Genomic DNA, 55,252 nt, shown 5'->3' with positions numbered 1-55,252 from the left:
GGGCATGAAAGCCATCGCCAAGGAACTGAACATCCCGGTCATTGCCCTGTCACAGCTCAGCCGTCAGGTGGAAAACCGAGACGACAAGCGCCCACAACTGTCAGACCTTCGGGAATCGGGATCGATCGAACAGGACGCTGACGTGGTCATGTTTGTATTCCGCGAGGAATACTACAAAGAACGCGAAAAGCCCGGCGATCACGAGTTGGAAAAGATGGAAGAGTGGAAGCAGGCCATGGAACGCCTGCATGGCAAGGCCGAAGTCATCGTCGGCAAGCAACGCCACGGCCCCATCGGCACGGTAGAGCTTTCGTTTGAAGCCCAGTTCACCCGCTTCGGAAATCTGATAAAACCTTGGCAGCAGGAAGGTCAGATCGATGGATATTGACGTTTACCAAATCTCAATGAACTAATCCTGCCATGCGGTATTCTCTTCAACCTTTGCCACGTCGCGTCATACTCGCACGCCACTACGGACATCGGCGCAAACGCTTTGCGGGATAGATCGGGGGCACGCTTCGCCCCTGAAACCGTCCCAACAAAGCGAGAGAGAAATGACAGAATTCACAGAAGTCCCGGTCGTGCGACTGGGTAAACGATCTGACGAGGAAATCGCCGACGATTTCCGCGTTGCCTACGGAACAACCGGCTTTGGATATATTGTTGATCACGGTATCGACCAATCCCTGATTCAAGCTGTTTTCGAAGCCTCCTGGCAATTTCACGCATTGCCATTGGCCGAAAAACAAGCAATCGCGGTCGATACAACCCATCGCGGCTATATTGCCATCAATACGTCGACTGATGTGAACTCCTCCCTCGCTGATGTCACCAAACCAAATCAATCCGCCAGTTTCATGATGATGCGCGAGGACGCATCCGTTGACCCGAATATCTATCTCTCTGGCCCCAATCGCTGGCCAGAATTGCCGCAGTTCCGTGAAACACTTGAGACCTATTTCGAGGTCATGTCCGGATTGGGCCGCCGACTGATGAGGATTGCACTTTTGGCGTGCGGGGCCACTGATTTCTCGATCCTATCGGCCTTTGACGAGCCTACTATCTGGTTGCGCCTTCTGCACTATCCACCGCAGCCCAAGGCCAGTCCGGACGACCTGTTCGGTTCTGCGCCGCATACGGATTTCGGATGTCTGACCTTGCTGGCCCAAGATCAGGTCGGCGGATTGCAGGTTCAGACACCAGCGGGAAACTGGGTCGATGTTCCGACAAACCCGGATGCGTTTGTCGTGAATGTGGGCGACATGTTGCACCGCATGAGCAACGGTCAGCTCATGTCAACACCTCACCGCGTTATCAATCGCTCAGGGCGTGAACGATACAGCGTTCCCTTCTTCTTTGATCCGCATGTGAATACAATCGTTCAACCTCTACCTGGCACTGGTCATCCCAGGTACAACCCCCTGATATTCGGAAATTTCCTGCGTTCTGAGCTAGAAGCAGCTTATGAGGCGCACAAACCAAGCAAAAATTAGATCAATCCCCCCCTTGACGTCGGCCGCACAATGACATGAACAGCTTTTATGAGTACCGCACATCTTACGATTAATCTGCACGCACTGACACATAACTGGCGTGCGCTCGACGCAAAAACCAACGTCGAAACCGGGGCTGTCGTAAAGGCCGACGCCTACGGATTGGGTGCCGAACCCGTCGCTTGGGCTTTGGCCGAAGAAGGGGTGCGCAAGTTTTTTGTCGCTGTCGCCGAAGAAGGTGCGGTCGTACGTGAGGCGGTTGGCCCCGGCCCACTTGTCGCGGTCTTTTCAGGCCATATGGAGGGCGACGCTGATCTGTTGCGCAATCATGCTCTGACACCTCTGCTCAACTCCCCCGAACAGTTCAAACGCCATCGAGAGGCCCTGCCCGACCACCGCTTCGGCATTCAACTTGACAGTGGAATGAACCGTCTGGGACTTGAGCCTGCTGATTGGGCAGAACTGCGCCATGAGGCCCTTGCGCTGAATCCGCTAGTGGTTATGTCTCATCTGGCTTGCGGGGATGAACCGGAACATCCGATGAATCAGCAGCAGTTGCGGACTTTCAAACAAATGACTGATGGGGTGGATGCACCGCGTTCGCTTGCAGCCACCGGTGGCACATTGATGGGACCCGAATTTCACTTTGAATTCTGTCGTCCGGGGATCGGCTTGTATGGCGGGCTGCCCTTTGCCGGGGCCAAACCGGTTGTGACCGTCGATCTGCCCATCATCCAAGTGCGCGATGTCTCCGTCGGCGAAACCGTAGGCTACGGAAACAGTTGGACCGCGCGCCGGCCGTCCAAGATCGCAACCGTGGCGGCAGGTTATGCCGATGGGCTGCATCGTGCCATTGGCGGCGGCATTGACGCATTCGCTGGTGATCAGCCCTGCCCGGTGGTAGGACGTATCTCGATGGACCTGATCACCGTGGATGTTACCGACTTGCCATACACTCCTGAACGCCTGCGTATCCTGAACGGGCACCAAACCGTCGATGATCTGGCCGAAGCCGCCGGAACCATCGGTTATGAGATACTGACTTCACTCGGCAGCCGCTATTCCCGAGGCTACGTGGAATGAGCCCCATCTCATTGCTGGGTGAGCTGGGACGCGCCATACTGAACATGCTGGCCGCGTTTGGCCGCGTCGCGCTGTTCGCGCTCGACGCGGTTTCGCATATTTTCCGACCACCGTTTTATCCACGCGAGTTCGGCATCGCCTTGCTGAATATCGGCTGGCTGTCCCTACCCGTGGTCGGTCTGACCGCCATCTTCACTGGCGGCGCACTCGCGCTGCAGATCTACGCCGGTGGCGCGCGTTTCAATGCCGAAGCTGTGGTGCCCCAGATCGTCGCCATCGGCATGGTGCGCGAACTTGGCCCGGTTCTGGTCGGCCTGATGATCGCGGCCCGCGTGACGTCTTCGATCGCCGCCGAGATTGCGACGATGAAAGTGACCGAGCAGATTGATGCTTTGGTCACGCTCTCCACCCACCCGATGAAATACCTCACCGCCCCGCGCGTGCTGGCCGCCCTGATCACGGTTCCAGCGCTGGTCGGGGTCGGAGATATCATCGGCATTGCAGGCGGTTACACTGTCGCCACGCAAAATCTGGGCTTCAACCCGGCGGCCTATCTGAAAAACACTGTCGATTTCCTTGAACTACGCGACATTGTCTCGTCGCTGGTCAAAGGCGCGGCCTTCGGCGTGATCGCCGCCATCATGGGCTGCTACTACGGCATGTCCTCGGGCCGCGGCGCGCAGGGCGTGGGCCGCGCCACCAAAGGCTCGGTCGAGGCCGCCGCCGTCCTTATCCTCGCCGCCAATTTTGTCCTCACAGGGGTGTTCTTCTCGCTATGATCCGGATGGAGAACGTACATAAAGCCTTTGACGACAACCACGTCTTACAAGGCATGAACCTTGAGATTCCCAAGGCTACCTCAATGGTTATCATCGGTGGTTCGGGCACCGGTAAATCCGTGGCGCTGAAATGCATCCTTGGCCTGATAAAGCCTGACAGCGGCATGATCTATGTCGACGGCAAAGACGCCACCAAAGGCGACCGCGACGCGTTTCTGGCCCGTTTCGGGATGCTGTTCCAGGGGGCCGCGTTGTTTGACTCGCTGCCCGTCTGGCAAAATGTCGCCTTCCGCCTACTGCGCGGATCGCTGAAACGCCCGGCCGAGGAAGCGCGCGAGATCGCCATCGAGAAACTGCGCCGCGTCGGCCTGAAAGCCAACGTCGCCGACCGGCTGCCTGCCGAGCTGTCGGGCGGCATGCAAAAACGCGTCGGTCTTGCCCGCGCCATCGCCGCCGAACCCGAGATTATTTTCTTCGACGAGCCCACCACCGGGTTGGATCCGATCATGTCCGGCGTCATCAACGACCTGATCCGCGAAATCGTCACCGAGATGGGCGCCACCGCGATGACCATCACCCACGACATGAGCTCGGTTCGCGCGATTGCCGACAACGTCGCCATGCTGCACGGAGGCGTGATCCAATGGACCGGACCGGTCGGCCAGATGGACGCTTCGGGTGATCCCTATGTGGAGCAGTTTATCAGCGGGAGCGCTGAGGGGCCGATTGAGGCGGTTCGATGAAGGCTTCACTGCACAGGGTATTGTGACGTCGAGGTAAGTTGCAAAGATGCTTATCTTAATTGCAATACTATTGTTTTTGCCAACTACAGCCGCATGGATCTCTGTCTCACTTGGTCACAAAATCAAAGAGACCACCGGTCATAAGGAAGTCGGTCAGATTTTGATCTGGGCACCCATTCTTTGCTGCGCTTGGATAACACTTTCAATAATTGTGCTCTTTAACATCTCTAGCTTCCCTGAAAGCGTTAAGTTGCCGATGTTAAAAGGAGAATGGCTGGAAGTTGTAGTGAATGCACCGGTCATCCTTAGCGCCGTTGCAACAATTGGTGCAGCTATATTCGCAATAACCAAACGGCTCTACTCCGTTCATGCCGCTATGACCGTTATTTTTTGTATTCCGGTTATACGGATGTTTTTTAGGTATTCTTCAGAGTTTTTTGGATGATTCATTCTTCAGCTATCTTGTTTGCGTTTGTTGGGCAGCAAGCCGAAATTCCGCTTGGAATTCTGACATCTTTGACCAATCTAAGCATATGCTCCGCTTCGCCACTCTATCCCTCCTGATCCTCTACCCCATCGCGTGGTTCGCCCCGCTGATGCGTGCAGGCCTGCTCCCGATCTTCGGACTCAGCGAAATAAGCGTCATCACCGGGCTCCAGTCCTTGTGGAAATCCGACATCTTCCTCGCGCTGATCGTCACAATCTTCGCCCTCTTCGCGCCCTACATCAAAACCATCGGCACTGCGCTTGTCCAATGGGATATGTTGGACCCACGGGTCCAACCCGCGCTCAACATCCTGGGCAAATTGGCGATGGCCGATATCTTCCTCATCGCGCTCTACATCACGTTGGCCAAAGGCATCTCATACGCGACCATCGAAACAGCCTGGGGTCTCTACCTGTTCACCGGCTGCATTCTCGCTTCGCTTGCCTTGGGCCACATTACAGAGATGACATCCGGATCACGAAAACCTCAGACCTAATTGATTGAAAACAGATTTCTGAGTATCATCTTTATATTTCGAGCAGTAAATTTTGTAGTTTTCGGGTCCGTAGCGGATCACTTTACGTCTGTTTAACCTTCCGCTTCGGCCCGGTTTTTGTACCGGTTGAAGAAGGAGAACGACGATCATGGCCGCCCTCCACACAATAACATTACAATTTCAGAATGCATTATTAAGACTAACCTTTTTCCTGATCTGCGCCGCAGCATTATTCGCGGTGACCACCACCATTTTATCCGCGTTTGGCATCCTCCCCTGGCTCTCGTTGCAGGCCGGTCTCAGCACCGGTGCAACGATTGAAGCAGGTCTATATGTTCAGGCCGGATTGACCGCCCTGATCCTGATGCTGGTCTTCTATCTGCCATCAAACGCGCGCATGATGGCGCTTGAAAACACCCATCGTAAGTTCACGATGAACATGCAGGACGTGGCCAAGGCCTATCAGGTCGCCCATGCCGCCGACCGCAGCGGCGCCTTTGCACTGTCTTCTGAATTCGACGCTGTGAAAGAGCGTATGGCCTTTCTGCGCGATCACCCCGATCTGCAATCGCTTGAACCGCAGGTTTTGGAACTGGCCGCTCAGATGAGCCAGATCAGCCAGGAGCTTGCAGATACCTATTCCGAGGCAAAGGTCTTGCGCGCCCGAACCTTCCTGCAGCAAAGGCAGGAAGAGATCGAGCAGTTTCAGCATCGCATAGAAGAGGCCCAGATTATCCAACACGAACTGCGCCAATGGACCCGAGATATCGAGATCGAAGAATCCATCGCCAAATCCCAACTGGCGCGGCTAAGGGACGAGTTGTTCGACCTGCTGCCCGAACTCTCGGTACAACTGCAATCGCCTAACGACGATAAATCCCCCGCCAGCGTGGTTGCCATGACCCCGCCGCGGGCTGCGGAATAGGCGCGATCAGCGCCTGTCGCGAACGATGGTCCGCAGGGCCTGAGGACGCGCCACGCTATCGGCGGTGAGGAAAGCCCGCGAGGGCTTGAAGAACCGTCCTTCCTCGGGCACGAAGGGCGACATGGCAAAGACACAATCCTTCACCTGCTCCGCCTGCGGTGCCTCACATACAAGATGGTCCGGACGCTGCGACGCATGCGGCGAATGGAACACTATCATTCAGGAAGCGCCCCTCTCCGCTGGACCGGCCAAGAAATCGCTGGGCGGCAAGCGTGGCCAGTCGATCACGCTCTCCGATCTTTCAACCGAGGAGACACCCCCGCCCCGCACCTTGTGTGGAGTTGAAGAACTCGATCGTGTCCTCGGTGGCGGCCTCGTCCCCGCCTCGGCCCTATTGGTGGGGGGCGATCCCGGCATAGGCAAATCAACCCTGCTGCTGCAGGCTGCCGCGCGCTTCGCGCGCAACGGTATCAAAACAATCTATGTCTCAGGTGAAGAGGCCAGCGCGCAGGTCAGGATGCGTGCACGTCGGTTGGGTTTGGAAGAATCTCCCGTTCAACTGGCAGCCGAAACCAATTTGCGGGATATCCTCACTACGCTAGAGGCCGAAAAACCCGGCCTCGCCATCATCGACTCGATCCAGACCATGTGGGCAGACAATGTAGACAGCGCACCAGGCTCAGTTTCGCAGGTTCGTGCCGCCGCGCATGAACTGACCACTTTTGCCAAACGCCACGGCGTTTCGATCATCATGGTCGGCCATGTCACCAAAGAAGGCCAGATCGCAGGTCCGCGTGTGGTCGAACATATGGTCGACACAGTGCTCTATTTCGAAGGCGAACGCGGCCATCAATTTCGTATTCTGCGCGCGGTAAAGAACCGCTTTGGCCCTGCAGATGAGATTGGCGTTTTTGAGATGACCGGCAAGGGCTTGGCGCAGGTCACCAACCCCTCGGCCCTCTTCCTTTCCGAACGCGGTACACCGAGCCCCGGGTCAGCGGTCTTCGCAGGCATCGAAGGTACCCGCCCCGTGCTGGTCGAGTTGCAGGCGCTGGTTGCTCCATCACCTCATTCGCAGCCTCGCCGTACCGTTGTGGGCTGGGATAGCGGACGTCTTGCGATGATCCTTGCGGTGCTCGAGGCCCGCTGCGGCATCCCCTTTGCTGGGCTTGATGTCTATCTAAACGTCGCTGGAGGACTAAAAGTCAGCGAACCTGCCGCAGACCTCGCAGTGGCAGCTGCGCTGCTAAGTGCCCGTGAAGATACTGCCCTACCTGCCGATACAGTCGTTTTCGGAGAAATCTCGCTATCTGGGGCACTTAGACCGGCCCCTCAGACAGAAAACAGGTTGAAAGAAGCGCAAAAACTTGGTTTCACAGCGGCAATTGCTCCGGCAGGTGGCAAAACTGGCACTGTGGCAGGTCTGACACTCACCCGACCCTCTGATTTGGTGGGGTTTGTTGGCGAAACGTTCGGAGCAGGTTAAAGTCGCGCCTTGAGAGGCAGAAAACGAACAGGCGAGGGCCATGGAAGGTTTTACAATAATTGACGGGGTTGTGGCCCTGATCATCGTGCTGTCGGGCTTGTTGGCCTATTCGCGTGGTTTCATGCGCGAGGTTCTCGCCATCGCTGGCTGGGTTGCCGCTGCCGTCCTGGCCTTCATCTTCGCGCCGCAGGCCGTGCCACTGGTCAAAGAAGTGCCCGTCGTCGGAGAATTCCTGCGCGACAGTTGTGAGCTTTCGGTTATCACCGGCTTTGCCGCCGTTTTTGCTGTTGCCTTGATCGTCGTCAGTATCTTTACACCACTGTTCTCTTCTCTGGTGCAGCGTTCCGCGATCGGTGGTCTGGATCAGGCACTTGGGTTCTTCTTCGGCATCGCACGCGGCATCCTGCTGGTTGCGATTGCCTTTTTTGTCTACGACACCGTAATGACCGGCCAGTCTTACACGATGGTCGACGAAAGCCGCTCGGCAAAAGTCTTTGAACAGTTCAGCGGCAAGATCGAAGAACAAAACCCCGAAGCCGCGCTGGGCTGGGTCACCGCTCAGTACGAGGAGCTGGTCGCAAGCTGCACTGCAGATAATTCAACGGACGCATCCGACGGCTGATCACGCCATTTAGGCCTGTAATAAGGAATGAGGTGATCAATCCACCCCGTTCCGGCTCTTGTCGAAGACCATGTTTGCTGGTCTACGACAAGTGCGCAGTGTAGCTGTGAGCTCAATTGGACCAGTGTAGCGGTTGGTATTAGCGACTGCTGCACGTAATAAAGCGGATTTTTGAACGTTGAAGAAATAAGCCAAACAGTTCAAAGCTAACAGTTTGCGTTTTGGTTGCGATTGTTTTGCCCTTCATTCGAAGGAAGAAACGGGTGATTAGTGAATTTCAACTGCCCCGTAGTTTTTCAACAAGTGCTACCTTTCAAGAAGTTCACGAATATTGGCATCTAGCTGCGTCATGAAGCCCTTGTCACTTCCTGGGTTCGCAGCGCAATGGCCCCAGGGCGAATGATGCGGGCGGAAGATGGCGTTGGGCATGAAGCTGGCTTCAATTTCATTGTCTTCTGGTGGAAAGTATAAATCCTGCGTGCAAGGCATCAGGATGGCACGAGCTTTAATGGCACCCAGTGCTAGTTTGTAATCCCCATTGTACAGCGGTCCGGCAGAGATATCGCCTGCCTGCCAGGTTGCAAGCTTTGCCAACAGGTCGTTGGCATCCCAGCCCTGCACATGATCACGCTCCCAATCCTGCAATAACTCCTCGATAGTTTCGAAACCCATCTGCCGATAAAGACCCTCGCGATAAAAGGTCTGAGAGAAAGCCCAGCCTGCGTAAACTCGACCAAAGGCCTTCAGCCCTGCTTCGGGTGGGCTAGCATAGTTGCCACCATTCCATTTTTGATCCGCACAAAGGGCCGCCTTAACCCCTTCGAGGAAGACGAAATTGTGTGGTGAGGTTTTGGCTGAGGCGCAGAATGGCAGGATCGCCTGAACCATGTCCGGGTATTGCGCTGCCCACTGATAGGACTGACAGCCCGCCATAGACCAACCCGCGACAAGGGCGATTTTTTCGATCCCCAGATGTTCGTGGACCAACCGGTGCTGGGCAGCAATGTTGTCCCACATTTGTACCAGCGGAAACCGCGGCCCGTCCTGCGGCGCAGGCGTATTCGATGGTGATGACGAACGACCATTGCCAAACAGGTTGGGGCTGACGATGAAATGCCGCGCCGGATCAATCGCGCGACCCGGACCAAAGAAGCCTTCGTTGCGGGTATTTGTGCCGGTATAAAATGTCGGCAGAACGATGACATTGTCACCTGCCGCAGACAATGTGCCGTAGGTCTGATAGGCGAGCTTGGCATCATTGAGCATCTCACCCGACAAGAGCGGAAGGTCACCCAACTCGTAGATCTGATAATCCGCCATTGTCTAGCCCTTCCCGCTTTTAGTAGAGCCGAAGGTATTCCTGCACTTCCCAATCGGTAACCGATTGGTGGTATCGCTCCCACTCATCATTCTTGTATTCTAGGTAGGACTGACGCATCACGGGGCCCATCACATGTTCTGCCATGGTGTCGCCCCGTAAAGCCTCGATCGCATTGAACAGAGTGCGAGGCAATCGACGGATCCCCAACTCGGCAAGTTCAGCTTCGGTTTTTGAGTAGAGATCAAAATCCGTTGGTTTGCCCGGGTCGATCTTGTGCTTGATCCCCTTAACACTGCAACTCAGATGCATCGCCATTGCCAGATAGACATTCATGGTCATATCGCAGGCGCGGTTTTCAATGCAATGGCGGCTCTGTGGTAGACGGAATTGGGCCGAGCGATTGTTGAAACCATAGGTGATATTGGTCGGAGCCCAAGTGACAGTGCCACCCTCAAACCCACCGACACGAGGCACCAATCCGTTATAGGAATTCACCGTCGGACAGGTGATCGCCGTGATCGCTTCGGCGTGCTGCATCAATCCGCCAACGGCCCAGCGGCTTTCGTCGCTCCATTCCCCGTCGGGGGTTTCAAAGATGTTTTCACCGGGGCGGCTTTCATGTTGCATCGACATGTTGATATGCGCACCCGATCGCCAGTCGCCAACTGTTGGTTTTGGCATAAAGGTCACGAACATCCCATGCTTTTTTGCCACCTCTTTCAAGGTGATCCGCAGAAACGCCAGACGGTCGGACATCTCCAGCATGTTGGTATAATGAAAATCCAGTTCGAATTGTGAATACGCACCCTCGGCGACTACGTCATGCAGATTCCAACCCAGTCCTTCGATGATGTCGATCATGTCTTTCAAAAATGCCATCGAGTCGATCGAGTATTCAACGTCATAGCCAAAGGCCTGACGGCGTGGGCGGACGCCGATAGCAGGGTCGTCGTCAAAGGCCTTCACTGGTTGGCCGGCATCGTCATATTTCATCACGATGAACTCGGGTTCAACACCGGCATAGCCTGTGTATCCTTCCAGTGCAGCTTCGTGCATGGCGCGTTTCAGGGCCTGACGCGGGCAGACATTGTAAGGTGCGTCTTCCCAATACAGATCAGAGAAGATGATTGCCAACGATGTGTCCCACGGACAAACGTAGACGGCGTCAAGATCCGGCACCACCACCTGATCGCTGTCAGCGGGGCTGAGTTCGGGCACGTAAGAAATCGAATGCACTGCAAATTGCGGTCCTTTTCCAAGGCAAAGCGGTTCAAAATCGCTCATCGGGACGGGCTTGGTTTTTGGAATGCCGTGCAGGTCGATCCAGGCAGCCATCACATATTTGACGCCGGCCTCTTCCAAACGTTGTTGAACTTCTGGGATACGCGTGCGGTTCCGCTCTACTGCGTCGTGAAATGTCTCGTAGTAAATACGGGCGTTGGCATTGTCCTTGGGCATTCGGCGTCCTCCCATCGAATAGCAATTGGATTTGCTTCACCGAGGTGACACCTCGGTGTTGGTTCAGGTTTCGTTTGCTCGGTCACACGGCGGAAAAATGTTCAGCCGGGAACAAAATCGTCAGGGTCGATGCCGGGAACTTGTGTGATCCCCGCCAGTTGTTTCCAGTTGTGTGGGTAGGCGGCATAGAAGATCACGCATTTGCCGTCCGCCTCGTAGGAAATGTGATTGTCCTTGGGGACAAACAGCACGTCACCACGATTGCAGACATAGCTTTTGCCGTCACAGACCAATCGGAACGTCCCCTCGAGGCAATAAATGATCTCGTCGCAGGTCAGATCCCACGGCACCTTGATGTTGTTCAGAACGTTGATGCCACCGCACATCGACTTGCTGAACTCGCTGGTCACCATCGGTTTAATGTACGTATCGCTGTCGCCCATCGTGTCGTAGCGTTTCTGAACCAGGTCGAATTTGAAAAGTTGAGGTGTATCACCCATTGGGTCAGCCTTCCTGCGCCAAGTGTTTCAGTATGGATTCGTTCAATTCGACCTTGTAACCATCAGGATCCTCGCAGAAGGCGATGACCCTTGTACCGTTTTTCATTGGCCCCGGCGGGCGGGTGATGTTTACACCGGCTGCTGCCAGTTGCTCGCAGGCGGCGTAAACGTCTGGAGTTTCAATGCAGATATGGCCCCAACCGTCGCCCTTGTCATAAGGCGTGTCCTGATCCCAATTGGCGGTCAGCTCCAGCGTGGGAAACTCGGCCTCGGGGCCATAACCGATAAACGTGTTGGTGAATTTCCCTTCGGGATAATCCGTGCGCCGCAACACCTCCATGCCCAAGATTCCACAATAGAAATCCAGCGACTTCTCCATGTCTGTGACCCGCATCATCGTATGGGCCAGACGAAACCCTTTGGATATGGAGTTGCTCATTGATCTTGTTCCTTCTTACTTAGGCGCCGGCCACGTCACGCTCGATCAAATCCTGAAAGGCGCGCACGCTATCTTCCCAGGCAGGCGACAACAGGCCCCCATCTTCGGCGACCGGGGATTTGCGGCCCTCAAACATGCGTTCAACCATCTCGTGATCTTCCTTGTGGACGTCCCACCAGAGGTTTCTGAGGGCCTCTATTTCCTCAGCGCTCAACTTTTGGCCTTCAGTGGTGTAAAGCGCTCGGTACTGGCGCATCTTTCCGGGACCGATGGGCACGTTAAGATAGACGCCCAGCTGATCCGGGAAATAGCGGCCCAGGATAAAGTTGGGATACAGCGTCAGATAGCGCGAGCTCACACCCAAGCTGCCAGATGTGCCTAATTCTTCCTCAAGGTCCACTGCGCTACCGATGCAGGTGCCATCAATGATAGTATAGTGATCCTCCAACGGCTGATCCGTCGTCGAGGAATGTACAAACTGGACGTGGTAAGGCTCGATAAAGTTCTCCATTATCAGCTTCCAGTTGGTGTCGATCTCACCAAATTCGAGCAGGCCAATGGGTTCCAATTTGCTGTAATCCATCCCCGACAACTGGTCGATCAATGGCGCGGCATAGTCTTCGAATTCAGGCGCGTTCCCATCTAGATTAACGAATATCCAGTCATGCCAGACATGAGTGCGTACGGGTTTCAGCCGATGCTCTTTGATGTCGAAACCGTCAAACTCTTGCTTGCCGGTGCCTGCAAAATGTGGAGCTGCCCGCAGGCGACCATCCAGATCATAGGCCCAGGCATGATAAGGGCAGCGGATCAGTTTGCCGACATTCTTAGGCCTATCAACCAGCGTCATGCAGCGGTGCAGGCAAACATTGTGAAACACCTGAATGTCGCCTCCACGACCACGCACCGCCAGCAGCGGCAAGCCGGCACAGGTGATAGGTTGTGCATCGCCTGGGTTGCTCATCTGATGGGCAAATCCGACAAACACCCAGTTCTTGGCTAAAACCGTCTGGCATTCCCGTTGCCAGAACTCCTCGCTGCGATATGCGTCGGCGGTCAGACCGTGCTGAGGCCCGCAAGAAGCCTGTGCTTTTCGCTCGGCAATTGTCATTTATCCTCCCTTCGACACTGACACCAGCGTCCGCCGATCCAACGGCAGGCGCATGGATTCACCGTTTCTCGCGGATGGCCTGTTTTCAGGCTCTGTCCCACCGCGACGGGCTTAGGTTTTCACTCTACGAATATCGCATTAATTTGGGCCATTCCCCTTCGATATTCGCTTATGCATTGGATTATCGAGCAAGAATCGGAGGTGATCTGGTCAAAAAGCGGCATTTCGATACGAATTTCGAATATTTTAGTTACTCTGGCTGTTAGATCCACAAATCCAGCATTAAATAATAGAAATTTCGGCAATCTGGCCTTCAGAAACTGTGGCGAGAAGATCAAAGCATGTCGTTTTCCGCACTTCCCTCCAGAGGATTCCTAGGAGTTAATTGCGGATTTCGATGCGCTCTCTTAACCTTGGCTGCGAATACAGCAATCGAGCATCAGGCCTATGTCAGTCAAAAAGCAACCGAACGCGCGTGCCGCCCAGAGCATTCGATCCCCCAAGGATGATTTAAACCAGCAGATCATCCGGCTTTTACAGCAGGATGGTCGGATGGCCTTTTCTGAAATTGCACAGCAACTCGATGTGTCGGAAGGAACCATTCGCAACAGGGTGAGCGGACTGCGAGACAACAACATGCTGCGGATTGTTGCCATGTCGGATCCTGTGGCAACGGAATACACGACTGACGCAATGATTGGCTTGAACGTGGCGACCGGCGTGACCCCAAGACAGGTGGCCGAGCGACTTGAAAGAAACCCACGTGTTGTTTTCATCCTGTGGGTCGCAGGCCGTTATGATCTGATTATCGAGCTGGTGAGCGACGATAGCGACGCACTAAAAGATTTTCTGGAACATGAAATCCACGGAAGTAACGATATTGCCAAGGCCGACGTCATGCCGGGGCTGAAGAATTTCAAGAACCAGTTCCTCCTAAAGCAGGGTGCAAAGGAGTGATTAGGAAGAAGTCGACCGCTAAAAGTGATAGCGCGAGAGGACTTCAACAAAATTCTTTTGCTAGATACTCAGCGCCGATCATGGTGCCGGCCCCGACAATAGCCGGTATTTTGAATGCCGAAGCCAGCAGCAAGCGACTGTTTCGCGTTGGCGATTGGTCATCGAGCTCAAGCAAGCGAACGGCCGGTAATTCTCACAATGCGGATATCAATTGCTGAACTTGGATCACCAGATATCCCAAAGATCATCCCAGCCTTGAGTTTGGACTCATTTGTAAGAAAAACCTGTCGGAAACGGAAAAACAGTGCGCCTTACAACATTCTCAGCATTATAATTCGGCGCTCGCATATTCTGTATCAGATTCATCCAAAATCAAATGAACCCTTCACCGCCGCAGATATTGCAGCGAATGGCCTTTAATCCAAAGCACCCGTCGCAGCGGCTTGAGATTGGTTTGCCATACTGGTCACGGCTTTTGACGACCGTTCCAGATCCTTTGCAGATCTCACAGGGTGCACGGCCTGATCCTCGGCATCGGTGACACCGACGCTTGACGGGCTTTTCCTTGGGATTGTTTTGCTTGTGCTGCCACATGGCTATTTTCCATCCCAAACTATCGGGCATCTGGAGCAGACACCTGACCTAAAGCACAGCACAGGTCGCCTCATTTGTCATCTTAAACCCGCGAGCGGCGCATTTCAGGCCTGCGGCAAATCGCGAATGTGATCCTTTGGTGACACGCGCGGCAATAGGCAGTATGTCGGAGCCGAAGCGACATGGAATCGGAGCTGCCGATCTTGCTGTATTTGTTCTATTCTGCATTGGCCGCTTTGGCGCTTGTGCATGCATGCCATACATTCCGGCTGCAACAACCCAATCAGATACGCAGTAGCAGTCGATCCGACCTGAACACCAGCCAGATCAAGTCATAGAAATTGGAGCCCGTGTATGTGTGGGATTTTGGGGATCGCAAGCCGGACACATGATGTCTTTGCGGAAATCTATGACGGGTTGCTGATGCTGCAGCACCGGGGTCAGGACGCCTCGGGGATCGTCACCTACAACGGCGAATTCTTCCGCGAGAAAAAAGCCAATGGTCTGGTCAAGGACGTCTTCAACGCCAGCGATGCGGAAACCCTACTGGGCAAGATCGGCATGGGTCACGTCCGCTATCCCACTGCAGGATCGCTAAGCGCCACCGAGGCCCAGCCTTTCTTTGTGAACGCGCCCTACGGAATTTACCTTGTCCACAACGGCAATATCACCAACACCGAAGAACAGCGCGAAAAAGTGACTGCGAAATACAGCCGTCACCTGCGCACCACCTCGGATTCCGAAGTGTTGCTAAACGTGTTGGCCGACAAGGTAGCGGACGCCATCAAAGTCAATGGCAATGCCGACCCGATCCGCAACTTGTTTGCAGGTGTAAAGATGACCATGGAGCGGGTACAGGGTGCTTATTCTGTGATCTGTCTGGTCGCCGGTGTTGGTATGCTCGCCTTCCGCGATCCGTATGGTATCCGGCCCCTGTCGGTCGCCAAGCGAGAAGCGCCCGGTGACGGTAATGATTTCGCCTTTGCCTCGGAAGACGTAGCGTTTGGTATCAATGGTTTCGACAAATTGCGCGATCTGCGACCAGGTGAGGCGATCCTGATCGATCTCGACGGGAATATGCATGAGTTCCAGGCTGTCGAAGGCAAGCTGACGCCCTGCATTTTCGAGTATGTCTATCTTGCACGTCCAGATTCGCTGCTGGATGGCGTGTCGGTTTACAAAACCCAGATGCGCATGGGCCAAACACTCGCCAAGCAGATTCAGGATTCGGGGCTAGAGATCGACCGGATCATCCCTGTGCCAGATAGCGCCCGCCCCGTCGCACTTGAAGCCGCCAAGATTACCGGCATTCCCTATCGTGAGGGGCTGGTAAAGAACCGCTATGTAGGCCGAACCTTTATCATGCCAGGTCAGGCCGAGCGCCAAAAATCCGTGCGCCGTAAGCTGAACGCCGTGCCGTTGGAATTCGACGGACATAATGTGCTGCTGATCGATGACTCGATCGTGCGCGGCAATACGATCAAGAAGATCGTCCAGATGTGCCGCGAGGCTGGAGCAAAGAAGGTGTACATCGCCAGCGCTTCTCCACCCGTAAAATACCCCAATGTCTACGGAATCGACATGCCCACCAAGGCCGAACTGGTTGCCAATGGTAAAGAGATCGAAGAAATCCGTGAAGAGCTGGGTGCGGACGCGCTGTTCTACCAGAATCTAGACGATCTGATCTGGGCCGCCAAGGAAGGCAATCCCGAGATCGAATCCTTTGACTGTTCGTGCTTTGATGGAAACTACATCACCGGGGTAGATGAGGACTATCTGGACAGTCTTGAAAACAGCAGCCGAGTCAGCAAGAAACGCGAGGATATGCAGGTCGTTGGCGGTTCGTGGAACGCGGCCAAACTGGCGTCGGGCTGATCAGGCGAATCAAATGATAGCGACAGGCCATTTCCCTGAGGTGGGGAGGCACTCATAGGTCAGAATCCGCCGACAACTCTCTGTTGAACGAGATGCGTTTGCAAAGGGTTGGGCGACCTGGGTTAGCGACCTATTGGAAATGGGATTGCAACCCTTTTGGTTCGAACGGCCGCATGATACCCGATCGCCGAAAACCACTCACAATGCAGGGCCCGGGTACACGATCCGGCCACAGATCATGGCAAATTCAACGGTCAAAAGCGCCGCAACGCAAGCGGGTGCGCTAAAGAAAAACTCGGTCTCTGTGCTGGGCATTTTTGGCCCTAAGTCCGAGTTGCGCGCTCTGGTTCGTCTGTCCTCGGGGCGGGTAAAGAAAGTAAAGCCAGGCAGCCGTGTCGCCTCGGGTAAGGTGATCGCCATTGATGAGGAAGGTGTCGTGCTGCGACAAAGCGGCCAGAACCGCAGGATCGACATACCTGGCAGTTGATCCAGACTTGACGCCTTGTGCGCACGGGTTCAAACCCCACTTATGACCGATCAGACCAAAATCGCCCTGATTACCGGGGCCTCACGCGGGCTGGGCGCGGCACTGGCCGAAGCCCTTTCCCCCGAGTATCACATCGTTGCCGTCGCCCGCACCCAAGGCGGGCTGGAAGAGCTGGACGATCGCATTCAGGCCAAGGGTGGCTCGGCCACGTTGGCCCCAATGGACATCACCGATCCCAATGCAATGGCGACACTTTGCCGTGGCATTCACGACCGCTGGGGTAAGGTTGACCTGTGGCTGCATACAGCTGTCCATACCTCGGCCCTGACACCAGCAAACTTTGTTGACCCCAAGGAATGGACCAAAGCGGTCAGCACTAACGCGACAGCCACCTCGGTTCTGATTCCTTATGTGTCGCCCCTGTTAGGCGATGCAGGTCAGGCGGTGTTCTTTGATGATCCCAAGGCAGGTGAAAAGTTCTATGGCATCTACGGTGCCACCAAAGCCGCGCAAATGGCTTTGGCCCGTAGTTGGGCAGCTGAGACAGCTCGCATAGGTCCACGGGTTACGATCCTTGAACCCGCGCCGATGCCTACAGCGGTGCGTGCACGATTCCATCCCGGTGAAGACCGCGAGGTGCTGACCAGCCCCGCGGATGAGGCGGCGCGGATTGTAGCCGGGCTTTGATTGGCCCTGACGGGCCATGCCTCCGGCAGGGATATCTGTGGCCAGAGGAAGCAGGCGGTTTACGCGATATGGACACCGTTGCGCCCGGCGAGATCGACAAAGAACTGCCAGGCCACGCGGCCCGAGCGTGCGCCGCGGGTGGCTTGCCATTCGATGGCCTCGGCGCGCAGGATTTCCTTGTCGATCGTGACGCCATGGGCGGCACAGTAGCGGTCGATCATGGCGAGATATTCATCCTGATCGCAGGGGTGAAAGCCTAACCACAGGCCGAAACGGTCCGACAAAGATACCTTTTCTTCAACAGCCTCAGACGGATTAATAGCGCTGGAGCGTTCGTTTTCGATCATGTCGCGCGGCATCAAGTGGCGGCGGTTGGAAGTGGCGTAAAACACGACATTCTCCGGGCGGCCTTCAATGCCGCCATCCAGTACAGCCTTAAGCGATTTGTAATGTTGGTCATCGTGGCTGAACGAAAGGTCATCGCAGAACAGAATGAACCGGTGCGGCGCTAATCTCAGGTGGTTCAGCAGACGCGCGACTGAGGACATGTCTTCCCGCTGCAGTTCGACGAGTTTCAAGTCCGGGTGTTCTGCTTGCAAAGTGCCGTGCACTGCCTTGACGAGGCTGGATTTTCCCATACCTCGCGCACCCCAGAGCAGCGCGTTGTTGGCCTTGTAACCAGCCGCGAACCGTCGGGTGTTGTCCAGCAGCGTATCGCGGGAGCGATTGATGCCGACCAACAGATCCAGATCGACGCGGTTAACCTCCGAGACGGGCACCAGCCGGTCCGGATCCACATGCCAGACAAATGCAGGGGCCGTGTTGAAATCGGGTGCGTCCAGCGGCGCGGGCGCCATGCGTTCCAACGCGTCGGCGATACGGTTCAGGGCTTGATCGTCCATCGGCTCCTCCGGGTATTCCGGCGGAGTTGAACCATGTTCCGAACTACACAACAAGGCCCGCGCATAAAAAAGGCGCGCCGAATGTGGACGCGCCTTTTGAAATCAAGATACAGGCTACTTTGTCTCGTCGTAATCCTGCATCATTTCCGCATCCGCCTCGGCCTCTTCATCGTCATAGTAGCCGTCGGCGCGCAGTTGTTCTTCGCGCTTTTTCTCGACGCGGGCGACAAGGAAGATTGACACTTCGTATAGTCCATAGACCACAGTGAACAGGATCAGCTGCGTGATCACATCTGGTGGTGTCACCAAAGCAGCCAGAACCAGAATACCGACCATCGCGTATTTGCGAACGGCACCCAGACCCTCGGCCGAGACCAGCCCAGCCTTGCCCATCAGAGTCAGCAGAACCGGCAACTGGAAGCACAGGCCAAAGGCAAGAATGAACTTTAGCGTAATATCCAGAGATTCATTAACTTTCCCGAAGAAGGTGATTTTCACACCTTCTGTTGTTTCGGGGACAACAATGATCTCTTCCGGGACATCATCGGCCGCCGGGGCCAGCAGGTTTGCAAAGATCGAACTGACATCTGCAAACCCAAGGAAAAACTGCATCGCCAACGGTGTCACAACAAACTGCGCAAAAGCCGCCCCCAACAGGAACATAAACGGTGATGCGATCAGAAACGGCAGGAAAGCTCCCTTCTCGGACTTGTAAAGCCCCGGAGCTACAAACCGCCACAACTGATATGAGATCACGGGGAATGCCAGTGCAAACCCGAAGACCATCGATATCCGAAACAGTGTGAACAGGTATTCCTGTGGAGAGGTGTATTGCAGTGTTGGTGACGGATCACCAAGCTCACGCAGGGTCGCCTCGATCGGACGCACTAAAAACTGCAGGATCGGTTCAGCCACTATGAAGGCAAGAACAATCCCCACGATAAAGGCAAGCACCGACCGGATCAGCCGGGTGCGAAGCTCGGCTAGATGCTCGATCAGAGGCGCCGAGCTGTCCTCGATCTCGTCGGTTTTAGTCATGACTTGCTTTCAGTTTTCAACGCGGCTTCGGCCTCTTCCGCCTTTGCAAGCGCATCTGCGGCTTCCTTAGCCTTGCGTTCAGCGGCCGCACGGGCCGTGGAGGCTTGGATCTTCTTTGCCTGCTCTGCCCGCTCAGCGGCCAGTTTGCCGGTCTCGCTATCCGGGTCGAACTTGGTCGGGTCAATGGTTTTGGCCACATCACGCGCGGCCTCGTTGATCCCGTCCATGGCTGTGCTGACCGGATTGGTCGCCGCGCTCAGGCCCTTCTTGATCTCATTGACGCCAGCTTCATCCGCAGCCTCGTTCATCGCAGTGCTGAACTCACGAGCCATACCGCGCGCCTTGCCGACGAACCGCCCGACATTGCGAAACAGCACTGGCAGGTCCTTCGGCCCCACCACGATCAGCGCGACGATGCCGATGACCAGAAGCTCGGTCCAGCCCAGATCAAACATCTAGACTCAGACCTTGTCTTTGTCTGTCTCAGGGGTGACGTCTTTAGCCAACTCGGAGGCGTCCTGTTCCAGCTCTTCCGAACCTTCCTTGATGCCTTTCTTGAACGAAGTAATGCCTTTACCCACTTCACCCATCAACGAGCTGATCTTGCCGCGTCCAAACAGGACGAGAACCACAACAGCAATGAGCAGGATACCCGGAAGGCCAATATTGTTGAGCATGTCTTGTCTCCTTCTACGTCGGCGCATCGCGCCGGGAATACGATCTGGCCCCGTGTCTACGCCCGTACGGGCCATTGCAAAAGTGCGCCAGATCAATTCCGCGCACGAATTTGAACGGATCGCACATTTTTTGCGGACTCGCATTTCTCAACTGACAGGTTTATGTCAGTTGTGGTTGCCTAGAAAGACGATATCGAAACCTTCTCAATGGAGAACCACATGACCCATGTCGCAGAAATCGTCACTTTCACACTTGCCGAGGGCACAAAGCCTGAACAATTCGTGAAACTGAGCCAAGCATCCGAGGCATTTGTCCGCGCCGCCCCCGGCTTTGCCCACCGCCAACTGAGTCAGGGCGAAGATGGTCGCTGGACAGATTATGTCGTCTGGGCAGATATGAAATCCGCCAAAGATGCTGCGGCTGCGTTCATGCAACAAGATTTTGCACCCGCTCTGATGGCGGCAATCAATCCCGAAAGCGCTCAGATGCGCCACGAGACCGTGCTATGGAATATGACCGCGTAAACGCAGCTCAGACGGCGTGTCATGCGTCGCACTGACCGCCTGTTCGACATCATCCAGATCCTGCGCGACGGCAAACTGCACCGCGCGCAGGACATCGCGGACCGGCTCGAGGTGTCGGTCCGCACGATCTATCGCGATATGGATACGCTGGTGGCCTCAGGTGTCCCGGTCGAAGGGGAACGCGGCGTGGGTTACATGGTGCGGGAACAGATCACCCTGCCCCCGCTGAACCTGACACCTGCCGAGCTTGAGGCTCTGAACCTCGGCATGGCCATCGTGGCTGAAGCCGCCGATCCCGATCTCAAGTCCGCCGCTGAATCTCTAGCCGACAAGATTGACGCCGTACTGCCCACTCAAGTCGTGGCAGAGGCCGACACCTGGAAATTCGCCGTCTACCCGTTTGCCGATGCTGCGCGCGGATTGGCCCACATGGCCCCGATCCGCGCTGCGATCAAATCACGCCAGAAATTACAACTAAGTTACCGCCGCATCGACGGTATCCTGACCGAACGCACCATCCGCCCTTTGCACATGGAATACTGGGGCCGCGTCTGGACCCTCACTGCATGGTGCGAACTTCGCAATGGCTTCCGCGTTTTCCGCATCGACCTGATCGAGGCCATCACACCCTTGCCAGAACTCTTTTCAGACGTACCCGGCAAACGGCTGAGCGACTACGACCCCTACGGGTGATCCGCGCTTCATCTGGCCACAAATATCCCCGCCGGAGGCATGGCCCGGAACGGGCCATTCAGGTCACTTAAGATAGGGCTCAGGATCAACCGACTCGAACCCCTGACGCACCTCAAAATGCACATAGGCATTGTCGCCACCACGCAGCGCGGCGATTTTCTGACCCCGTCGCACCCTGTCACCCTTCTTCACGGTGATATTGTCGACATTGGCATAGACGGTCAGTAAATCATTGTTGTGCTTGACCACAATGATCGGAACCTGATCGGCGTCTTCCGTGATCGCCGCAACTGTGCCCGCCTCGGCCGCCGTTACAGAAGCACCTGGAGACGCCGCAATGTCGATCCCTTCGTTCTTGCCTTTGGCATAAGTGCGAATGATCGTCCCGTTCACAGGCGCTGCCAATGCTGAACTGCCTGAATTCGTAGGGGCTTCGGCAGTTACATCTGGTGCGGGTGTTGCAGCGGCAACCTTCTCATCCGGCAATGGCTGTGTCGCGCTTGGCGGTGTCGGCGTCGGAGAGCCCTCTCCCGGCTGTGTCACAGCCGTCGCGGTTGCTGCTGGTGCGGCAGCGCGCGGCGCTGCCTGATCCTTGACGGGGATCAGCAGATACTGGTCCTCACGCACGGTAAAGTCCGATCCCAACCCGTTCCATTCGGCAAGCGATTCCACAGACACCTGATAGAGACGCGAGATCGTATAAGCGGTTTCGCCGCGTTTTACCTTATGCCGAATGGGCTCTGGCCCGGATGCAGCAGGCGCCGGGGTCGCGGTGGGTTGCGCAGGTTGCAGGGTGGATGTCTGAACCGAACCAGTATCGGGTGCGTCATCAATCGCAGTCCCAGCTATGGTTGCAATATCAACACCACTCGAAGCACCGACTGAACGCGGCAGTGCAAGCACTTCACCGTCCCGTAGAGAGTCATTCGGCTGCAAACCATTAAATCGCGCCAGTTCGGCGACTGGCATGCCGATACGGGCAGCGACATCACCAACCGTATCACCCCTACGGGCCACTGCCACTTGATAGTTTGGATAGGTTATCACCCCCCGTGCATCCGGTGACGGTCGGCTGGCGGTGGCTGCTAGAGCGGCATCTGTCGTAGAAAACCCGCCAACATTCCCGCGCAAGTCATAGTCGAACGGTCCTTCACACCCGGCCAGAATTGCCAGCACGGCCACGCCCGTTACACAACGGCGCATTGCTGAATTGGAAACTGCTCTCATTTTTCTGTCCTCAACACCTGCCCCTGTTCTCCGGGGTTCCGGCGCCTTTTAATATACCTTTACGCTCCGTCTTTTCCCAGCCCCTCAAGCAGAGGCACAAAACGGACCGGCAACAATTCGTCGTAATCCAGACCGGTCTCGGTACGCGTGACCCGGATCAGGGTCTGCACCGCATCCGACTGGCCCACGGGTAACACCATGATACCGCCGATTTTCAACTGCGCCAAGAGTGGCCCCGGAGGATCTTCGGCGGCAGCGGTTACAATGATACGGTCGAACGGTGCCTGTTCGGATAATCCAAAAGAACCATCCGAGAGCATCGCCGTCACATTTGTCAGCCCCAACTCACGAAACAGCTCACCGGTTTCACGCACCAGCCGTTTATGGCGTTCGACAGTATAAACCCGGCGCGCCAGTTTGGACAGAATCGCCGCCTGATAACCCGATCCAGTGCCCACCTCTAGAACCGTGTCCCGCGGGCGCACTTGCAAAGCTTGCGTCATCAGACCCACAACCGAAGGTTGGCTGATGGTCTGACCACAGGCAATCGGCAATGGTGTGTCCTCATAAGCCCGCTGGGCAAACAGGCCCCTCACAAACTGCCCCCTGTCGATTTGCTCCATTGCGGCCAGAACGCGCGCATCAGTGACCCCGCGCGAACGCAGCGCAAATAGGAACTGCATGATGGTTTCAGCGCTAGGTCCTGTCATTCGATGACCTTCAACGCCTCAAGTGTGTCGTGGGCGGTCAGATCGGCTCGCATCGGTGTCACCGAGATATACCCTTCAAGGTTAACGGCGGCATCCGTACCCGGAGCAGTTGGGTTGTGCTGATATCCGCCCTTGATCCACAGGAACCGCCGCCCCGACGGAGAGCTGTGGGGTTCGACCGAGAAATGCGTATCCCGGCGGAATCCCTGCGGTGCTACCCGGGCACCCAGCACTTCATCGGCGGGGACCGGTGGAAAATTTACGTTGTAGAACAGTCGGTAATCACCCGATTCTGGCGGGGTGGCATCCAAAATGCGCCGAACAAGCCCCGCTCCGTAACGGGCTGCTGCCTCAAACGGATCTTCCAGCCCCAAATTGCGCGGGCCAAAATACTGTGACAAGGCAATCGCAGGGCGACCCTGCAGGGCCGCCTCCATCGCCCCACCGATCGTACCGGAATACAAGGTGTTTTCAGCCGAGTTATTGCCCCGGTTCACCCCGGACAACACCAGATCGGGCGGAGCGTCTTTCATCACGTCGTGCAGGCCGGCCAAAACGCAATCCGCGGGAGACCCTTCGGCGGCAAAGCGACGCTCACCCAGTTTGGCCACCATCATCGGGTGGGTATAGCTGATACAATGACCGACGCCCGATTGCTCAAAAGCAGGTGCGACCACCCAAACCTCGCCTTCGGGGCCAGCCAGTTCAGCCGCGATCGCTTCAAGCACAATCAGTCCCGGCGCATTGATGCCGTCATCATTGGTCAGAAGAATTCGCATGCCCGGTCCACCCCTCGTTTTGCCCTTGATAGACCCGCCTCAGCGCTGCGACAAGCAATGCACATGCGCAATCTGAGGCTTTCACGCACCACTTGGATGAAAATGCAGGATTTGAGCGTCAGGCCGGGAACACAAAACACCGGTCGCGGCGAATGGTCAGCCACATGACTCGGCCCTCTTTAGGTACAAAGACGTTCGGAACCGTCGCCTTCAGGATCGAGCCATCGTAGTCCATTCGAAACTCGACAAGGCTTTCATTTCCCAGAAATCGAGCACGCTCAACCACACCTCGGGCTGCAACACCGTCTGTAGGTGTTGGCGCAGGCCCTTTGCCATTGCGGTCGAAATCCAGTTTGACATGCTGGGGCCGGAACACGATTTCAACATCGGTTGCGTCCGGCACACCTGGCGCGAGAAAACGACCAAACGGAGTATGCGCCAAAGCACCATTAACTTGCGACTTCAACACATTGACATCACTAAAGAACGCGACTGCAGCCTTGTCTGCAGGTCGGGTATAGACATTGTACGGCGCCCCTTGCTGCACAATCTTGCCGCGCCGCATCAGCGCGATCTCATCGGCCATCCGCATCGCCTCGTCCGGCTCATGCGTGACCAACAGAACGGCAGCATCCTCTTCCTTAAGGACTGCCAGCGTCTCATCCCGAATACCATCTCGTAGACGGTTATCGAGGCCCGAAAACGGCTCATCCATCAGCATGATCCGTGGACGTGGTGCAAGCGCCCGCGCCAAAGCCACACGCTGTTGCTCCCCTCCCGACAACTGATGCGGAAATCCATCAATAAACCGCATCAAATCGACTTTGGTCAGCAATTCTTCAACCCGCGCGCGCTTCTGCTCTTTGCTGCCCTTCAGGCCAAACGCGACGTTGTCTGCCACGCTGAGGTGCGGAAACAGGGCAAAATCCTGAAACATCAGGCCAATCTCGCGCCGCTCTGGGGGCACTCGAAACACAGTGTCGCAGATCAATTTGCCATCGACATAAATCTCGCCCGAGGTCTGCATCTCGACGCCAGCGATCATGCGCAAGGTGGTTGACTTGCCACAACCCGACGGCCCCAGCAGACAGGTCACCTGCCCTGCCTGAACGGTCAAGGACACATCATCCACAACCGTCCGCCCAGCAAAGCGCGCAACCAGATTGCGGATTTCCAATCGAGGAGGAGTTGTCGTCACTGTCACCGATGGACCCCGTTGCCTTTCCCGATCAATTCCATCGGGCTTAGGCGGGGATAGCAACCCCGACCTTCAGGCGCAAGGGATCAGCAACACCCAGTTGACGCAGCTTCGCCCTGTACAACAAACGGGCTATCACCGCCGCATCCTTCGAAGATTCCATAGTGGGTTGAGAAATCGCCGATGAATTCGAAATGTCGTGCAAAACGAGTGTCTTGCAACATCATCCATGTATTGCCACAGACCGGGAACACTTTGCCAGTCTCAATCGTGTGGTGATCATCCAGCACAAATTCATGCGGCGCATGCGGCACTGTGCCCTTGTAGATCACAGCCTGACCGTAGTCTTCGCAAGCCGGCTCAAGCTCGGGCAGCTTGAACAGACGGTATGTGGCCGAAATAAAGCTGAGCGGTGCCACCCTTTCCTCCAGAGCGGAGTTCTCGATCGTCAAAGGACGATGCGTGACCCTACGCGGATCACCAAACCCGGCAGCGCGCGACATCGACAGGAAGTCATTCCAATAGAGCGCCCCCGACAAGCACTCACCATACAGCACCTCGTCTTCGGCCATGGCTTTGGGCACCCGACGGTCAGCATAGACGTCCGAGAAATACATCTCACCGCCTTTTTTCAGCAAACGATGGGCCCCGCGCAGTACAGCAGCCTTGTCAGTCGCCAGATTGATTACGCAGTTCGAGACAATGATATCGAACGATCCCGGTTCTAGGTCCAACTCATCCAGCTTTTCGATAAAACCGTGATGAAACTCTACATTGCTTTTGGAATGCCCAAATGCCTCAGCGTGATAATCCTGTTGAGCGCGCGCAACATCCAACTGTTCCGGCGTCATGTCGATGCCGACAACACGGCCATTCTCACCAACCATCGCCGACAGAGCATACACATCACGCCCTGCGCCACAGCCCAGATCAAGGATGTGCATTCCTTCCAGATCAAGCGGAGCAATTAGCCCACATCCATAGTAACGTGTCAGTACATCATCATGAATTTGCGATAGAATTTTCTTGACGTGATCCGGCATGTCATCCGGAGTACAGCACGCATTCGTTTGCAAATCTGCACTGCCTTGCAGCACTTCGCCATAGTAGTTCTGCACAGCTTCATGCTTCATCGCGGCATTCCTTTTATCACTGGTTGAACTGCAGTTAATGCAGCATGCCGAACCGTGCAATCCACCACCGTCCGAATTGACGATACCGTGACCGCGCTCAGCCGAGCAATTCGAAATCCACGCCCGCGCGCACCCGTCCGTTCACCTGAACCTCTAACCGATGTGGCCCGGGCACCAGTTCGAATGTGGTCGCGTTGCCCTTGAGCTTGTGGCGCTTTGTGACGACCAATCGTCCTTCTTCCAAACTGGTTTGTTTGAACTTGTGAACTTTAGGTGAAACCTTCCCCCCAGGCCTTTGAAAATGTACGATATAATCGATCAACACAGGCTGTCCGTTCGCACCCATCAATCGCGCTTCGAAATCAAGCGCCTCACCAATCCGAGCCGGACCATTCACCTGAACTTCGACCGCGATATCAGCATCGGGATCATACCCAAGAGCTCTCATCGCGCCCGGGTGCCCAGACTTTACCAGACTCCGCAAAGCGTGCGCTGTCATCCACTGCAACTCTTCCGGATCCTGTTGCTGTTCCTCCTCCCACTTACGCAGTCGTTCCAGCACCAGACCGGGGTCTTTCTTGGTGATATCATTCAGATGGTTGGCGACTGAACGTGTCACATACCGCGTCTGATCCCCATGCAGCTGGTCAAGCAACGGCAAGGGATCAGAGACGTCCAAGCCAACAGCCTGCCCCCAAGGCAGGCGTGGCCTTGTCCCTTCGCTGACCAGACGGCGCACGTGATAGCTGGGATGGCAACACCAGTCCTGCATACGCTCAAATACTTTCTCGGGATGGTGGTTCAGGAAAGGGCGGATCGCCCATTCCATCGAAAAGCGTTGCGTAAGCTCTTCCAATACGTCCAGCGACAAATCAGGGTGATCCAGCCCGATCGCGCAGACCCAATCGCCCAGAGGCGCAAAAATGAAATCGCCGAAGTCATTATCACTCTGGCCGGGATCAAGCGGCGGTGGCAGCGCATCCAAAATGACCGGGGCAACCGTTGGAAGATCACCCGGAACGGTTTCTTGCAAACATTCTGCAATCCAGGCCATCCGCTCTTTCAATTCCAACTCAAGCAATCGCGACATTATTCGTGCTTCGAGTGTACCTGCGTCGAAATGAGGGTCAGCTTCCGCGAACAAACCCACAAGATAGCTTACTTTTTCAGCGTTGAAGAGTTGATCTTTCAGAGAAAAGTTTTGCGCCATGCTTACATCGTCAGATTAGTGCCCCCACCATCCAGCAAAATATTCTGCCCGACGATGAAACCGGCATGTTGTGAACATAAAAACGCGCAAGTCGCCCCGAATTCTTCCCGCGTTCCATAGCGGCGCGCTGGAATGGTCGCGGCGCGCTCTGCCCGTGCATCATCGATCGAGATACCCTTCTGCGCCGACACACCGCCATCCAGTGCGTCCGCCCGATCGGTTGCATGGATTCCTGGCAGCAGATTGTTAATTGTCACCCCGTGCGGCGCCACCTGCCGCGAAGTGCCCGCCACGTATCCGGTCAGACCAGTACGCGCCGCATTTGACAAACCCAAAACAGCGATCGGTGCACGTACGGATTGTGAGGTGATATTCACCACACGGCCCCAGCCTTTATCCATCATTCCCGGAAGCAGAGCCTTCATGAACGCAATCGGTGTCAGCATGTTTGCATCCAGCGCTTTGATGAAGTCGTCGCGTTCCCAATCAGACCAAAGCCCCGGAGGTGGCCCACCTGCGTTTGTAACAAGGATATCAACTCCCTGCGCGGCGTTTATCACCTCAGCCTGACCTTCAGATGTTGTAACGTCACAAGCGACGGTCTGTACGGCAACGCCATATGACGACCGTAAACGCGTTGCCTCGGCTTCCAGCGCCTCAGCCCCGCGTGCGTTCATCACCAGGTCGACACCGGCTTCGGCCAACGCCTCGGCGCAGCCCAGACCCAAACCTTTGCTGCTGGCGCAAACCAACGCACGTTTTCCACGAATTCCAAGATCCATTCTGACCCTCCCTATCTTTGCCCTCATTTAGCATCGGCCCGACAAGGAAGGCCAGAAACGGATCAGTGGCTCAATAGAAGAACTCTTCCCGCACGATCTTGCCGTCGGCGACGTGATAAACAGCAACTTCGCGCATATCAAAGCTCTCACCAGACTCCTTCACCTTGCCCTGAACTTCGAAGATGACGGCAAAGCGGTCTTCGCCATGCGGGAACGGATCACTCACAGACGCGTCTGAAACCTCGTGTGCGCCTTCCCACCACTCATGTTTGCCTCGTATTGCGTCACGGCCATGAGTTTCGCGCCCCATGCCCATTGCATCCGCAGCCTCGACCGAGACAGCATCCGCTGCGTAAAGCTTGTCCAGATTTTCTTTGGCTCGGTTTTCTCGGCAACCCGCAACCAATTCGTCTGCGATTTCTTTCAAATTCATTGGTCCACTCCATATTTTGTTCACTATATGTTCTTATTGCCATACCCCCACGATTCGAACCACCCCCTTTGTCTTGCCTCGGCAGGATTCCCCGCCTATACGCGCGTTTATGCTTGATACCTCGAACCAACCCACCCTGCCGCCCGAGATTGCCCGTCGCCGGACATTCGCCATTATCTCGCACCCAGATGCGGGCAAGACAACGCTGACGGAAAAGTTCCTGCTTTACGGGGGTGCCATTCAAATGGCCGGTCAGGTGCGCGCCAAGGGTGAGGCACGGCGCACGCGGTCGGACTTTATGCAGATGGAGAAAGATCGCGGTATCTCGGTCTCGGCCTCGGCGATGTCCTTCGACTACGGGAATTTCCGGTTCAATCTGGTGGACACCCCCGGCCACTCGGATTTCTCGGAAGATACCTATCGCACGCTGACCGCCGTAGACGCCGCCGTCATGGTCATTGACGGTGCGAAAGGTGTGGAAAGCCAAACGCAGAAACTGTTCGAGGTCTGCCGCCTGCGCGATCTGCCGATCCTGACCTTCTGTAACAAGATGGACCGCGAAAGCCGCGATACGTTCGAGATCATCGACGAAATTCAGGAAATGCTGGCCATAGACGTCACGCCCGCCGCGTGGCCCATTGGCGTGGGTCGCGATTTCATCGGTTGCTATGACATGCTGCGCGACCGGCTGGAGCTGATGGACCGCGCCGACCGCAACAAGGTGGCTGAAAGCATCCAGATCGACGGTCTAGACGATCCCAAACTGGCTAAACACGTGCCTGAACACCTGCTTGAGAAACTGCTGGAAGAAGTCGAAATGGCGCGTGAATTGCTGCCCAAGCTCGACCCGCAAGCGGTGTTGGAAGGGCACATGACCCCGATCTGGTTCGGCTCGGCGATCAACTCTTTTGGTGTGAAAGAGTTGATGGAGGGCATCGGCGCATATGGACCGCAGCCTCAGGTTCAGTCGGCAGAACCGCGTCAGATCGCACCCGATGAGAAGAAGGTCGCCGGTTTTGTTTTCAAGGTGCAGGCCAACATGGACCCCAAGCATCGCGACCGAGTGGCATTTGTTCGAATGGCGTCGGGCCATTTCAAACGTGGCATGAAGCTGACCCATGTGCGGTCAAAGAAGCCGATGGCAATCTCGAACCCTGTGCTGTTCCTCGCTTCTGACCGCGAATTGGCCGAAGAGGCTTGGGCCGGTGATATCATCGGCATTCCCAACCATGGCCAGTTGCGCATCGGTGACACACTTACCGAAGGCGAAGCGATCCGCGTGACCGGCATCCCCTCCTTCGCGCCGGAACTGCTTCAAACCGTCCGCGCGGGCGATCCAATGAAAGCCAAGCATCTGGAAAAAGCCCTGATGCAGTTTGCCGAGGAAGGCGCGGCCAAGGTCTTTAAACCCTCGATCGGCTCAGGCTTTATCGTCGGGGTTGTCGGTGCGCTGCAATTCGAAGTGCTCGCCAGTAGGATCGAGATGGAATACGGCCTGCCCGTGCGGTTTGAGGCGTCTCAATTCACCTCGGCCCGCTGGGTCAGCGGTGACAAGCCCGAGGTCGACAAATTCGTTAACGCCAACAAACAGCACATCGCGCATGACCATGACGGCGACATCGTCTATCTGACGCGTCTGCAATGGGATATTGACCGGGTGGTTCGTGACTATCCAGCGCTGAACCTGACCGCGACGAAGGAAATGATGACCTGACGGATTCCGCGGCCAATCCAGAAAAAACCACATGGGGAATTGTGACCACCATCCGTGCCCCACGTAAGGATATTTTGCGCTTTGCCGCCCACCACCTCGATATCGGCGCGGACCGGATTCACATCTTTCTGGACGAGCCAGTCCAAGGCGACATCACCGGCCTGCGCGAACACCCCCGGATCCGGGTGCGCACGTGCGATGCGGCGTTCTGGAAGCGTCGCGGTCGTGAGAGGCCGGACAAACATCAGGTCCGGCAATCGTCGAATGCCAATTTGATCTATAATCGGACCGATCTGGACTGGGTCGCGCATATCGACGTCGACGAGTTCCTTTGGCCGATGTCCCCGATCCCAGATCTGCTGAGCCAGATTCCGGATGACGCCCCCGCCGTCCGCGTCCGCCCGATAGAGGCTCTGGCGGGGGGCGAGGACCTCTACAAAGCCTTCATTCCCGAAGGAAAGAACAGACAGGCGCTGGTCGAATCGCTCTATCCAAAATTCGGCGCCTATGTTCTGGCTGGTTTCATGAGCCACATTCAGGGCAAACTGTTCGTGCGCGGTGGTTTGAAAAAACTGAGCGACCGTATCCACAACCTCTATCAGCACGGTGAGTTTCTGCCAGTGAGAACCGAGCTGCCGCAGATCGATCTCTGCCACCGCCACGCCCCGGATTGGGAGCATTGGCTGGCGCATTACCGCTTCCGCCTTGAACGCGGCTCGTACCAGGCCAGCCCGGATCGCCCGCGAAAGATCGGCGCGCTAGACAGGTTCGAATTGTTCACCCTTCTGGAAGCCGAATACGGGCTGGATGGTCTTAGGGAATTCTATGATGAAATCAGCGCCGCTGACCCTGAGGTTCTAGAACGGCTTGAAGATAATGACATGATGCGCCACCGCCCGCTGGATCTGGACCGGAAAGTCGCGAAACACTTTCCCGGAAGCATCTGAATTGTTGCGGAAATCCCTGTTATCGGCGGATATGGAACAGGTTAAGCCGACTTCATTTGACCCTGCCCCACGTTTTTGTTATGCCCGCGCCACAGCCGAAACGCGCATGAGGCGCATGGCCATCCGGGCCCGGCATATTCTGACGCGCGGGCCAGGTCGAGTGTCCGCATGAACCGGACATACATGACAAAATTTAACGAACTGAACCTGAACCCGAAGGTCCTCAAAGCCATTGAGGAAGCCGGATACGAAACTCCGACCCCGATCCAGGAAGGCGCAATTCCAGCCGCACTGGAAGGGCGCGATGTTCTTGGGATCGCCCAGACTGGCACCGGCAAAACCGCCAGCTTCACCCTGCCGATGATCACTCTGTTGGCCCGTGGGCGTGCCCGCGCACGTATGCCTCGCTCGCTAGTGCTGTGCCCGACTCGGGAACTGGCGGCACAGGTGGCCGAAAATTTCGACACCTACGCCAAGCACCTTAAGCTGACCAAAGCACTGCTGATCGGTGGCGTTTCGTTCAAGGAACAAGATGCCCTGATCGATCGCGGTGTTGACGTGTTGATCGCCACTCCGGGCCGTCTGCTGGATCATTTCGAGCGTGGCAAACTGTTGCTGACCGGCGTGCAGATCATGGTGGTGGACGAAGCCGACCGGATGCTCGATATGGGTTTCATCCCTGATATCGAACGCATCTTTTCACTAACGCCATTTACCCGCCAGACCCTGTTCTTCTCGGCCACCATGGCGCCCGAGATCGAACGGATCACCGACACGTTCCTTTCTGCACCGACCCGGGTCGAAGTTGCGCGTCAGGCCACTGCCTCGGAAACCATCGAACAGGGAGTGGTGATGTTCAAAGGCGGTCGCCGGGATCGTGAGGCCAGCCAGAAACGCAAAACCCTGCGCGCTCTGATCGATTCCGAAGGTGAAAAGTGCACCAACGCTATTATCTTCTGCAACCGCAAAACAGATGTAGATATTTGCGCCAAATCGCTGAAGAAATACGGCTATAACGCTGCCGCGATCCATGGTGATCTAGACCAGTCGCAGCGAATGAAAACACTGGACGGGTTCCGCGATGGATCGTTGCGGTTGCTTGTTGCATCAGACGTCGCGGCGCGGGGCCTGGATATCCCCTCGGTCAGCCATGTGTTCAACTTCGACGTTCCCGGCCATGCCGAGGATTACGTCCACCGCATCGGCCGCACTGGTCGCGCCGGGCGCGAAGGCAAGGCAATCACGATTTGCTCGGGCCGCGATGAAAAGGCTCTGGCCGCGATTGAAAGCCTGATCCAAAAAGACATTCCGCGCATCGACAATCCGGTTAAGGCCGATGAGCCGAAGCCAGACGCGCCGAAGCCCGAGAAAAAGGCCAAAACCTCGGAAAGCAAGAAAAGCGAAAGCCGTAAAGAGCGTGAGCCGAAATCCCGTGGCCGTAGTCGTCGCGAAGATGGCGGGCCAGCAGTTGTGGGCATGGGCGATCACCTACCCAGCTTTATTGCGCTCAGCTTTGATGAGCGTCGCGCTGGCTAGATCGTCAGCACAAGCGCCAGTATCGACAGGCCAAGTAATGTCATCCCGGCGACCTCTCGCCGGGTAATGGTTTCGCGGAAAAACAGCAGCGATGCGAACAGGCTGAGGATCAGTTCGATCTGACCCAGCGCCTTCACATAGGCCGCGTTCTGTAGTGTAAATGCAAAGAACCAGCAGAACGAACCGCATAGGCTGGTCAGACCTACGAAGATCCCGGTCTGACGGGTTTCCCACACTGCGCGCAGCTCGGCCCGGTCTCGCCACAGCAGCCATAGCCACATGCTGAGGAACTGGAACGTGACCACCGCAGCCAGCGTCACCAGTGCCCGGAACCACGCGTCGATATCGCCCAGTTGCAGTGAAGCACCACGATAGCTGACAGAGGAAAAGGCGAACAATACGCCTGAGCCCAGACCAAGGCGCGAGGCTTTGTTTGTTAGATGTTGCCACCAAGCCCCGGTGCCTCCGGGTGTTTTTGACAGCAGCAGAACGGCCAGCAATCCAAGCAGAATTGCTCCAAGCGCCCCGGTTGACACCTGATCGCCGAGGATGAGGAACCCAACGATAGCGGTTTGAATAACCTCGGTTTTCTTGAACGTAATCCCAACTGCAAAGTTACGCTGCTTGAACAGCGCCACCACGCAGATCGTGGCCAATATCTGCGAGGTCCCGCCGATTACCGCAAAGATCCAGAACTTCGTCGTCAACGCTGGTAATTCGTACCCTGTCGCGCCCAAGGCTATAATAAGCCCCAGCAAGGCCAACGGCATCGAATAGGCAAATCGTGCAAATGTCGCCCCGGCAGCCGTAAGTTTCGCACTGCTCAGCGATTTCTGCAGCATGAACCGCACCGTCTGGAACGATGCGGCTGCGATGGTGACGGGAATCCATAAACTCATGGTTTCCCTTCTGTCGTTAAATCAAGGCTTTGGCCAGAGCGGATGCGCCACCGGATCCTTGGCGCGCCAGAAATATTCCCGAAATATCTGCGCATATGAACGGTATACATAGGCCTCGTTACAAGCCAGATAGCGCTCTTTTCCTGCACGGTAGAGTGTCGGCAAACGGTACCACGGCGCGGCTGGATTCATATGATGGACGACGTGCAGATTGTTGTTAAGAAACAGAAATGCAAGGATGCCACGGTCTTCAACAATCACGGTCCGGGCACGGGATTTCTCATGGGCGCGATGCTCCAGGAATGTGCGAATCTTGACCAGACCCAGCCCGATATATGCAGATAAGGCAAAGGCCCAAATCGGCATTTGCGAAAGTGCGGCGATCCAAAGCACCGCAGCAACGCCGGGCAAATGTAGCGCCCATGCCAACAGAATCTCCCGATCCCCGCGCAATGCACCTCGTATTTCATCCCTCAGGAACGCAATCTGCCCAATTGCAGGCCCCAGAACCATCCGCCCAAGCAGAGTATTGTTCACCTGATACATCCTCCTCTGCCAACCGGCCAGAGACGCCCAGACCTGCGGGTCAAGATAGTTGGTCTCAGGGTCATCGTAAGGATCGGTCAGGTTCGCATCACAGTGATGCGCCAGATGCAGGTCCCGAAACCGATTGTATGGAATGAACAAGGTCAGCGGCAGTGCCATCAGCGCCTCATTTAGCCATTTCTGGCGAAAGGGATGCCCGTGCAGCGCCTCATGGGTCAGCGAGGAATGCAAAGCGGCCACCAGCCCCATGACTGGGATTGCCAGCCAAAGGGACATATCAGCCAGCCAGAAGATCACGCCAAGCCAAATGGAATAACACGCGAGGATCAGGGCGAATGTCGCCCACTCAGGCGATTTGGGTGTGGTGGGATCAGCCATTGCGGCCCCACGAAATCCCGGCCCAGACGCGTTCGTAAATCACGTACATCGTCAGACCAATGGCCGTATTGACCAGGGCAACCATTCCCCCAAGCGCTGCCGAGCCTGTAGCGATCAAACCAACCAGCGTCATCATCGCGAGTCCCATCGCATTCCACACCAGCGCTTTCACGACCGACCTGCGTCGCGTTTCCATTCCAGACCCCATTCTTGTTTTTGTAACACCAGCGTTACAGACACATCCAAGGGTCGGGAATTCTGAATATGATTAACAATTCACAACATAGCTGATATTAATCACCACATGATTGAAAAAATCGACAAACGGGATCGTGCCTCGCAGTTCCGGCAGCGCCTGGCCAGGGCGATGCAAGATCGCGACGTCAGTCAGAGTGCGCTGGCACGTAGCATCGGTGTTGATCGATCAACTGTCTCACAATTGCTGACCGGAGCAGGCGCACGCCTGCCTAATGCGCATGTGGTTGGTAGCTGCGCCTCGGCGCTCGGGGTATCCGCCGACTGGTTGTTGGGCCTCTCCAACCGACCTGAAAGCGCTGCGGAATTGCTGGCCAGCTCCCTTACGCTGACTGAGGCCGCGCGAGCGCTTGTAGATGAGCGAATCTTTGAATGGCACCAAGAAGCCGCCGGCTACAAAATACGTTATGTCCCCGCCACCCTGCCCGACATGCTCAAGACCCGTGCAGTTTTGGAATGGGAATACGCTCCGCATTTGGGCCGTACTGCGGATCAAGCCATTGGCGCTTCGGCGGACCGGCTGGCCTGGATGCGTAGCGCACAGTCCGATTATGAAATTGCGATGCCGCTTTATGAGCTCCACAGCTTTGCTCATGCCACCGGATACTACGAGGGGCTGCCCCTGCAGGTCCGGCTGGATCAGATCGACCATCTGCTAAGCCTATGCAAACAGCTCTACCCCCGCCTTCGCATCTATCTATTTGATGCCAAACGGCTTTACTCTGCACCGGTCACTATATTCGGTCCGCTTCTATGTGTATTCTATGCTGGAAGCCACTATATGGCCTTCCGCGACCGCGACCGGATTGAGGTGTTCACTCTTCATTTCGATCGGCTTGTGCGCGAGGCGGAGATGACCGCCCGTGATTTCCCAACGCATTTGCAGCAATTGCGTGCCGAAATTACACAGACATGACCTGAGGGATATCTTGTTGTATAGTCACTTGGCGCGAACCCATAGACATTCCGATCTGAGATGGAGGATGACGGGAATGGACGCACTCAAAACCGCAGAATACGCACGTGCCCTTTACACGGCTCATGGAGATCGGGCCGAGGCCGAAGCTGCGCAGAAAATGCGCGAAAGCCAAGCCGCCGGAAACCAGCAGGAGGCGCAGGACTGGAAAGCCGTCCGCAGCGCCATCCGCCAGATCCGCGGCCCCAATCAGGGCTGATCTACAGTTTCGGGTCAGGATTGACTGTATGACCATCCACCGCGATCACCTGACCCGACACCAGCCGCGCCGCATCTGACGCCAAAAATACAGCCATGTTTGCAATGTCCCGCCCCTCGACGAAGCGGCCCATGGACGTGCCCGAGGCGTAACCGTTGTAAACCTGATCCCGGGTCATGCCCTTTGCAACGGCTTCGCGTTGCAGCACGCCCTCCATGCGTGGTCCTTCTACTGAACCGGGGCAGATTACATTACATCGGATTCCGTGCGGCCCCAATTCCATCGCCAGCGTTTTGCCCAAGCCCACCATGCCCCATTTCGCCGCCGCATAAGGTGCGCGGTTGGGATAGCCGTATTGGCCTGCAGTCGAAGACGTGATTAGGATCGCACCACTCCTCTGCCGCTTCATTATTGGAGCAGCATATTTGGAACACAAAAACGCCCCTTCCAGATTTACTGAAAGGCAAGAACGCCAATCAGTTAGAGGCACATCCTCAACCGCAGCGGTCGGCCCGGCGACCCCTGCATTCGCGCACAGCACGTCGAGCCCACCCCACGCGGCCTCAACTTCTTTGAATGTAGATGAAACAGCGGTTTCATCCGAAACGTCCAATAGGCTTTGCTTCCAGTCTGATGGGCATTCTGCCAGCGCATCTGCGTCAATATCCGCCACCCAGACCTGCGCCCCGGCAGCATCAAACGCTTCCGCCATCGCGCGACCGACACCCGAGGCGCCGGCAGTAATCAGAACCCGGCTGGACATGCAGGCTTGCGGATCGCAGCGCCCGCACCTTCCGGATAAGGCAATCCGGCCTGCGCCTCAGCAATCCGCGCCATTGCGGCCTCGATTTCGGGTGATGGCGGGCTGGGGCGGCGGGTTTCAAGGCTGACATGCAGCAAAAAGCTTTCGCCCGTGGCCAACAACGTCTCACCTTCGTACATGCTGTGGAAGACATGCAGCTTTTTGCCCTGCCCCAACAGCATCTGTGTACGGCACTCGATCCGCGAACCGGCATGGGTCTCTTGCATATAACGGATGTGGTTCTCAGCGGTGAAATAGCTGCCGCCAGTCGAGATATACTCCATGTCGCAGCCAATTATCTCCATGAACCGATCCGTGGCGGCTGCAAAAGCTTCAAGGTATTTGGCCTCGTTCATATGGCCGTTGTAGTCCGTCCAATCCAGCGGCACGGCGCGCGATAGCGTCAGAATGGGCTGGCTCAGATCCGCTTGATCCAGGGTCGGCAAGGCTCCCGGTTTCAGCGCAGCGTCATGTTGGTTCAACACCGCCCCGGCCCCGTAGTTCTGCGCCTTCAACGCCCGCATCATGCCCACAAGGTTGTTGTCGCGAATGCGCTCCAACTCACGGATTGAGTGCATGCCCGATTGTGCATCCGACTGATCCGCGATCATGTCGACCAATTCATCGGTGAACTCGGGTACATCCATCAGCTTGGTCCAGGGCCATTTCAGCGCCGGGCCGAACTGCGCCATGAAATGCCGCATCCCGGCTTCGCCCCCGGCCACGCGATAGGTTTCGAACAGCCCCATCTGCGCCCAGCGGATGCCAAACCCCATACGGATGGCTTCGTCGATCTCCTCGGTTGTTGCGATACCGTCCTTGACCAGCCACAGCGCCTCGCGCCAGACGGCCTCAAGGAAACGGTCCGCGATATGCGCGTCGATCTCTTTTTTGACGTGCAACGGAAAGAACCCGACCGAGGTCAGCAGTTCCTTCGCCTTCGCGACCATCTCAGGTGTATTTTTGTCAGTCGGCACAAGTTCGATCAACGGCAACAGATAAACCGGGTTGAATGGATGCGTGACCACGATTTGCTCGGGCCGCGACGCACCTTCCTGCAGCTCAGACGGTTTGAATCCGCTGGTCGAAGACCCAATGATGGCACCGGGGTCACATGCCTCCTGCAGGCTTTTGTAGACCTTCAGTTTCAGGTCGAGCCGCTCCGGCACGCTTTCCTGAATCCATATGGCGCCGTCTACGGCGTCACCAATCTCATCATGAAAACTCAGCGCCCCCTCCGGCGGCAGGGGCACATCGCTCAGGCCCGGCAGAGAGCGGCGTGCATTGTCCAGCACCTCGCCAATCTTGCGTTCCGCCTCTGGATCCGGATCAAACACCCGAACATTCCAGCCATTCAGGAGAAACCGCGCAGCCCATCCGCCGCCGATCACACCGCCACCAATGATTGCAGCAATCTTTTTCATATCGCTTGACCTTACTCGTAGTGCGGGCCTCAGCCCGCCACTCCTGCCGGTGCCCGCTTGACCAGACCCAGTTTCTCACGCACTTCCTGCGGCCCGATCACGCGCGCACCCATGTTTTCGATGATGCTGCCCGCACGCTCGACCAACTGCCAGTTCTCGGCCAATACACCCTTCTCGAGCCACAGATTGTCCTCTAACCCGACACGCACATTGCCACCCGCCAGAACTGAGGCCGCCACATAGGCCATCTCATTTCGGCCCAGCGAAAACGCACTGAAAGTCCAGTCATCGGGTACGTTGTTTACCATCGCCATGAAGGTGTTCAGATCATCCGGCGCGCCCCAGGGCACACCCATGCACAGTTGCACCAGCGCATTCGGTTCCAGAACACCCTCTTTCACCAGTTGTTTGGCAAACCACAGATGACCGGTATCAAAGGCCTCGATCTCGGGCTTCACACCCAGATCGGTCATCATCTGTCCCATCGCGCGCAAGGCGCCGGGGGTATTGGTCATCACATAGTCGGCTTCGGCAAAGTTCATCGTGCCGCAGTCTAAGGTGCAGATTTCCGGCAAGCACTCGGCCACGTGTGCCACACGCTCAGTGACACCAACCAGATCGGTTCCGGCCTCCGCCAATGGCAGCGGATTTTCGATCCCGCCGAACACCATGTCCCCGCCCATGCCAGCCGTCAGGTTCAGCACTGCATCAACCTCAGCATCACGTATACGGTCCGTCACCTCACGATACAGCGCCAGATCGCGCGACGGTGCACCCGTCTCAGGATCGCGCACATGGCAGTGCACCACCGCCGCACCGGCCTTGGCTGCAGCAATCGCACTGTCGGCGATTTGCTTGGGTGAGCGCGGGACATGAGGGCTGCGATCCTGGGTTCCGCCCGACCCAGTCACGGCACATGTGATAAAGACTTCGCGGTTCATTTCCAAAGGCATGGCGTTTTCCCCAGCTTATACCCGGTTTTACCGTGGGTTTTCCCCAGGTTTCTCCCCGGATTCCGATTTGCGTCAACGCCAACTCTGGCGCAGCCTTGGGGAATCCACTTGGCAGAATGCGAATCAGACTTGATGAAATCCGCAAAAAACATACTCCAGCCTGAACATCGTGCCCTGAAAACGGCGGTGCTGGTGATGGACGAATGCAACACGCTCAGCTTTGCTGCTGCGGTCGACCCGATGCGCGCAGCCAATCGGTTGGCAGACCGGCCCGCTTTTGACTGGGACTACGTCACCGCCACTGCTGAGCCCGCCATGTTGACGAGCGCTCTGAATGTACAAGGCATCCCATTGGCACGCCTGCAAGGCTGCGATCTAATGATTGTCGTCGCGGGTTTCCAGCTTGCGCGCCAGGCAACGCCCAGCTTGCTTGCCGGTCTTCGCCGGATCGCCGCCACTGGCGCCACAATGGCCGGGATAGATGGCGGCCCCTGGTTGCTGGCAGAAGCTGGACTGCTGGATGGTCACGCTGCGACGACGCATTGGGAGGACTTGGAGAATTTTTCCGCCCGCTTCCCCAATGTCGATGTACGCCCCGACCGGTTCACCGTGTCCGAAAACCGCCTGACCTCGGGCGGTGCTGTCCCGGCGATCGATATGATGCTGCACATCATCGCCGCCCGCCATGGTGCAGGATTTGCAGCCCGGGTCTCGGGCCTGTTCCTCTACGAAGGCACATCCGAACCCTCAAAGCCGCAAAGCCGCACCGGTGCACCGCATCGCCATACTGCCCTGACTGCCAAGGCGAACTCGCTCATGGAATCATCCCTAGATGAACCCTTGCCACTGGCACATATCGCCGACACGCTCGGCACCAGCACGCGCACCTTACAGCAACAGTTCCGCCTGCGTCTCAACACAACTCCGCAAGACCACTACCTGCAATTGCGCCTCGCCGAGGCCCGCCGTCTGGTCACCGACACCGACATACCCTTGATGGATGTGGCCCTGGCAACAGGCTTCGCCTCGCAATCCAGCTTCGCCCGCGCCTTCCGTACCGCGCACGGTCTTTCGGCCCGCGACCTAAGACAAGACCGTACGCAACCCACCCATCACTGACGCGATCCAACTTCATCTGGCCAGAAATACCTCGGGGGAGTCGCCAATGGCGACGGGGGCAGAGCCCCCCTTGCCCTTCAATACGGCATGGGGAAAGCCCGATGCGCTGCACTGATCTCGACCAACACCTCTGGGGACAGCTTCAGATCCTTGCCCGCCAGAATATGTTCTAACTGCGCCACTGTCGTCGCGCCGAATATTGTCGATCCCATAAACGGCCGGCTGCAACACCAGGCCAGGGACATATGGATCGGGTCCAACCCGTGTCGCTGCGCGATATCCAGATAAGCCGCCACAGCATCGAACACGCGATCCGTTTTGCGTCCGCCCATATTGGGGACCAACGCCATGCGTGATCCCTCGGGCACGGCACCCCCTTGATATTTTCCGGTCAGGAAACCTGCCGCCAAGGGCGAAAATGACAGCAACCCAACATCTTCCAGCAGGCACAGTTCAGCCAAATCCGTATCGAACAACCGGCAGAGCAAAGAGTACTCGTTCTGGATCGACGCAACCCGAGGGCCGCCGACTTCATCGGACGCTCGCAACCATTGCGCCGTCCCCCATGCGCTCTCGTTCGACAGACCAAAGGCGCGGATATTGCCCTTGTCCACCTGCGCTTGCAGAGCAATCAGACTCTCGCGCATCTCGTCCACGATCTCATCCCGGTTGTGCCCCAAGGGCGCATAGTCCCAGTTCTGCCGGAACATGTAACTTCCGCGATTTGGCCAATGAAACTGATAGAGGTCGATGCAATCCGTCTGCAACCTGCGCAGTGAGCCTTCAATCGCCTCGGGAATGGTCTCTTTCGAGATCGGAGCCCCATTGCGCGCATGCACGAAGCCTTCGCCAGAATGCTTTGTGGCAAGCACATAGTCCCCACGCCGCGAGCGATTTGCGGCATTCCAGTTGCCCAGTATTTCCTCGGTCCGTCCGACTGTCTCTTTCGAAATCGGATTCACCGGATACATCTCTGCCGCGTCTACGAAGTTGATCCCACCCGCAAGCGCCGTATCCATCTGGCGGTGCGCTTCGGCTTCCGAGGTCTGAGTACCAAAGGTCATCGTGCCGAGACATAAATCCGACACCATGATCCCGGTACGGCCCAAAGGCTTCATATCCATTTAAAATCTCCTAAAATAAATAAGCGACCGATCAAGCCTCGGCCTTCTTCTCCCATCGTCCGGATTCCTCGGACCAATATTGTGCCGAACACCCCGCCCCAGTCAGGGCTTTCCACTGTCCTCGCGCATGTTGAACTGCCTCCGGGTTATTTCCGTCAAACAAGATACAGACCCGCTCCAAGGCCGATACTTCGTCTGCCTCAACCGGCGCGCCGTCGACGGCCATTACGCAAGTCGCGCCATTAGCGGCCTCTGGTCCGGTCGTCAGCAGAACCGGCTGCGCTGCGTCATGCGCGCCGCCTTCGCGGGCATGTGGCAGGAATCCCTCTTCGGGACCCAGCCATAGTTTTTCATCCAGCCAGTCCATGCGCGCAGGGTCCACCCCCCGCACGGCAATCCGCCACCCGGCCTGCCGTGCCTTGTCGAGCAGTACAGGCAATGTGTGCTCCAATGGCTGACGGGTCAGGTGGTAGAAATAGACGGCACCCATGCGCTTACTCGAAATTGTCCTGCACGAACCGGCTTAGCGCGCGGACGCCCCAGCCGGTGGCCCCTTTGGGCGCGTAAGACGTCTCGGAGGACACCGAGGCCACACCAGCGATATCGAGGTGAATCCAAGGTGTCTCTTCCTTGACAAAGCGCTGCAGGAATTGCGCTGCGGTGATCGAACCGGCTGGCCGTCCCCCTACGTTCTTCATATCCGCAATGCGTGATTTTAGCTGCTTGTCATAGCCTTCGCCCAAGGGCAGCCGCCATGCGCCCTCATCCTCGGCCTTGGCCGATTTCAGGAAGGCATCGCAGAATGTGTCATTGTTTGAGAACACACCGGCATTCTCATGCCCAAGGCCAATGATGACCGCGCCTGTCAGTGTGGCCAGATCAATCATGCCCACCGGTTGGAACCGATCCTGTGCGTACCACATGACGTCGCACAGAACCAAACGACCCTCTGCGTCGGTGTTGATGATCTCAACAGTGTCGCCTTTCATCGATTTGACGACATCACCGGGGCGTGAAGCATTGCCCGACGGCATGTTCTCGACCAACCCGACCAGCCCAACGACATTGGCCTTGGCCTTGCGCTTGGCCAGCGCACGCATGGTTCCGGCAACAACACCCGCGCCGCCCATGTCCATGGTCATGTCTTCCATGCCACCCGCGGGCTTCAGCGAGATACCCCCGGTATCGAACACAACACCCTTGCCGACCAAGGCCAGCGGCGCGTCATCCTTTTCACCACCATCCCACTGCATCACCACAACTTTCGAGGGAGTGACTGAGCCCTGCCCGACGCTCAGCAGCGTGCGCATGCCCAGTTCGGCCAACTTGTCTTCTTCCAGAACCTCGACCTTCAGGCCCAGCGATTCCATCTCGACCAACCTGTCCGCGAATTCGGTTGTCGTCAGCACATTTGCGGGTTCATTTGTCAGATCCCGTGTCATGCGCACCCCATCCGCGACGGCATAGAGCGGCGCAAATGTGGCCTCGGCCTCCTCGGGCTTTGAATGACCGATGACAATCTCGCCCAACGGATCAGATTCCTTGGTTTTGTGGACATCAAAATCGTAGGCCCTCAGAACCATGCCCAAAGCCAACTCTTCGATTCGCGCGTGGTTGGCGGCCATGACCAGCACAGATTTACCAGCAGATAGCTTTGCCAGATTAGCCCCGGCCTTTCGTGCTTCGTCGAAATCGGGTCGGCGCGGCAGGACCAAAATATCCAGCGCCTCGGCCTCCATTCCTGCCGGCCATGCGAGCGAGATTACATCACCCGATTTCACTTTGCTGAAACGCTCGCTTTCTACCAGCCGCGCAATTCCACCTTTGGTCAAGCGATTGGCCCGTCGCGCGGCGGGGCTCATCTTGCCATCGGCGGGAATGAGAATGGCCACGCGCCCTTCGGCCTGCGCCATCGCATCAAGGTCAAAAGGGGTGAAACGGACGGGCATGAGACTGCTCATATCATTCTCCTGAAAAATGCGTTGCATAAGACCTAGCCCGCGCAGCCACCATTGACCAGATAGCAGTTTTCCCCGCCGACCAATTGCATTATGGTCGCGCGAAAATAACGGCAGGCTCGGGGGAGATAACGTGAGATCAATCGGCAGCTACAGGCCGTCGCGCATGAATCCATGCCCGGCTGTGATTCTCGTTTGCCGGAGCCTGATGGGGACACGCGCGTGATCCTCGACCGCTATTTTGCCCGCCGCTTTATCCAAAGCTTTCTCATAATCGGCGGAATATTTCTGACTTTGATGATCCTGATCGATCTGATCGAGCAGGTGCGCCGGTTCGATGGTACTGGCCTGTCCTTCGGTCAGCTATTGCAGTTGACGCTTCTCAACACGCCCGCCGCGATTAGCGAGATGCTACCCCTTTTGATGATCTTGGCCACTATTGCTTTGTTCGTTGGCCTTGCCCGCAGTTCCGAATTGGTCGTGACCCGAGCCATCGGCCGGTCTGGAATCCGCGCGCTACTGGCCCCGGTATTGCTGGCGTTGACAATTGGAACACTCGCGGTTGCTTTGCTGAACCCAATTGCCGCCGCCACTTCAGAAGAATTTCAGCGTCTGTCGGATGGATACCGAAACCAAGGCAGTTCGGCCCTTTCGATCAGCCGCGAAGGGCTATGGCTGCGCCAGGGTTCAGCCAATGGCCAGTCGGTGATCCACGCAACGGGCACGGTCAACGGAGACAGGTTCGCCTTGAAAGACGTAACCATCACCACATTCGCACCCGACGGTAAACCGAACCAACAAATTTCAGCCCAACAGGCCGATCTTGAGGATGGGTTCTGGACCCTGCATCAGGCCAAGATCTGGCCTATTCAGGATGACCTCAACCCCGAAGCAAATTCCAGCACGCACGAGGTACTGAACCTCCCAACAACGCTGACACGAGATCGGATTCTGGACACTTTAGGACAGCAGGATTCGGTATCCGTCTACGACCTGCCGCAATTGATCCGAGATCTGGAAGAGGCCGGATTTTCCACCAAACAGTATGAAGTCTGGTTGCAGGTACAACTTGCGCGGCCGTTGTTTCTGGTCTCAATGGTCTTGATCGGTGCGGCCTTTACAATGCGCCATGTCCGGTTTGGTGGCACGGGTGTTGCTGTACTAACTGCCGTTTTGCTGGGGTTCGGCATTTATTTCATTCGAAACTTTGCGCAAATTCTTGGCGAGAACGGACAATTGCCGATCCTTGTTGCGGCCTGGGCTCCACCTTTTGCGGGTATCCTTTTGTCACTGGGTCTTTTGCTTCATGCGGAGGACGGCTGATGCGCCCTATCCTCTCCTTACTACTTTCGACCGCATTGATCCTGTCCCTGCCTACTGTTGCTATGGCACAGTCGGAAGTGCCAGGCGCCACCAACGACACCGGTGCGACTCAGCAAAATCAACCAGCCCTACTTGTGGCCGATGAGATTTTCATCACCCCGGACCGCAAACTGGTCGCCGAAGGAAATGTCGAAGCTTTTCAGGGCGACGTGAAACTCACAGCCCAAAGCGTCACCTATGATCGTGAAACAGGTGAGCTGACTCTGGTCGGCCCGATCCGGATCGATCAAGGTGGGGACAGCACATTGCTGGCCGATTCTGCACAATTGGATAGCGGCATCCAGAATGGCCTGTTGATGGGCGCGCGTATGGTATTTGAGCAGCAGGTTCAGATCGCTTCGGTCCAAGCTACCCGTGCGGCGGGGCGATACACACAGTTCAGCAAAGTGGCGGCAACCTCATGTCATGTCTGCGCAAACGGCACCCCACCGATCTGGCAAATTCGCGCACGCAAAGTCACGCATGATCAGCTCGAAAGGCAGCTGTATTTCGAAGGCGCCCAGTTCCGCATTCTGGATGTACCTGTCTTTTATTTCCCTACCCTGCGCCTGCCCGATCCAACTCTCGAACGCGCGACAGGTTTCCTGGTGCCATCAATCCGCACGACCTCACAGTTGGATACTGGCATACAGGTCCCTTATTTCTTCAAGATCGGGGATCACAAAGACCTGACGCTGACGCCCTATCTGTCATCCAAAACCCGCACCCTCGGATTTCGGTACAGACAGGCGTTCAAATTCGGTCGCATCCGATTAAGAGGCGCCTATACGCGAGACGATCTTCGACCTGGCAAAGATCGCGGGTACCTCTTTGCAGATGGTCGCTTCAGCCTGGGAAACAGCTATCGACTGACGTTTGACATCAAAACAACCTCGGACGACTCGTATCTGGCCGACTATGGCCTGCCCGATTTTGATCGCCTCCGCAGCGAGATCGCCCTTGAAAGGATAAAACGCGACACTGCATTCAGGACCGGCTTCATCCACTATAAGACTCTGCGGGATAGCGAAGATCAGGACGAGATCCCATCGCGTATCTTCGACCTTAACTATCGAAAACGTTTATTTCCCAAAGCCCTCGGAGGCGAAGTTCAACTGGCCTTTCTTGGCCACACTCACACTCGCACCAGCGATGAGGATATTGTTGGGCGCGATGTCGCCCGCGCGACTTTTGACGCAGAATGGCTGCGCAACTGGACTTTCGCAACCGGGCTACGTGCCGAGGCCCAGTTGGGCGCGGCGATTGACACGTTCAACATCAGAAATGACAGCAGTTATCCGAACAATGTGACGCGCTCGACGCCGCGCGCGGCCTTTACTTTGCGCTACCCAATGTTGCGACGCGAGCAATCTGGCGCGACGCAAATCCTAGAACCTATTGCACAAATCGGCTGGACACATGTTTCAGATAACGATGTGCCCAACGACGAAAGCACATTTCAAGAGCTCGATCAGGGCAATCTGCTGGCACTTTCGCGATTTCCTGCGCCTGACCGGCGTGAAGATGGCACAACCGCCGTGGTTGGCTTGAATTGGTCCCGCTACAACGCTGATGGTTGGCGTGCGCTCGCAACAATTGGGCAAGTTTTTCGGTCTGACGCCGATCCGGATTTCACGCTGACATCAGGATTGCAGGGGACCAAATCGGACATTCTTTTGGCCGGTCAACTTAACAATGGCAAAGGTTTGACACTGGCGGCACGTGGACTGCTGAATAATGACTTCAGTTTTACGAAAGCTGAGTTGCGCGCAGCGTGGGTCAAAGGAGATACGGCACTATCTGGCGGCTATATCTGGCTGGAACCGGACCCGGCTGAAGCTAATAATGACGAAATATCAGAGCTGCGCGTATCGGGTCGCTATCGCGTGGATCAGAACTGGCTGACCCGCGCCAGCGCGCGCTATGATTTCAGCGAATCTGAGCCACTCCGCCTGGGGTTTGGTTTGACCTACGAGAATGAGTGCGTGCAGGTGAATGTGAACGTCAACAGACGCTTTACCTCCACATCAAGTATTGAGCCTTCGACGGAATTCGGCTTTACCGTAGCCCTGACAGGGTACTCCGTCGAAGGCAATGGACAAAAGTTTAAGAGAAGATGCAGTTGATCTCAGGTTTCACAAAATCTCTTCGCTCAGGCTATCGTAATTCGGTCCTGCTGGTGTTGGCCGCCGCGTTTGTTGCCCTGGCGACACCCCCGGCCCAGAGTCAAAGCCTTTTCTCTCCTGCAATCCGGGTCAATCAAGACATTGTCACTTGGTATGAACTGCAACAGCGCCAACAGTTTCTGGATCTTCTGGGTATCCCCGGCAGTTCCGAAACAGAAGTCCGCAATGCACTTATCGATGACAGGCTGCGTAAACAGGCCATGCGTGATGCCGGGATACAGGCGACGCCAGAAGATGTTCAATCTGGAATTGATGAATTCGCCTCACGCGGCAACCTGAGCACGGACGAGTTTCTAAGACTACTGAACGAAGAGGGAGTTTCCACGGAAACCGTACGGGATTTCGTGGCCGACCAATTATCCTGGCGGGATTATGTCGCCACTCGCTTTTTGTCGCAGGCCCGGCCAAGCGAGGATGAAATCAATCGCGCACTGGGACAGGGCGGCGGCGGCGGCTTGCAGGTTTTATTGTCAGAAATCATCATTCCAGTAACCCCGCAAACACTGGCTCAAGCTGAGGCTCTGGCCGACGAAATTGCATTGCTCCCTGATCAGGAGAGCTTTTCGGCCGCCGCAACACAGTACTCAGCAGCGGCTACACGTGAAAATGGCGGGCGGCTCGAATGGCTTTCGATCACAAATCTGCCACCCGCTCTGCAGCCGGTCATCCTGGGCCTGAAAAACGGCGAGATTACCGATCCGCTTGCTCTGCCAAACGCTGTGGCGCTATTCCAGATGAGGGGTATCCGTGAAACAGCGGGCAGCGCGCCGCGATATTCCGAAATCGACTACGCCATCTATTCCCTCCCAGGTGGCCGCAATACAGATACGCTCGCAAAAGCCACCAAACTCAAGGAAGAGGTCGACACCTGCGATGATCTCTATGGATTGGCCAAGGGTCAGTCGCCGGATATTCTTGATCGTATCACCGCTAAACCGTCCGAGATACCACGCGATGTCGCATTGGAACTGGCCAAACTTGATCCAAATGAGGTTTCAACTGCACTGACACGAAACAACGGTCAGACGCTGATGTTCCTGATGCTGTGCAACAGAACCCGCGATCTGGGTGAAGAAACGACCCGAGTGGACGTAGCCAACGCGCTGACACAACAACGCTTGCAGGCTCTTGCTGACAGCCTGCTGGAACAGCTCCGAGCCGAAGCCGTCATCATCGAGCAATGACACCACCTATCGCACTCAGCTGCGGCGAACCTGCAGGAATAGGCCCCGAGATCGCGGCCAAAGCCTGGCAATCATTGCGCGATGAATGCCCGTTCTTCTATATCGGCGATGCCTCGCACCTCCCGGCAGGCACTCCGATCACTCGGATATCCGACCCAGCAGAAGCCCTTGCAGCAAGCGCCACTGCCCTGCCCGTTCTGCATGTCGAGTTTTCGTCTATAAATACACCCGGACATCCCGAAGCCAAAAATGCGCCCGCTGTCGTTGATGCTATTGAACGGGGTGTCGAGTTGGTCCAATCCGGTGCAGCATCGGCGCTTTGTACAGCACCGATCCACAAGAAGGCACTGATCGATGGGGCTGGATTTGCATTTCCGGGACATACCGAATTCCTAGCCTCACTGGCAGGACAGTCGCGCGTCGTGATGATGCTCGCGAGCGATCAGTTGCGGGTGGTACCAGCCACCATCCATATTCCGCTATCGCAAGTCACAAGCGCGCTCACTCCAGAAGTTTTGCGTGAAACGATCGAGATCACCGCACGGGGTTTGCGCGACCAGTTTGGCATCCCCAATCCTAGAATCGCCGTGGCTGGATTGAATCCCCACGCGGGCGAAGAGGGAAAGATGGGGACTGAGGAGCTCGACTGGATCGCGCCGCTGATCACCGATTTCTCCTCCAGTGATTATTCGGTGACCGGCCCGCACCCCGCCGATACCATGTTCCACGCCGCGGCACGTGCGCGCTACGATGCGGCGATAGCGATGTATCACGACCAGGCGCTGATCCCGATCAAAACGCTGGATTTCGACCGAGGTGTAAACGTGACGCTGGGCCTGCCCTTTGTCAGGACCTCGCCGGATCACGGCACGGCCTTGGACATTGCAGGCCAAGGGATCGCAAACCCAACCAGCCTGATCGAAGCACTCAGACTGGCCCAGAAGATGGCGCAATCCCGCTAATGCTTCATCTGGCCAAAAATATCCCCGCCGGAGGCAAAAAATATCTGGCGCACCAAATCCAATCCGAACAACGATAAAGCCATGAGCGCCATCGACTCCCTCCCCCCGCTGCGCGAGGTTATCGCCACCCATCAGCTCTCGGCCCGCAAATCGCTGGGTCAGAACTTCCTGCTCGACCTCAACCTGACCGCCAAGATCGCGCGGCAAGCCGGGGACCTGACTCAATGCGATGTCCTTGAAATCGGCCCCGGCCCCGGTGGTCTGACCCGTGGGCTGCTGTCCGAGGGCGCGCGCAAGGTCGTGGCCGTTGAAAAAGACACCCGCTGCATCGCAGCCTTGAACGATATTGCCGCCGCTTATCCCGGCAGGCTCGAGGTCATCAACGGTGATGCGCTGGAAATCGATCCATTGGCCCATCTGACGCCTCCGATTCGCGTGGCCGCGAACCTACCTTATAATGTCGGGACCGAGCTTCTGGTCCGCTGGCTCACCCCGCCCGACTGGCCGCCTTTCTGGCAAAGCCTGACCCTTATGTTCCAGCGCGAAGTGGCCGAGCGGATCGTGGCCCAACCCGGCAGCAAGGCCTATGGCCGCCTTGCCATCCTCGCCCAATGGCGGGCCGAAGCGCGCATCGCGATGTCCCTGCCGCCTGGAGCGTTCACACCTCCACCGAAGGTCTCCAGCGCGGTGGTTCACCTGACAGCGTTGCCCGAGCCCCGGTATCCAGCGGACGCCCGCACCCTGTCCCGTGTGGTCGCTGCGGCCTTCAATCAACGTCGCAAGATGCTGCGTGCCTCGCTCAAAGGTACGGCCCCGGATATCGAAGACCGCCTGCTTGCCGCTGGTATCAAACCCACTGAGCGCGCCGAGCAGATTCCACTGGAAGCTTTCTGTGCCTTGGCTCGCGAAATTCAGAAACCCTGATCGCAATAAAAAGCCCCGGGTCAAAACCTCGGGGCTTTTGTCGGCGTGAGCCGATCTTATTCGGCCGCTTCTGGTGCGTCGCCTGTATCGGCGGGCGTATCCTCAGCTGCAGGCGGTGCTTTGGGCTTGCGCGCCCGCGGTTTACGCGCCGGCTTTTCCTTCTTCTCCTGAGCCGGAGCTTCGGCACCTTTGCTTTCGGGTGTCTCGACCAACCCGCTTTCAGGTGTCGGTTCGGCCGAGGCGAAATCCATCACATCAGGTTGCGGAGCTTCGGCGGGGTCCGCCTGACGAGCCGCTTCGCGCTCCTGACGTTCGGCACGCTCACGGTCACGTTCAGCTTGCCGTTCGCGGTTCTGGCGCTCTTGCTCTTCGCGGCGCGCTTCGATCTCGCGCTGCGCCTCGCTCAGCATGCGCAGGTAATGCTCGGCGTGTTGCTGAAAGTTCTCAGCCGCCACACGGTCATTCGACAGCTGTGCGTCGCGCGCCAGTTGGTTGTATTTGTCAATGATCTGCTGCGGTGTGCCACGCACTTTGCCCTCAGGACCCGAGCTGTCGAAAACTCGGTTTACGACGTTGCCGCCAGAAGGACGATTGCGGTTGTTCTTGGCCCGCGAGCGGGATTTGGAAGATCTCATCTTACTTTACGTCAGCCTTATCAATTCACTGTCGATCAACCCGTATCTAACGCTGCTCAGTGGCTTTGTGCCGTTACGCGCTATCGACTTTTTGGGCTTGGCGTCAGGGGTGCGCTGAAACAGCGTCAACCTCGCCGACTAATCCTGAGTAAACATGTCCTGAGCGCTCAGACAAGAGGATTCTCGCAATTGTCGCAGCTTTTTTACATCAATCGGCATTTTTCAGCTTCAGATTCCCCTGGATGGTGGCATTCTTGCCCCTACAACCCGGTCACGCCCGTCCAGGTCAGGGATCACCTGCGTGCGCGTCAGTCCGGCGGCATCAAATAACGCTGAGACATAAGTGCCTTGTGTTGGACCGATTTCTACCAAAATACGCCCGCCAGGCATCAGATAATCTGGGGCCGAGGCCGCTATACGACGGTACGCGTCCAATCCGTCGCCCTCATCCGTCAAAGCCATGCGCGGCTCATGCTCACGTACTTCCGGCGAAAGTTCATTCATTTCTTCCGCCGAAATATAGGGCGGATTCGAAACAATCAGGTCAAATTGCCCCTGAATGTTTTCAAACCAATCCGACCGCCGAATCTCCAAACGCGCCTGAACTTGATGCTGAACAGCATTGGCGCTGGCCTGCAGGCATGCCGCTTCGCTCAAATCCACCCCGACGCCCGAGGCGCTCGCCCGTTCAGCTAGCAAGGTAATCAAGATACAGCCCGTGCCCAAGCCCAGGTCCAGAACATGATCGAACGGTTCACTTAGAGCTGCTTCGATCAAAGCTTCGGTTTCTGGACGAGGGTCAAGTACATCACGGCTGACCCGGAACCGACGACCATAGAATTCGCGCTCGCCCAGAAGGTGCGACACCGGCACCCGGATGGCACGAAGAGAAATCAACTGGTCATAGCGCTCTGCGATATCAACGGGCAGTTCCTCGGGTGCGATCAGCGTCACACGGCTGGCCTCGATCCGTGCCGCATGGGCCAGCAGCACCCGCGCATCCCGTGCCGGATCGGGCACCCCTGCCGCGCGCAAACGCGCGGTGGCCGCTACCATGGCCTGCGCAGCTGTCAGTGCCGCAATCATTGCGCCATCTCGGCCAGCAGCCGGGCCTGATCATCTGCGGTGAGCGCATCAATCACCTCATCCAGATCGCCCTGCATCACCTGATCCAGCTTATAGAGCGTCAGGTTGATGCGGTGATCCGTCATACGACCCTGTGGGAAATTATAAGTCCTGATCCGTTCCGACCGGTCACCCGAGCCCACTTGGCTGGCGCGATCCGCTGACCGCTCACTGTCGATCCGCTGCCGCTCCAGATCGTAAAGGCGCGTTTTCAGCACCTGCATCGCAATCTCACGGTTGCGATGTTGCGATTTCTCAGAGCTGGTCACCACGATACCGCTGGGCAGGTGCGTGATCCGCACCGCCGAATCCGTCGTATTAACGTGCTGCCCACCCGCGCCGGAACTGCGCATCGTGTCGATGCGGATGTCATTCGCGTCGATCTGGATGTCTACATCCTCAGCCTCGGGCAAAACCGCGACGGTCGCTGCCGAAGTGTGAATACGCCCGCCGCTTTCGGTTTCGGGCACACGCTGTACCCGATGCACGCCAGATTCATATTTCATCCGCGCAAAGACGTTGTCGCCCTTGATATGAGCCACTACTTCTTTGATCCCGCCGAGATCCGAGGCCTGTTCCTCGATGATTTCAAACTGCCAGCCACGCGCCTCGGAGTATCGCTGGTACATCCGCAGCAGGTCTCCGGCGAACAGAGCCGCCTCATCGCCACCTGTACCGGGCCGTATCTCCAGCATCGCCGGGCGCGCATCCGCCGCGTCTTTGGGCAATAATGCCAGCTGCAAGGCATGTTCGGCCTCGGGGATTCGCGCCTGCAGTTCGGGAATTTCCTCCTCGGCCAGCTCTTTCATGTCTGGGTCGGCCAGCATCGCTTCGGCCTCGGCCAAATCGGAGACCAACAAACGCCATGACATGATCTGATCAACCACCGGCTTGAGGTCCGAGTATTCTTTAGCCAAGGCCGCAATATCTCCGCCCGATGCGCCATCAGCCATGGCCGCTTCGAGATATTGGAATCGCTGGGTGATCTGTTCTAGGCGTTCTTCGGGGATCATCCGCGCGGTGTCTATCATCCGGGGGCTTTGGTCAAGGCCTTGCCTTGTGCTAGGCTTAGCGCATGAAACAACTGATCCTGGCCCTGACACTTGTTGCAACTCCTGGTATGGCCGACGTTATTGGCCCCGGGGGCAAGGTGCAGGACTGCTATTGCACCGACAAATCAGGCACCCGCGTCGAATTGGGAGAGATGATCTGCCTGCAGGTCGACGGCCGCATGTTCATGGCCCAATGCCAGATGTCGTTGAACGTGCCCATGTGGCGTGAGGTGCAGGAGGGGTGTTTGTCGTCAGGGTTGCAGCAAAGCAAGCCAGTGGGTGACCCGCTGTCGATTGACGCCGAAATCTTTCCGACCAAATCTTGAGCGCGCATAGATGCGCAGCTTATCCCCGTCATGCTGAACGGTGGTGTAGTCGGGAAACCCGAATACCCTGGAACGGATGACATAAGTTATCATTCCCTCTTCGATCGAACCTGCCAGCACGGTCGTGCACGGCGTCGAGCGGGCGATATGATCGAGTTGCTCCATCGCTTCCGGGGCTGCCTCAACGACCCGCACTACGCCGTTCCTAAAATCTCGATCCAATCCTTCGGGGGCAACATGCCAGCGCGTTGGGTCAGACGGCGCAAGGCGAACATATGCACCCATCGCAATGCCCACCGAAATCAACAGCCAAAGCACCATTTTCATCTGCCCTTCGATCCCTTTGCGCAAAGCCTACCCGGTCCGAGGGCGACCAACACCCCTATCGTGGCGTCACGCCCGGCAGAATGCACAGCATCTCGAACAGCAGATTTGCTGCCGTCAGCGCCGTATTGCCCGACGGATCATAGGGCGGAGAGACCTCGACCAGATCGCAGCCAACCACGTTCATGCCCGCCAGCGCATGGATCAGTTGCAGCGCCTGTGGCGTCGTCAGACCCGCGATCTCGGGCGTGCCGGTGCCGGGCGCATAAGCCGGGTCGAGGCTGTCGATATCGTAGGTGATATAAACCGGATGATCCTCGACCGTCTTGCGGATAAGTGAGCCGATTTCGGTCAGGTTCTGTTGCCACAGCTCCCACGCCGGGTACTGGCGAAAGCCCCAGCCCTGCGCCTCGGTAAAGTCGCTGGCGGCATAGCCCGAGCCGCGAATGCCGATCTGGAAGGTCTTGTCGGGCACGATCAACCCTTCCTCGTAGGCTCGTCGAAAGACGGTGCCATGGGTCTCTTTCTCGCCAAACATCTCGTCATTGACATCAGCATGGGCATCCACATGGACCAGAGCCACTGGACCATGCTTGGCCGCCATCGCCCGCAGGATCGGCAAAGTGATCGAATGATCACCTCCCATTGCCACCGGGATGACGCCTTGCGCCAGAATGCCGTCATAGCTGCCCTTGATGATCTTAAGACTATCAGCCAGCGAGAAGGTGTTGATCGCCAAATCTCCAATATCCGCGATCTGCAGATGTTCGAACGGTGCCGCGCCATTGGCCATGTTATAGGGCCGTATCATCGCACTTTCGCTGCGGATCTGCTTGGGTCCGAACCGAGTGCCCGACCGCCAAGAAGTGCCGATATCCATCGGAACCCCGAGGATCGCCACGTCCAGCCCTTCAAGCGACGACGCCTGCGGCAGGCGCATGAATGTATTCGGCCCCGAAAACCGCGCCAGATCATTGCCTCCAATGGGTTGGTTATATTCGGTCATGTACTGTCTCCGATCCGGTGCCTTACCAAGCAGATACCGGGATTATGCCTAACCAAAGGTTAAGGCTTCACCAGCTTGTTCCACCCCAACAGGCAAATGATCTGCGTCGCCACATGGGCCCCCGCAATCGCCGTTGCACCGGAGGTATCGTATGGCGGAGAGACCTCGACCACATCGCCACCTTTGATGTTGATCCCGGCAATGTCCCGCAGGATGATTTGCGCCTGAATGGAGCTCAGCCCACCCCAGACCGGTGTCCCGGTGCCCGGGGCAAAAGCCGGGTCCAGACCGTCTATGTCAAAGCTCAGATAAACGGGTCTGTCGCCCAATATCCCTTTGATCTTCTGCGCCACAGCGGCGGGTCCGGATTCGTAAACCTCGCGCGCATCGATGATGTTGACGCCTAGCGTGTCCTCATTTGTGGTGCGTATCCCCACCTGAACCGAATGTTTCGGGTCCACGATCCCCGATTTCACGGCCTTGTAG

Annotated in this window: 61 protein-coding genes (2 of these 61 cut by a window edge); 29 read left to right on the top strand and 32 right to left on the bottom strand. The window is 56.7% G+C overall.

What is annotated here, in order from left to right; translation table 11 throughout:
- The 10 genes from AC2FI7_RS03090 to AC2FI7_RS03045 all read left to right on the top strand — a co-directional run.
- Window positions 1–388, top strand: the 3' portion of a protein-coding gene (locus AC2FI7_RS03090; protein WP_010440356.1) for a replicative DNA helicase. It extends 1,103 nt beyond the left edge of the window; the window shows 388 of its 1,491 coding nt (coding positions 1,104–1,491); its start codon lies beyond the left edge, outside the window; it ends in the stop codon at window positions 386–388.
- A 166-nt stretch (window positions 389–554) separates the two neighbouring features.
- Window positions 555–1,493, top strand: coding sequence for an isopenicillin N synthase family dioxygenase (locus AC2FI7_RS03085; RefSeq protein ID WP_496815206.1), 939 nt, complete (start codon window positions 555–557; stop codon window positions 1,491–1,493).
- A gap of 48 nt (window positions 1,494–1,541) precedes the next feature.
- Entirely contained in the window at window positions 1,542–2,576 is a 1,035-nt protein-coding gene (gene alr / locus AC2FI7_RS03080; protein WP_480902849.1) for an alanine racemase, read from the top strand.
- Complete coding sequence (locus AC2FI7_RS03075) at window positions 2,573–3,355, top strand: MlaE family ABC transporter permease (RefSeq protein WP_170470691.1); 783 nt, start codon at window positions 2,573–2,575, stop codon at window positions 3,353–3,355. The genes alr and AC2FI7_RS03075 overlap by 4 nt, the downstream gene beginning before the upstream one ends.
- On the top strand, window positions 3,352–4,098 hold the full coding sequence (locus AC2FI7_RS03070) for an ABC transporter ATP-binding protein (RefSeq protein ID WP_496815203.1): 747 nt from the start codon (window positions 3,352–3,354) through the stop codon (window positions 4,096–4,098). Before AC2FI7_RS03075 ends, AC2FI7_RS03070 begins: the two co-directional genes overlap by 4 nt.
- A gap of 46 nt (window positions 4,099–4,144) precedes the next feature.
- Complete coding sequence (locus AC2FI7_RS03065; protein WP_010440361.1) at window positions 4,145–4,543, top strand: hypothetical protein; 399 nt, start codon at window positions 4,145–4,147, stop codon at window positions 4,541–4,543.
- An 88-nt stretch (window positions 4,544–4,631) separates the two neighbouring features.
- Window positions 4,632–5,081 carry a paraquat-inducible protein A gene (locus AC2FI7_RS03060; RefSeq protein ID WP_010440362.1) on the top strand — a complete coding sequence of 150 codons (450 nt, stop codon included), beginning with the start codon at window positions 4,632–4,634 and terminating at the stop codon, window positions 5,079–5,081.
- 148 nt (window positions 5,082–5,229) lie between these two features.
- On the top strand, window positions 5,230–6,006 hold the full coding sequence (locus AC2FI7_RS03055; RefSeq protein ID WP_010440363.1) for a DNA repair protein: 777 nt from the start codon (window positions 5,230–5,232) through the stop codon (window positions 6,004–6,006).
- Window positions 6,007–6,127: 121 nt separating this feature from the next.
- Window positions 6,128–7,492, top strand: a complete 1,365-nt coding sequence (gene radA / locus AC2FI7_RS03050) for a DNA repair protein RadA (RefSeq protein ID WP_010440365.1) — start codon at window positions 6,128–6,130, stop codon at window positions 7,490–7,492.
- Window positions 7,493–7,532: 40 nt separating this feature from the next.
- Window positions 7,533–8,114 (top strand): CvpA family protein, encoded by a 582-nt coding sequence (locus AC2FI7_RS03045; protein WP_010440366.1) that lies wholly within the window; start codon window positions 7,533–7,535, stop codon window positions 8,112–8,114.
- 306 nt (window positions 8,115–8,420) lie between these two features.
- Here the strand turns inward: AC2FI7_RS03045 and AC2FI7_RS03040 are convergent, their stop codons facing one another.
- From AC2FI7_RS03040 to AC2FI7_RS03020, 5 genes are all read right to left on the bottom strand, one after another.
- Window positions 8,421–9,434: an alpha/beta fold hydrolase gene (locus tag AC2FI7_RS03040; protein WP_010440367.1), complete on the bottom strand. Its 1,014-nt coding sequence runs from the start codon at window positions 9,432–9,434 to the stop codon at window positions 8,421–8,423.
- Between the two features lie 19 nt (window positions 9,435–9,453).
- On the bottom strand, window positions 9,454–10,893 hold the full coding sequence (locus tag AC2FI7_RS03035) for a glutamine synthetase family protein (RefSeq protein WP_010440368.1): 1,440 nt from the start codon (window positions 10,891–10,893) through the stop codon (window positions 9,454–9,456).
- Between the two features lie 101 nt (window positions 10,894–10,994).
- Window positions 10,995–11,393, bottom strand: coding sequence for a cupin domain-containing protein (locus tag AC2FI7_RS03030; RefSeq protein ID WP_010440369.1), 399 nt, complete (start codon window positions 11,391–11,393; stop codon window positions 10,995–10,997).
- 4 nt (window positions 11,394–11,397) lie between these two features.
- The gene (gene gloA / locus AC2FI7_RS03025; protein WP_010440370.1) at window positions 11,398–11,832 is read right to left on the bottom strand and encodes a lactoylglutathione lyase; all 435 of its coding nucleotides are present in this window, start codon (window positions 11,830–11,832) and stop codon (window positions 11,398–11,400) included.
- Between the two features lie 19 nt (window positions 11,833–11,851).
- On the bottom strand, window positions 11,852–12,943 hold the full coding sequence (locus tag AC2FI7_RS03020) for an aromatic ring-hydroxylating oxygenase subunit alpha (RefSeq protein WP_010440371.1): 1,092 nt from the start codon (window positions 12,941–12,943) through the stop codon (window positions 11,852–11,854).
- Between the two features lie 447 nt (window positions 12,944–13,390).
- Here AC2FI7_RS03020 and AC2FI7_RS03015 point away from each other — a divergent pair, with 447 nt between their 5' ends.
- From AC2FI7_RS03015 to AC2FI7_RS02995, 5 genes are all read left to right on the top strand, one after another.
- Entirely contained in the window at window positions 13,391–13,900 is a 510-nt protein-coding gene (locus tag AC2FI7_RS03015) for an Lrp/AsnC family transcriptional regulator (RefSeq protein ID WP_010440373.1), read from the top strand.
- A 776-nt stretch (window positions 13,901–14,676) separates the two neighbouring features.
- On the top strand, window positions 14,677–14,832 hold the full coding sequence (locus AC2FI7_RS03010; protein ID WP_010440374.1) for a hypothetical protein: 156 nt from the start codon (window positions 14,677–14,679) through the stop codon (window positions 14,830–14,832).
- Between the two features lie 16 nt (window positions 14,833–14,848).
- Window positions 14,849–16,369, top strand: coding sequence for an amidophosphoribosyltransferase (purF, locus tag AC2FI7_RS03005; RefSeq protein ID WP_496815198.1), 1,521 nt, complete (start codon window positions 14,849–14,851; stop codon window positions 16,367–16,369).
- 238 nt (window positions 16,370–16,607) lie between these two features.
- The gene (locus AC2FI7_RS03000; protein WP_029621843.1) at window positions 16,608–16,856 is read left to right on the top strand and encodes a hypothetical protein; all 249 of its coding nucleotides are present in this window, start codon (window positions 16,608–16,610) and stop codon (window positions 16,854–16,856) included.
- Between the two features lie 42 nt (window positions 16,857–16,898).
- On the top strand, window positions 16,899–17,543 hold the full coding sequence (locus AC2FI7_RS02995) for an SDR family NAD(P)-dependent oxidoreductase (RefSeq protein ID WP_010440377.1): 645 nt from the start codon (window positions 16,899–16,901) through the stop codon (window positions 17,541–17,543).
- A gap of 59 nt (window positions 17,544–17,602) precedes the next feature.
- Here AC2FI7_RS02995 and AC2FI7_RS02990 read toward each other — a convergent pair whose 3' ends face one another.
- The 4 genes from AC2FI7_RS02990 to AC2FI7_RS02975 all read right to left on the bottom strand — a co-directional run bounded on the left by AC2FI7_RS02990 (window position 17,603) and on the right by AC2FI7_RS02975 (window position 20,160).
- Window positions 17,603–18,445: an ATP-binding protein gene (locus AC2FI7_RS02990; protein WP_010440378.1), complete on the bottom strand. Its 843-nt coding sequence runs from the start codon at window positions 18,443–18,445 to the stop codon at window positions 17,603–17,605.
- Between the two features lie 114 nt (window positions 18,446–18,559).
- Window positions 18,560–19,483: a twin-arginine translocase subunit TatC gene (gene tatC / locus AC2FI7_RS02985; protein ID WP_010440379.1), complete on the bottom strand. Its 924-nt coding sequence runs from the start codon at window positions 19,481–19,483 to the stop codon at window positions 18,560–18,562.
- On the bottom strand, window positions 19,480–19,938 hold the full coding sequence (gene tatB, locus AC2FI7_RS02980) for a Sec-independent protein translocase protein TatB (RefSeq protein ID WP_010440380.1): 459 nt from the start codon (window positions 19,936–19,938) through the stop codon (window positions 19,480–19,482). Before tatB ends, tatC begins: the two co-directional genes overlap by 4 nt.
- A 6-nt stretch (window positions 19,939–19,944) precedes the next feature.
- On the bottom strand, window positions 19,945–20,160 hold the full coding sequence (locus AC2FI7_RS02975) for a twin-arginine translocase TatA/TatE family subunit (protein WP_010440381.1): 216 nt from the start codon (window positions 20,158–20,160) through the stop codon (window positions 19,945–19,947).
- Window positions 20,161–20,379: 219 nt separating this feature from the next.
- On the opposite strand from AC2FI7_RS02975, the gene AC2FI7_RS02970 reads away from it, so the two are divergent.
- Complete coding sequence (locus AC2FI7_RS02970) at window positions 20,380–20,685, top strand: hypothetical protein (RefSeq protein ID WP_010440382.1); 306 nt, start codon at window positions 20,380–20,382, stop codon at window positions 20,683–20,685.
- 21 nt (window positions 20,686–20,706) lie between these two features.
- Entirely contained in the window at window positions 20,707–21,378 is a 672-nt protein-coding gene (locus AC2FI7_RS02965; protein ID WP_010440383.1) for a helix-turn-helix transcriptional regulator, read from the top strand.
- Between the two features lie 63 nt (window positions 21,379–21,441).
- On the opposite strand, the gene AC2FI7_RS02960 is transcribed toward AC2FI7_RS02965, so the two are convergent.
- The 8 genes from AC2FI7_RS02960 to AC2FI7_RS02925 form a co-directional block, all read right to left on the bottom strand.
- Entirely contained in the window at window positions 21,442–22,605 is a 1,164-nt protein-coding gene (locus AC2FI7_RS02960) for a peptidoglycan DD-metalloendopeptidase family protein (protein WP_010440384.1), read from the bottom strand.
- 59 nt (window positions 22,606–22,664) lie between these two features.
- On the bottom strand, window positions 22,665–23,315 hold the full coding sequence (locus AC2FI7_RS02955; RefSeq protein WP_010440386.1) for a protein-L-isoaspartate(D-aspartate) O-methyltransferase: 651 nt from the start codon (window positions 23,313–23,315) through the stop codon (window positions 22,665–22,667).
- On the bottom strand, window positions 23,312–24,094 hold the full coding sequence (gene surE, locus AC2FI7_RS02950) for a 5'/3'-nucleotidase SurE (protein WP_010440388.1): 783 nt from the start codon (window positions 24,092–24,094) through the stop codon (window positions 23,312–23,314). Before surE ends, AC2FI7_RS02955 begins: the two co-directional genes overlap by 4 nt.
- 118 nt (window positions 24,095–24,212) lie before the next feature.
- Complete coding sequence (locus AC2FI7_RS02945) at window positions 24,213–25,298, bottom strand: ABC transporter ATP-binding protein (RefSeq protein ID WP_029621845.1); 1,086 nt, start codon at window positions 25,296–25,298, stop codon at window positions 24,213–24,215.
- Window positions 25,299–25,378: 80 nt separating this feature from the next.
- Window positions 25,379–26,425: a methyltransferase domain-containing protein gene (locus AC2FI7_RS02940; RefSeq protein WP_496815192.1), complete on the bottom strand. Its 1,047-nt coding sequence runs from the start codon at window positions 26,423–26,425 to the stop codon at window positions 25,379–25,381.
- 97 nt (window positions 26,426–26,522) lie between these two features.
- Window positions 26,523–27,635, bottom strand: coding sequence for a YhaZ family DNA alkylation repair protein (locus tag AC2FI7_RS02935; protein WP_496815190.1), 1,113 nt, complete (start codon window positions 27,633–27,635; stop codon window positions 26,523–26,525).
- Between the two features lie 2 nt (window positions 27,636–27,637).
- Entirely contained in the window at window positions 27,638–28,417 is a 780-nt protein-coding gene (locus AC2FI7_RS02930; protein ID WP_170540158.1) for an SDR family oxidoreductase, read from the bottom strand.
- 70 nt (window positions 28,418–28,487) lie between these two features.
- Window positions 28,488–28,850: a SnoaL-like domain-containing protein gene (locus AC2FI7_RS02925; protein WP_260022522.1), complete on the bottom strand. Its 363-nt coding sequence runs from the start codon at window positions 28,848–28,850 to the stop codon at window positions 28,488–28,490.
- A 109-nt stretch (window positions 28,851–28,959) separates the two neighbouring features.
- On the opposite strand from AC2FI7_RS02925, the gene AC2FI7_RS02920 reads away from it, so the two are divergent.
- From AC2FI7_RS02920 to AC2FI7_RS02910, 3 genes are all read left to right on the top strand, one after another.
- A complete protein-coding gene (locus AC2FI7_RS02920; protein ID WP_496815188.1) occupies window positions 28,960–30,564 on the top strand; it encodes a peptide chain release factor 3 in 1,605 nt (534 codons plus the stop codon).
- A 41-nt stretch (window positions 30,565–30,605) separates the two neighbouring features.
- Window positions 30,606–31,511, top strand: a complete 906-nt coding sequence (locus tag AC2FI7_RS02915) for a glycosyltransferase family 2 protein (RefSeq protein ID WP_496815187.1) — start codon at window positions 30,606–30,608, stop codon at window positions 31,509–31,511.
- A 183-nt stretch (window positions 31,512–31,694) separates the two neighbouring features.
- On the top strand, window positions 31,695–33,047 hold the full coding sequence (locus tag AC2FI7_RS02910) for a DEAD/DEAH box helicase (protein WP_029621847.1): 1,353 nt from the start codon (window positions 31,695–31,697) through the stop codon (window positions 33,045–33,047).
- On the opposite strand, the gene AC2FI7_RS02905 is transcribed toward AC2FI7_RS02910, so the two are convergent.
- Genes AC2FI7_RS02905 through AC2FI7_RS02895 form a run of 3 tightly spaced genes read right to left on the bottom strand, consistent with a single transcriptional unit; the run spans window position 33,044 to window position 35,066 of the window.
- Window positions 33,044–33,946 (bottom strand): EamA family transporter, encoded by a 903-nt coding sequence (locus AC2FI7_RS02905; RefSeq protein ID WP_010440406.1) that lies wholly within the window; start codon window positions 33,944–33,946, stop codon window positions 33,044–33,046. The two genes, AC2FI7_RS02910 and AC2FI7_RS02905, sit on opposite strands and share 4 nt — an antisense overlap.
- A gap of 21 nt (window positions 33,947–33,967) precedes the next feature.
- Window positions 33,968–34,870, bottom strand: coding sequence for a fatty acid desaturase (locus AC2FI7_RS02900; RefSeq protein ID WP_010440409.1), 903 nt, complete (start codon window positions 34,868–34,870; stop codon window positions 33,968–33,970).
- Window positions 34,863–35,066: a DUF2061 domain-containing protein gene (locus tag AC2FI7_RS02895; protein ID WP_010440411.1), complete on the bottom strand. Its 204-nt coding sequence runs from the start codon at window positions 35,064–35,066 to the stop codon at window positions 34,863–34,865. The genes AC2FI7_RS02900 and AC2FI7_RS02895 overlap by 8 nt, the downstream gene beginning before the upstream one ends.
- Before the next feature lie 108 nt (window positions 35,067–35,174).
- Here AC2FI7_RS02895 and AC2FI7_RS02890 point away from each other — a divergent pair, with 108 nt between their 5' ends.
- Both AC2FI7_RS02890 and AC2FI7_RS02885 read left to right on the top strand, forming a co-directional pair.
- Window positions 35,175–36,041, top strand: a complete 867-nt coding sequence (locus AC2FI7_RS02890; RefSeq protein ID WP_010440414.1) for a helix-turn-helix domain-containing protein — start codon at window positions 35,175–35,177, stop codon at window positions 36,039–36,041.
- A 76-nt stretch (window positions 36,042–36,117) separates the two neighbouring features.
- Complete coding sequence (locus AC2FI7_RS02885) at window positions 36,118–36,300, top strand: hypothetical protein (protein WP_010440418.1); 183 nt, start codon at window positions 36,118–36,120, stop codon at window positions 36,298–36,300.
- Between the two features lies 1 nt (window position 36,301).
- On the opposite strand, the gene AC2FI7_RS02880 is transcribed toward AC2FI7_RS02885, so the two are convergent.
- From AC2FI7_RS02880 to bcoG, 3 genes are read right to left on the bottom strand one after another with little or no spacing between them, the layout of a single operon-like run.
- Window positions 36,302–37,063, bottom strand: coding sequence for an SDR family oxidoreductase (locus AC2FI7_RS02880; RefSeq protein WP_496815183.1), 762 nt, complete (start codon window positions 37,061–37,063; stop codon window positions 36,302–36,304).
- Window positions 37,045–38,526: a carnitine 3-dehydrogenase gene (locus tag AC2FI7_RS02875; protein ID WP_496833240.1), complete on the bottom strand. Its 1,482-nt coding sequence runs from the start codon at window positions 38,524–38,526 to the stop codon at window positions 37,045–37,047. The genes AC2FI7_RS02880 and AC2FI7_RS02875 overlap by 19 nt, the downstream gene beginning before the upstream one ends.
- Before the next feature lie 29 nt (window positions 38,527–38,555).
- Window positions 38,556–39,479, bottom strand: a complete 924-nt coding sequence (gene bcoG / locus AC2FI7_RS02870; protein ID WP_010440423.1) for a 3-dehydrocarnitine:acetyl-CoA trimethylamine transferase BcoG — start codon at window positions 39,477–39,479, stop codon at window positions 38,556–38,558.
- A 132-nt stretch (window positions 39,480–39,611) separates the two neighbouring features.
- Between bcoG and AC2FI7_RS02865 the strand changes: the two genes are divergently transcribed.
- A complete protein-coding gene (locus AC2FI7_RS02865; protein WP_029621848.1) occupies window positions 39,612–40,598 on the top strand; it encodes a GlxA family transcriptional regulator in 987 nt (328 codons plus the stop codon).
- A 77-nt stretch (window positions 40,599–40,675) separates the two neighbouring features.
- On the opposite strand, the gene AC2FI7_RS02860 is transcribed toward AC2FI7_RS02865, so the two are convergent.
- The 3 genes from AC2FI7_RS02860 to AC2FI7_RS02850 are packed head-to-tail and all read right to left on the bottom strand — an operon-like array spanning window position 40,676 to window position 43,683.
- Entirely contained in the window at window positions 40,676–41,722 is a 1,047-nt protein-coding gene (locus tag AC2FI7_RS02860) for an aldo/keto reductase (RefSeq protein WP_010440427.1), read from the bottom strand.
- A 31-nt stretch (window positions 41,723–41,753) separates the two neighbouring features.
- Window positions 41,754–42,212 (bottom strand): DNA polymerase III subunit chi, encoded by a 459-nt coding sequence (locus AC2FI7_RS02855; protein ID WP_010440428.1) that lies wholly within the window; start codon window positions 42,210–42,212, stop codon window positions 41,754–41,756.
- A gap of 4 nt (window positions 42,213–42,216) precedes the next feature.
- Window positions 42,217–43,683: a leucyl aminopeptidase gene (locus AC2FI7_RS02850; protein WP_010440430.1), complete on the bottom strand. Its 1,467-nt coding sequence runs from the start codon at window positions 43,681–43,683 to the stop codon at window positions 42,217–42,219.
- A gap of 219 nt (window positions 43,684–43,902) precedes the next feature.
- On the opposite strand from AC2FI7_RS02850, the gene lptG reads away from it, so the two are divergent.
- From lptG to rsmA, 5 genes are all read left to right on the top strand, one after another.
- On the top strand, window positions 43,903–45,003 hold the full coding sequence (gene lptG / locus AC2FI7_RS02845; RefSeq protein WP_029621849.1) for an LPS export ABC transporter permease LptG: 1,101 nt from the start codon (window positions 43,903–43,905) through the stop codon (window positions 45,001–45,003).
- A complete protein-coding gene (locus AC2FI7_RS02840) occupies window positions 45,003–47,168 on the top strand; it encodes an LPS-assembly protein LptD (protein WP_010440434.1) in 2,166 nt (721 codons plus the stop codon). Before lptG ends, AC2FI7_RS02840 begins: the two co-directional genes overlap by 1 nt.
- Window positions 47,159–48,412, top strand: coding sequence for a peptidylprolyl isomerase (locus tag AC2FI7_RS02835; RefSeq protein WP_010440436.1), 1,254 nt, complete (start codon window positions 47,159–47,161; stop codon window positions 48,410–48,412). The genes AC2FI7_RS02840 and AC2FI7_RS02835 overlap by 10 nt, the downstream gene beginning before the upstream one ends.
- The gene (gene pdxA, locus AC2FI7_RS02830) at window positions 48,409–49,374 is read left to right on the top strand and encodes a 4-hydroxythreonine-4-phosphate dehydrogenase PdxA (RefSeq protein WP_480872667.1); all 966 of its coding nucleotides are present in this window, start codon (window positions 48,409–48,411) and stop codon (window positions 49,372–49,374) included. Before AC2FI7_RS02835 ends, pdxA begins: the two co-directional genes overlap by 4 nt.
- An 81-nt stretch (window positions 49,375–49,455) precedes the next feature.
- On the top strand, window positions 49,456–50,298 hold the full coding sequence (gene rsmA, locus AC2FI7_RS02825; RefSeq protein ID WP_496815176.1) for a 16S rRNA (adenine(1518)-N(6)/adenine(1519)-N(6))-dimethyltransferase RsmA: 843 nt from the start codon (window positions 49,456–49,458) through the stop codon (window positions 50,296–50,298).
- Window positions 50,299–50,354: 56 nt separating this feature from the next.
- On the opposite strand, the gene AC2FI7_RS02820 is transcribed toward rsmA, so the two are convergent.
- The 3 genes from AC2FI7_RS02820 to prfA all read right to left on the bottom strand — a co-directional run bounded on the left by AC2FI7_RS02820 (window position 50,355) and on the right by prfA (window position 53,071).
- Window positions 50,355–50,933, bottom strand: a complete 579-nt coding sequence (locus AC2FI7_RS02820) for a DUF4167 domain-containing protein (protein WP_010440450.1) — start codon at window positions 50,931–50,933, stop codon at window positions 50,355–50,357.
- Between the two features lie 228 nt (window positions 50,934–51,161).
- A complete protein-coding gene (gene prmC, locus AC2FI7_RS02815; RefSeq protein WP_010440453.1) occupies window positions 51,162–52,019 on the bottom strand; it encodes a peptide chain release factor N(5)-glutamine methyltransferase in 858 nt (285 codons plus the stop codon).
- Window positions 52,016–53,071 (bottom strand): peptide chain release factor 1, encoded by a 1,056-nt coding sequence (prfA, locus tag AC2FI7_RS02810; protein ID WP_010440455.1) that lies wholly within the window; start codon window positions 53,069–53,071, stop codon window positions 52,016–52,018. The genes prmC and prfA overlap by 4 nt, the downstream gene beginning before the upstream one ends.
- A gap of 62 nt (window positions 53,072–53,133) precedes the next feature.
- On the opposite strand from prfA, the gene AC2FI7_RS02805 reads away from it, so the two are divergent.
- Window positions 53,134–53,436, top strand: coding sequence for a hypothetical protein (locus AC2FI7_RS02805; RefSeq protein WP_010440458.1), 303 nt, complete (start codon window positions 53,134–53,136; stop codon window positions 53,434–53,436).
- Here the strand turns inward: AC2FI7_RS02805 and AC2FI7_RS02800 are convergent.
- The 3 genes from AC2FI7_RS02800 to speB (AC2FI7_RS02790) all read right to left on the bottom strand — a co-directional run.
- Window positions 53,362–53,757, bottom strand: a complete 396-nt coding sequence (locus tag AC2FI7_RS02800; RefSeq protein WP_496833238.1) for a DUF1499 domain-containing protein — start codon at window positions 53,755–53,757, stop codon at window positions 53,362–53,364. The genes AC2FI7_RS02805 and AC2FI7_RS02800 overlap by 75 nt on opposite strands.
- 61 nt (window positions 53,758–53,818) lie before the next feature.
- Window positions 53,819–54,766 carry an agmatinase gene (gene speB, locus AC2FI7_RS02795; RefSeq protein ID WP_010440465.1) on the bottom strand — a complete coding sequence of 316 codons (948 nt, stop codon included), beginning with the start codon at window positions 54,764–54,766 and terminating at the stop codon, window positions 53,819–53,821.
- A gap of 59 nt (window positions 54,767–54,825) precedes the next feature.
- Window positions 54,826–55,252 carry the 3' end of an agmatinase gene (gene speB, locus AC2FI7_RS02790; RefSeq protein ID WP_010440467.1) on the bottom strand. 542 nt of this gene lie beyond the right edge of the window, so 427 of the gene's 969 nt are visible here — the last part of the coding sequence; the start codon falls outside the window, past its right edge; its stop codon occupies window positions 54,826–54,828.

This window comes from Ruegeria sp. YTSA064 (assembly GCF_059610325.1).
This window is presented reverse-complemented; position numbering and strand designations above follow the sequence as displayed.

Excerpts from the sequence above, each read along its gene's own strand:
- AC2FI7_RS03070 (WP_496815203.1), top strand. The coding sequence starts at position 3,352 with ATGATCCGGATGGAGAACGTACATAAAGCCTTTGACGACAACCACGTC.
- AC2FI7_RS02865 (WP_029621848.1), top strand. The coding sequence starts at position 39,612 with ATGAAATCCGCAAAAAACATACTCCAGCCTGAACATCGTGCCCTGAAA.
- AC2FI7_RS02820 (WP_010440450.1), bottom strand. The coding sequence starts at position 50,933 with ATGAGATCTTCCAAATCCCGCTCGCGGGCCAAGAACAACCGCAATCGT.
- rsmA (WP_496815176.1), top strand. The coding sequence starts at position 49,456 with ATGAGCGCCATCGACTCCCTCCCCCCGCTGCGCGAGGTTATCGCCACC.
- AC2FI7_RS02965 (WP_010440383.1), top strand. The coding sequence starts at position 20,707 with ATGCGTCGCACTGACCGCCTGTTCGACATCATCCAGATCCTGCGCGAC.
- AC2FI7_RS02960 (WP_010440384.1), bottom strand. The coding sequence starts at position 22,605 with ATGAGAGCAGTTTCCAATTCAGCAATGCGCCGTTGTGTAACGGGCGTG.
- AC2FI7_RS02920 (WP_496815188.1), top strand. The coding sequence starts at position 28,960 with ATGCTTGATACCTCGAACCAACCCACCCTGCCGCCCGAGATTGCCCGT.
- AC2FI7_RS02955 (WP_010440386.1), bottom strand. The coding sequence starts at position 23,315 with ATGACAGGACCTAGCGCTGAAACCATCATGCAGTTCCTATTTGCGCTG.
- prmC (WP_010440453.1), bottom strand. The coding sequence starts at position 52,019 with ATGATTGCGGCACTGACAGCTGCGCAGGCCATGGTAGCGGCCACCGCG.
- purF (WP_496815198.1), top strand. The coding sequence starts at position 14,849 with ATGTGTGGGATTTTGGGGATCGCAAGCCGGACACATGATGTCTTTGCG.
- AC2FI7_RS02805 (WP_010440458.1), top strand. The coding sequence starts at position 53,134 with ATGAAACAACTGATCCTGGCCCTGACACTTGTTGCAACTCCTGGTATG.
- AC2FI7_RS02840 (WP_010440434.1), top strand. The coding sequence starts at position 45,003 with ATGCGCCCTATCCTCTCCTTACTACTTTCGACCGCATTGATCCTGTCC.
- AC2FI7_RS02910 (WP_029621847.1), top strand. The coding sequence starts at position 31,695 with ATGACAAAATTTAACGAACTGAACCTGAACCCGAAGGTCCTCAAAGCC.
- AC2FI7_RS03060 (WP_010440362.1), top strand. The coding sequence starts at position 4,632 with ATGCTCCGCTTCGCCACTCTATCCCTCCTGATCCTCTACCCCATCGCG.
- tatC (WP_010440379.1), bottom strand. The coding sequence starts at position 19,483 with ATGACTAAAACCGACGAGATCGAGGACAGCTCGGCGCCTCTGATCGAG.
- AC2FI7_RS02875 (WP_496833240.1), bottom strand. The coding sequence starts at position 38,526 with ATGAAAAAGATTGCTGCAATCATTGGTGGCGGTGTGATCGGCGGCGGA.
- AC2FI7_RS02940 (WP_496815192.1), bottom strand. The coding sequence starts at position 26,425 with ATGAAGCATGAAGCTGTGCAGAACTACTATGGCGAAGTGCTGCAAGGC.
- pdxA (WP_480872667.1), top strand. The coding sequence starts at position 48,409 with ATGACACCACCTATCGCACTCAGCTGCGGCGAACCTGCAGGAATAGGC.
- AC2FI7_RS03035 (WP_010440368.1), bottom strand. The coding sequence starts at position 10,893 with ATGCCCAAGGACAATGCCAACGCCCGTATTTACTACGAGACATTTCAC.
- AC2FI7_RS02890 (WP_010440414.1), top strand. The coding sequence starts at position 35,175 with ATGATTGAAAAAATCGACAAACGGGATCGTGCCTCGCAGTTCCGGCAG.
- AC2FI7_RS02850 (WP_010440430.1), bottom strand. The coding sequence starts at position 43,683 with ATGAGCAGTCTCATGCCCGTCCGTTTCACCCCTTTTGACCTTGATGCG.
- alr (WP_480902849.1), top strand. The coding sequence starts at position 1,542 with ATGAGTACCGCACATCTTACGATTAATCTGCACGCACTGACACATAAC.
- speB (WP_010440465.1), bottom strand. The coding sequence starts at position 54,766 with ATGACCGAATATAACCAACCCATTGGAGGCAATGATCTGGCGCGGTTT.
- AC2FI7_RS03085 (WP_496815206.1), top strand. The coding sequence starts at position 555 with ATGACAGAATTCACAGAAGTCCCGGTCGTGCGACTGGGTAAACGATCT.
- AC2FI7_RS02970 (WP_010440382.1), top strand. The coding sequence starts at position 20,380 with ATGACCCATGTCGCAGAAATCGTCACTTTCACACTTGCCGAGGGCACA.
- AC2FI7_RS03015 (WP_010440373.1), top strand. The coding sequence starts at position 13,391 with ATGTCAGTCAAAAAGCAACCGAACGCGCGTGCCGCCCAGAGCATTCGA.
- radA (WP_010440365.1), top strand. The coding sequence starts at position 6,128 with ATGGCAAAGACACAATCCTTCACCTGCTCCGCCTGCGGTGCCTCACAT.
- AC2FI7_RS02895 (WP_010440411.1), bottom strand. The coding sequence starts at position 35,066 with ATGGAAACGCGACGCAGGTCGGTCGTGAAAGCGCTGGTGTGGAATGCG.
- AC2FI7_RS02930 (WP_170540158.1), bottom strand. The coding sequence starts at position 28,417 with ATGGATCTTGGAATTCGTGGAAAACGTGCGTTGGTTTGCGCCAGCAGC.
- AC2FI7_RS02800 (WP_496833238.1), bottom strand. The coding sequence starts at position 53,757 with ATGGTGCTTTGGCTGTTGATTTCGGTGGGCATTGCGATGGGTGCATAT.
- AC2FI7_RS02935 (WP_496815190.1), bottom strand. The coding sequence starts at position 27,635 with ATGGCGCAAAACTTTTCTCTGAAAGATCAACTCTTCAACGCTGAAAAA.
- tatB (WP_010440380.1), bottom strand. The coding sequence starts at position 19,938 with ATGTTTGATCTGGGCTGGACCGAGCTTCTGGTCATCGGCATCGTCGCG.
- AC2FI7_RS02860 (WP_010440427.1), bottom strand. The coding sequence starts at position 41,722 with ATGGATATGAAGCCTTTGGGCCGTACCGGGATCATGGTGTCGGATTTA.
- AC2FI7_RS02880 (WP_496815183.1), bottom strand. The coding sequence starts at position 37,063 with ATGTCCAGCCGGGTTCTGATTACTGCCGGCGCCTCGGGTGTCGGTCGC.
- AC2FI7_RS02995 (WP_010440377.1), top strand. The coding sequence starts at position 16,899 with ATGACCGATCAGACCAAAATCGCCCTGATTACCGGGGCCTCACGCGGG.
- surE (WP_010440388.1), bottom strand. The coding sequence starts at position 24,094 with ATGCGAATTCTTCTGACCAATGATGACGGCATCAATGCGCCGGGACTG.
- AC2FI7_RS03065 (WP_010440361.1), top strand. The coding sequence starts at position 4,145 with ATGCTTATCTTAATTGCAATACTATTGTTTTTGCCAACTACAGCCGCA.
- AC2FI7_RS02835 (WP_010440436.1), top strand. The coding sequence starts at position 47,159 with ATGCAGTTGATCTCAGGTTTCACAAAATCTCTTCGCTCAGGCTATCGT.
- AC2FI7_RS02885 (WP_010440418.1), top strand. The coding sequence starts at position 36,118 with ATGGACGCACTCAAAACCGCAGAATACGCACGTGCCCTTTACACGGCT.
- AC2FI7_RS02905 (WP_010440406.1), bottom strand. The coding sequence starts at position 33,946 with ATGAGTTTATGGATTCCCGTCACCATCGCAGCCGCATCGTTCCAGACG.
- AC2FI7_RS03000 (WP_029621843.1), top strand. The coding sequence starts at position 16,608 with ATGGCAAATTCAACGGTCAAAAGCGCCGCAACGCAAGCGGGTGCGCTA.
- AC2FI7_RS02900 (WP_010440409.1), bottom strand. The coding sequence starts at position 34,870 with ATGGCTGATCCCACCACACCCAAATCGCCTGAGTGGGCGACATTCGCC.
- gloA (WP_010440370.1), bottom strand. The coding sequence starts at position 11,832 with ATGAGCAACTCCATATCCAAAGGGTTTCGTCTGGCCCATACGATGATG.
- AC2FI7_RS03075 (WP_170470691.1), top strand. The coding sequence starts at position 2,573 with ATGAGCCCCATCTCATTGCTGGGTGAGCTGGGACGCGCCATACTGAAC.
- AC2FI7_RS02975 (WP_010440381.1), bottom strand. The coding sequence starts at position 20,160 with ATGCTCAACAATATTGGCCTTCCGGGTATCCTGCTCATTGCTGTTGTG.
- AC2FI7_RS03055 (WP_010440363.1), top strand. The coding sequence starts at position 5,230 with ATGGCCGCCCTCCACACAATAACATTACAATTTCAGAATGCATTATTA.
- AC2FI7_RS02925 (WP_260022522.1), bottom strand. The coding sequence starts at position 28,850 with ATGAATTTGAAAGAAATCGCAGACGAATTGGTTGCGGGTTGCCGAGAA.
- AC2FI7_RS02990 (WP_010440378.1), bottom strand. The coding sequence starts at position 18,445 with ATGGACGATCAAGCCCTGAACCGTATCGCCGACGCGTTGGAACGCATG.
- prfA (WP_010440455.1), bottom strand. The coding sequence starts at position 53,071 with ATGATCCCCGAAGAACGCCTAGAACAGATCACCCAGCGATTCCAATAT.
- AC2FI7_RS03020 (WP_010440371.1), bottom strand. The coding sequence starts at position 12,943 with ATGACAATTGCCGAGCGAAAAGCACAGGCTTCTTGCGGGCCTCAGCAC.
- AC2FI7_RS03030 (WP_010440369.1), bottom strand. The coding sequence starts at position 11,393 with ATGGGTGATACACCTCAACTTTTCAAATTCGACCTGGTTCAGAAACGC.
- AC2FI7_RS03040 (WP_010440367.1), bottom strand. The coding sequence starts at position 9,434 with ATGGCGGATTATCAGATCTACGAGTTGGGTGACCTTCCGCTCTTGTCG.
- AC2FI7_RS03010 (WP_010440374.1), top strand. The coding sequence starts at position 14,677 with ATGGAATCGGAGCTGCCGATCTTGCTGTATTTGTTCTATTCTGCATTG.
- bcoG (WP_010440423.1), bottom strand. The coding sequence starts at position 39,479 with ATGCCTTTGGAAATGAACCGCGAAGTCTTTATCACATGTGCCGTGACT.
- AC2FI7_RS02855 (WP_010440428.1), bottom strand. The coding sequence starts at position 42,212 with ATGGGTGCCGTCTATTTCTACCACCTGACCCGTCAGCCATTGGAGCAC.
- AC2FI7_RS03045 (WP_010440366.1), top strand. The coding sequence starts at position 7,533 with ATGGAAGGTTTTACAATAATTGACGGGGTTGTGGCCCTGATCATCGTG.